The sequence below is a fragment of the Demequina muriae genome, assembly GCF_030418295.1.
Classification (GTDB): Bacteria; Actinomycetota; Actinomycetes; order Actinomycetales; family Demequinaceae; genus Demequina; species Demequina muriae.
This window is the reverse complement of record NZ_JAUHQA010000001.1, coordinates 1,532,252-1,587,914: the sequence shown is the minus strand read 5'-3', so window position 1 is coordinate 1,587,914 and position 55,663 is coordinate 1,532,252. Positions and strand designations below refer to the sequence as shown.

53 protein-coding genes, 2 tRNA genes, 1 other RNA gene and 1 riboswitch (1 of these 57 only partly in view) are annotated in these 55,663 nt (G+C 69.1%); of the genes, 27 read left to right on the top strand and 29 right to left on the bottom strand.

Going from position 1 to position 55,663, the window contains the following annotated elements; genetic code table 11:
- A protein-coding gene (locus tag QQX02_RS07450) for a 1,4-dihydroxy-2-naphthoyl-CoA synthase (protein WP_301142214.1) crosses the window boundary here: on the top strand, positions 1–453 show its final stretch. Its footprint begins 480 nt before the window's first position; 453 of the gene's 933 nt are visible here — the last part of the coding sequence; its start codon lies beyond the left edge, outside the window; it ends in the stop codon at positions 451–453.
- A 136-nt stretch (positions 454–589) separates the two neighbouring features.
- On the opposite strand, the gene QQX02_RS07445 is transcribed toward QQX02_RS07450, so the two are convergent.
- The gene (locus tag QQX02_RS07445) at positions 590–1,681 is read right to left on the bottom strand and encodes a DUF3048 domain-containing protein (RefSeq protein WP_301142213.1); all 1,092 of its coding nucleotides are present in this window, start codon (positions 1,679–1,681) and stop codon (positions 590–592) included.
- Positions 1,682–1,715: 34 nt separating this feature from the next.
- Between QQX02_RS07445 and QQX02_RS07440 the strand changes: the two genes are divergently transcribed.
- Positions 1,716–2,747, top strand: coding sequence for an AMP-binding enzyme (locus QQX02_RS07440; protein ID WP_301142212.1), 1,032 nt, complete (start codon positions 1,716–1,718; stop codon positions 2,745–2,747).
- A complete protein-coding gene (locus tag QQX02_RS07435; RefSeq protein ID WP_301142211.1) occupies positions 2,744–3,637 on the top strand; it encodes a 1,4-dihydroxy-2-naphthoate polyprenyltransferase in 894 nt (297 codons plus the stop codon). The genes QQX02_RS07440 and QQX02_RS07435 overlap by 4 nt, the downstream gene beginning before the upstream one ends.
- A gap of 14 nt (positions 3,638–3,651) precedes the next feature.
- Here the strand turns inward: QQX02_RS07435 and QQX02_RS07430 are convergent, their stop codons facing one another.
- A complete protein-coding gene (locus QQX02_RS07430) occupies positions 3,652–3,915 on the bottom strand; it encodes a DUF4229 domain-containing protein (protein ID WP_301142210.1) in 264 nt (87 codons plus the stop codon).
- A gap of 32 nt (positions 3,916–3,947) precedes the next feature.
- Here QQX02_RS07430 and QQX02_RS07425 point away from each other — a divergent pair, with 32 nt between their 5' ends.
- Entirely contained in the window at positions 3,948–4,250 is a 303-nt protein-coding gene (locus QQX02_RS07425; protein ID WP_301142209.1) for a PLD nuclease N-terminal domain-containing protein, read from the top strand.
- Here QQX02_RS07425 and QQX02_RS07420 read toward each other — a convergent pair.
- Genes QQX02_RS07420 through QQX02_RS07390 form a run of 7 tightly spaced genes read right to left on the bottom strand, consistent with a single transcriptional unit; the run spans position 4,247 to position 10,276 of the window.
- Positions 4,247–5,368, bottom strand: a complete 1,122-nt coding sequence (locus QQX02_RS07420; RefSeq protein ID WP_301142207.1) for a glycosyltransferase family 4 protein — start codon at positions 5,366–5,368, stop codon at positions 4,247–4,249. The genes QQX02_RS07425 and QQX02_RS07420 overlap by 4 nt on opposite strands.
- A gap of 5 nt (positions 5,369–5,373) precedes the next feature.
- A complete protein-coding gene (gene ccsB / locus QQX02_RS07415) occupies positions 5,374–6,396 on the bottom strand; it encodes a c-type cytochrome biogenesis protein CcsB (protein ID WP_301142206.1) in 1,023 nt (340 codons plus the stop codon).
- Entirely contained in the window at positions 6,393–8,057 is a 1,665-nt protein-coding gene (resB, locus tag QQX02_RS07410; RefSeq protein WP_301142204.1) for a cytochrome c biogenesis protein ResB, read from the bottom strand. The genes ccsB and resB overlap by 4 nt, the downstream gene beginning before the upstream one ends.
- Positions 8,057–8,830, bottom strand: coding sequence for a cytochrome c biogenesis CcdA family protein (locus tag QQX02_RS07405; RefSeq protein WP_301142202.1), 774 nt, complete (start codon positions 8,828–8,830; stop codon positions 8,057–8,059). Before QQX02_RS07405 ends, resB begins: the two co-directional genes overlap by 1 nt.
- A gap of 10 nt (positions 8,831–8,840) precedes the next feature.
- On the bottom strand, positions 8,841–9,401 hold the full coding sequence (locus tag QQX02_RS07400) for a TlpA family protein disulfide reductase (RefSeq protein ID WP_301142200.1): 561 nt from the start codon (positions 9,399–9,401) through the stop codon (positions 8,841–8,843).
- On the bottom strand, positions 9,398–10,018 hold the full coding sequence (locus QQX02_RS07395; RefSeq protein ID WP_301142199.1) for a histidine phosphatase family protein: 621 nt from the start codon (positions 10,016–10,018) through the stop codon (positions 9,398–9,400). Before QQX02_RS07395 ends, QQX02_RS07400 begins: the two co-directional genes overlap by 4 nt.
- 21 nt (positions 10,019–10,039) lie before the next feature.
- On the bottom strand, positions 10,040–10,276 hold the full coding sequence (locus QQX02_RS07390; RefSeq protein ID WP_301142198.1) for a glutaredoxin family protein: 237 nt from the start codon (positions 10,274–10,276) through the stop codon (positions 10,040–10,042).
- A 48-nt stretch (positions 10,277–10,324) separates the two neighbouring features.
- Here QQX02_RS07390 and QQX02_RS07385 point away from each other — a divergent pair, with 48 nt between their 5' ends.
- A complete protein-coding gene (locus tag QQX02_RS07385; protein WP_301142197.1) occupies positions 10,325–11,188 on the top strand; it encodes an HAD family hydrolase in 864 nt (287 codons plus the stop codon).
- 185 nt (positions 11,189–11,373) lie between these two features.
- On the opposite strand, the gene QQX02_RS07380 is transcribed toward QQX02_RS07385, so the two are convergent.
- Both QQX02_RS07380 and QQX02_RS07375 read right to left on the bottom strand, forming a co-directional pair.
- Entirely contained in the window at positions 11,374–11,472 is a 99-nt protein-coding gene (locus QQX02_RS07380) for a 30S ribosomal protein bS22 (protein ID WP_005504750.1), read from the bottom strand.
- Between the two features lie 66 nt (positions 11,473–11,538).
- Complete coding sequence (locus QQX02_RS07375) at positions 11,539–11,778, bottom strand: helix-turn-helix domain-containing protein (protein WP_301142196.1); 240 nt, start codon at positions 11,776–11,778, stop codon at positions 11,539–11,541.
- Between the two features lie 179 nt (positions 11,779–11,957).
- Between QQX02_RS07375 and QQX02_RS07370 the strand changes: the two genes are divergently transcribed.
- Together QQX02_RS07370 and QQX02_RS07365 are read left to right on the top strand one after the other, a co-directional pair.
- Positions 11,958–13,331: a TrkH family potassium uptake protein gene (locus tag QQX02_RS07370; protein ID WP_301142195.1), complete on the top strand. Its 1,374-nt coding sequence runs from the start codon at positions 11,958–11,960 to the stop codon at positions 13,329–13,331.
- The gene (locus QQX02_RS07365; RefSeq protein ID WP_301142193.1) at positions 13,324–13,989 is read left to right on the top strand and encodes a potassium channel family protein; all 666 of its coding nucleotides are present in this window, start codon (positions 13,324–13,326) and stop codon (positions 13,987–13,989) included. The genes QQX02_RS07370 and QQX02_RS07365 overlap by 8 nt, the downstream gene beginning before the upstream one ends.
- A 13-nt stretch (positions 13,990–14,002) precedes the next feature.
- On the opposite strand, the gene gdhA is transcribed toward QQX02_RS07365, so the two are convergent.
- The 6 genes from gdhA to QQX02_RS07335 all read right to left on the bottom strand — a co-directional run bounded on the left by gdhA (position 14,003) and on the right by QQX02_RS07335 (position 18,838).
- Entirely contained in the window at positions 14,003–15,352 is a 1,350-nt protein-coding gene (gene gdhA, locus QQX02_RS07360) for an NADP-specific glutamate dehydrogenase (protein ID WP_301142192.1), read from the bottom strand.
- Positions 15,353–15,421: 69 nt separating this feature from the next.
- The gene (locus QQX02_RS07355; protein WP_301142191.1) at positions 15,422–15,832 is read right to left on the bottom strand and encodes a GreA/GreB family elongation factor; all 411 of its coding nucleotides are present in this window, start codon (positions 15,830–15,832) and stop codon (positions 15,422–15,424) included.
- 97 nt (positions 15,833–15,929) lie between these two features.
- A complete protein-coding gene (locus QQX02_RS07350; protein WP_301142190.1) occupies positions 15,930–16,688 on the bottom strand; it encodes an anti-sigma factor in 759 nt (252 codons plus the stop codon).
- Positions 16,675–17,268 carry an RNA polymerase sigma factor gene (locus tag QQX02_RS07345; protein ID WP_301142189.1) on the bottom strand — a complete coding sequence of 198 codons (594 nt, stop codon included), beginning with the start codon at positions 17,266–17,268 and terminating at the stop codon, positions 16,675–16,677. Before QQX02_RS07345 ends, QQX02_RS07350 begins: the two co-directional genes overlap by 14 nt.
- A complete protein-coding gene (locus QQX02_RS07340) occupies positions 17,265–17,933 on the bottom strand; it encodes a class F sortase (protein WP_301142188.1) in 669 nt (222 codons plus the stop codon). Before QQX02_RS07340 ends, QQX02_RS07345 begins: the two co-directional genes overlap by 4 nt.
- A 92-nt stretch (positions 17,934–18,025) precedes the next feature.
- Positions 18,026–18,838, bottom strand: a complete 813-nt coding sequence (locus QQX02_RS07335; RefSeq protein WP_301142187.1) for a DUF4397 domain-containing protein — start codon at positions 18,836–18,838, stop codon at positions 18,026–18,028.
- A gap of 181 nt (positions 18,839–19,019) precedes the next feature.
- Here QQX02_RS07335 and QQX02_RS07330 point away from each other — a divergent pair, with 181 nt between their 5' ends.
- Positions 19,020–19,967, top strand: coding sequence for a DUF4349 domain-containing protein (locus QQX02_RS07330; RefSeq protein WP_301142186.1), 948 nt, complete (start codon positions 19,020–19,022; stop codon positions 19,965–19,967).
- Between the two features lie 81 nt (positions 19,968–20,048).
- On the opposite strand, the gene QQX02_RS07325 is transcribed toward QQX02_RS07330, so the two are convergent.
- A complete protein-coding gene (locus QQX02_RS07325) occupies positions 20,049–22,472 on the bottom strand; it encodes a glycoside hydrolase family 94 protein (protein WP_301142185.1) in 2,424 nt (807 codons plus the stop codon).
- Between the two features lie 147 nt (positions 22,473–22,619).
- Here QQX02_RS07325 and dcd point away from each other — a divergent pair, with 147 nt between their 5' ends.
- The 5 genes from dcd (at position 22,620) to QQX02_RS07300 (ending at position 29,465) form a co-directional block, all read left to right on the top strand.
- On the top strand, positions 22,620–23,195 hold the full coding sequence (gene dcd, locus QQX02_RS07320) for a dCTP deaminase (protein WP_301142184.1): 576 nt from the start codon (positions 22,620–22,622) through the stop codon (positions 23,193–23,195).
- 130 nt (positions 23,196–23,325) lie between these two features.
- Positions 23,326–25,845: an excalibur calcium-binding domain-containing protein gene (locus QQX02_RS07315; RefSeq protein WP_301142183.1), complete on the top strand. Its 2,520-nt coding sequence runs from the start codon at positions 23,326–23,328 to the stop codon at positions 25,843–25,845.
- Between the two features lie 43 nt (positions 25,846–25,888).
- Positions 25,889–26,006: riboswitch (TPP riboswitch) on the top strand.
- A 23-nt stretch (positions 26,007–26,029) separates the two neighbouring features.
- Entirely contained in the window at positions 26,030–27,139 is a 1,110-nt protein-coding gene (locus QQX02_RS07310; RefSeq protein WP_301142181.1) for a thiamine ABC transporter substrate-binding protein, read from the top strand.
- A gap of 20 nt (positions 27,140–27,159) precedes the next feature.
- Positions 27,160–28,818 (top strand): ABC transporter permease, encoded by a 1,659-nt coding sequence (locus QQX02_RS07305; protein WP_301142180.1) that lies wholly within the window; start codon positions 27,160–27,162, stop codon positions 28,816–28,818.
- Positions 28,815–29,465, top strand: a complete 651-nt coding sequence (locus tag QQX02_RS07300) for an ABC transporter ATP-binding protein (RefSeq protein WP_367304231.1) — start codon at positions 28,815–28,817, stop codon at positions 29,463–29,465. Before QQX02_RS07305 ends, QQX02_RS07300 begins: the two co-directional genes overlap by 4 nt.
- A 138-nt stretch (positions 29,466–29,603) precedes the next feature.
- Here QQX02_RS07300 and QQX02_RS07295 read toward each other — a convergent pair whose 3' ends face one another.
- Positions 29,604–30,074, bottom strand: coding sequence for a rhodanese-like domain-containing protein (locus tag QQX02_RS07295; RefSeq protein ID WP_301142178.1), 471 nt, complete (start codon positions 30,072–30,074; stop codon positions 29,604–29,606).
- A 217-nt stretch (positions 30,075–30,291) separates the two neighbouring features.
- Between QQX02_RS07295 and dnaK the strand changes: the two genes are divergently transcribed.
- The 7 genes from dnaK to QQX02_RS07260 all read left to right on the top strand — a co-directional run bounded on the left by dnaK (position 30,292) and on the right by QQX02_RS07260 (position 36,623).
- Positions 30,292–32,166, top strand: a complete 1,875-nt coding sequence (gene dnaK / locus QQX02_RS07290) for a molecular chaperone DnaK (protein WP_301142177.1) — start codon at positions 30,292–30,294, stop codon at positions 32,164–32,166.
- A 69-nt stretch (positions 32,167–32,235) separates the two neighbouring features.
- Entirely contained in the window at positions 32,236–32,829 is a 594-nt protein-coding gene (locus tag QQX02_RS07285; protein WP_301142176.1) for a nucleotide exchange factor GrpE, read from the top strand.
- 32 nt (positions 32,830–32,861) lie between these two features.
- Entirely contained in the window at positions 32,862–33,830 is a 969-nt protein-coding gene (locus QQX02_RS07280; protein ID WP_301142175.1) for a DnaJ C-terminal domain-containing protein, read from the top strand.
- Positions 33,831–33,896: 66 nt separating this feature from the next.
- Positions 33,897–34,322, top strand: a complete 426-nt coding sequence (locus tag QQX02_RS07275; RefSeq protein WP_301142174.1) for a heat shock protein transcriptional repressor HspR — start codon at positions 33,897–33,899, stop codon at positions 34,320–34,322.
- 71 nt (positions 34,323–34,393) lie between these two features.
- The gene (locus QQX02_RS07270) at positions 34,394–34,762 is read left to right on the top strand and encodes a VOC family protein (RefSeq protein WP_301142173.1); all 369 of its coding nucleotides are present in this window, start codon (positions 34,394–34,396) and stop codon (positions 34,760–34,762) included.
- A 71-nt stretch (positions 34,763–34,833) separates the two neighbouring features.
- On the top strand, positions 34,834–35,817 hold the full coding sequence (locus tag QQX02_RS07265) for an ATP-binding cassette domain-containing protein (protein WP_301142172.1): 984 nt from the start codon (positions 34,834–34,836) through the stop codon (positions 35,815–35,817).
- The gene (locus QQX02_RS07260; RefSeq protein ID WP_301142171.1) at positions 35,814–36,623 is read left to right on the top strand and encodes an ABC transporter permease; all 810 of its coding nucleotides are present in this window, start codon (positions 35,814–35,816) and stop codon (positions 36,621–36,623) included. Before QQX02_RS07265 ends, QQX02_RS07260 begins: the two co-directional genes overlap by 4 nt.
- Before the next feature lie 75 nt (positions 36,624–36,698).
- Here QQX02_RS07260 and QQX02_RS07255 read toward each other — a convergent pair whose 3' ends face one another.
- Positions 36,699–37,469, bottom strand: a complete 771-nt coding sequence (locus tag QQX02_RS07255) for a hypothetical protein (RefSeq protein WP_301142170.1) — start codon at positions 37,467–37,469, stop codon at positions 36,699–36,701.
- 171 nt (positions 37,470–37,640) lie between these two features.
- Between QQX02_RS07255 and QQX02_RS07250 the strand changes: the two genes are divergently transcribed.
- Positions 37,641–40,646 carry a sigma-70 family RNA polymerase sigma factor gene (locus tag QQX02_RS07250; protein WP_301142169.1) on the top strand — a complete coding sequence of 1,002 codons (3,006 nt, stop codon included), beginning with the start codon at positions 37,641–37,643 and terminating at the stop codon, positions 40,644–40,646.
- On the opposite strand, the gene QQX02_RS07245 is transcribed toward QQX02_RS07250, so the two are convergent.
- The 5 genes from QQX02_RS07245 to upp all read right to left on the bottom strand — a co-directional run bounded on the left by QQX02_RS07245 (position 40,643) and on the right by upp (position 47,907).
- On the bottom strand, positions 40,643–41,248 hold the full coding sequence (locus QQX02_RS07245) for a DJ-1/PfpI family protein (protein ID WP_301142168.1): 606 nt from the start codon (positions 41,246–41,248) through the stop codon (positions 40,643–40,645). The genes QQX02_RS07250 and QQX02_RS07245 overlap by 4 nt on opposite strands.
- A gap of 90 nt (positions 41,249–41,338) precedes the next feature.
- A complete protein-coding gene (locus QQX02_RS07240; protein ID WP_301142167.1) occupies positions 41,339–42,595 on the bottom strand; it encodes a multidrug effflux MFS transporter in 1,257 nt (418 codons plus the stop codon).
- Positions 42,596–42,832: 237 nt separating this feature from the next.
- Positions 42,833–43,819, bottom strand: coding sequence for a ribonucleotide-diphosphate reductase subunit beta (locus QQX02_RS07235; RefSeq protein WP_301142166.1), 987 nt, complete (start codon positions 43,817–43,819; stop codon positions 42,833–42,835).
- A 23-nt stretch (positions 43,820–43,842) separates the two neighbouring features.
- A complete protein-coding gene (locus QQX02_RS07230) occupies positions 43,843–46,788 on the bottom strand; it encodes a ribonucleoside-diphosphate reductase subunit alpha (RefSeq protein WP_436968524.1) in 2,946 nt (981 codons plus the stop codon).
- A 477-nt stretch (positions 46,789–47,265) separates the two neighbouring features.
- The gene (upp, locus tag QQX02_RS07225) at positions 47,266–47,907 is read right to left on the bottom strand and encodes a uracil phosphoribosyltransferase (protein WP_301142164.1); all 642 of its coding nucleotides are present in this window, start codon (positions 47,905–47,907) and stop codon (positions 47,266–47,268) included.
- A gap of 71 nt (positions 47,908–47,978) precedes the next feature.
- On the opposite strand from upp, the gene tadA reads away from it, so the two are divergent.
- Both tadA and QQX02_RS07215 read left to right on the top strand, forming a co-directional pair.
- Positions 47,979–48,461, top strand: coding sequence for a tRNA adenosine(34) deaminase TadA (gene tadA / locus QQX02_RS07220; RefSeq protein ID WP_301142163.1), 483 nt, complete (start codon positions 47,979–47,981; stop codon positions 48,459–48,461).
- A 61-nt stretch (positions 48,462–48,522) separates the two neighbouring features.
- Positions 48,523–48,613: transfer RNA gene (locus tag QQX02_RS07215), tRNA-Ser, on the top strand.
- Between the two features lie 70 nt (positions 48,614–48,683).
- Here the strand turns inward: QQX02_RS07215 and QQX02_RS07210 are convergent.
- Positions 48,684–49,385: a LytR C-terminal domain-containing protein gene (locus tag QQX02_RS07210; RefSeq protein WP_301142162.1), complete on the bottom strand. Its 702-nt coding sequence runs from the start codon at positions 49,383–49,385 to the stop codon at positions 48,684–48,686.
- Between the two features lie 31 nt (positions 49,386–49,416).
- A tRNA-Ser gene (locus tag QQX02_RS07205) sits at positions 49,417–49,504 on the bottom strand.
- Between the two features lie 63 nt (positions 49,505–49,567).
- On the opposite strand from QQX02_RS07205, the gene ffs reads away from it, so the two are divergent.
- From ffs to recR, 4 genes are all read left to right on the top strand, one after another.
- Positions 49,568–49,664: signal recognition particle sRNA small type (gene ffs / locus QQX02_RS07200), an RNA gene on the top strand.
- A gap of 75 nt (positions 49,665–49,739) precedes the next feature.
- Positions 49,740–51,908 (top strand): DNA polymerase III subunit gamma and tau, encoded by a 2,169-nt coding sequence (locus QQX02_RS07195; protein ID WP_436968504.1) that lies wholly within the window; start codon positions 49,740–49,742, stop codon positions 51,906–51,908.
- A 24-nt stretch (positions 51,909–51,932) separates the two neighbouring features.
- Positions 51,933–52,547, top strand: a complete 615-nt coding sequence (locus tag QQX02_RS07190) for a DNA-3-methyladenine glycosylase (protein WP_301142160.1) — start codon at positions 51,933–51,935, stop codon at positions 52,545–52,547.
- Positions 52,548–52,616: 69 nt separating this feature from the next.
- Positions 52,617–53,213 carry a recombination mediator RecR gene (gene recR / locus QQX02_RS07185; RefSeq protein WP_301142159.1) on the top strand — a complete coding sequence of 199 codons (597 nt, stop codon included), beginning with the start codon at positions 52,617–52,619 and terminating at the stop codon, positions 53,211–53,213.
- 133 nt (positions 53,214–53,346) lie between these two features.
- Here the strand turns inward: recR and QQX02_RS07180 are convergent, their stop codons facing one another.
- Positions 53,347–54,615, bottom strand: coding sequence for an ABC transporter permease (locus QQX02_RS07180; protein WP_301142158.1), 1,269 nt, complete (start codon positions 54,613–54,615; stop codon positions 53,347–53,349).
- Positions 54,612–55,550, bottom strand: coding sequence for an ABC transporter ATP-binding protein (locus QQX02_RS07175; RefSeq protein ID WP_301142156.1), 939 nt, complete (start codon positions 55,548–55,550; stop codon positions 54,612–54,614). Before QQX02_RS07175 ends, QQX02_RS07180 begins: the two co-directional genes overlap by 4 nt.
- Positions 55,551–55,663: the final 113 nt, after the last annotated feature.

Here is a 55,663-nt window from a genome sequence, read left to right as displayed (position 1 = left end):
CTGCATGTGGTCGCCGACCTGTCGATCGCGTCGCTCGAGCACGCGCGCTTCAAGCAGACCGACGCGAACGTCGGCTCGTTCGATGCGGGCTACGGCTCCGCGCTGCTCGCCCGTCAGGTGGGCGACAAGCGGGCGCGAGAGATCTTCTTCCTGGCGCGCGAGTACTCCGCCGAGGATGCGGAGAGGTGGGGCGCCGTCAACGAGGCCGTGCCGCACGACCAGCTCGAGGAGACTGCGCTCGAGTACGCCCGGCTGATCGCGACGAAGTCGCCGCAGGCCATCCGCATGCTCAAGTTCGCCTTCAACCTCGCGGACGACGGTCTCGCCGGTCAGCAGGTGTTCGCCGGCGAGGCGACCCGCATGGCGTACATGACGGACGAGGCTCAGGAGGGACGCGACGCGTTCCTCGAGCGGCGTGAGCCCGACTGGACGCGCTTCCCGTACGCGTTCTGACCGTGGGCGCCGGACAGGGCGTCGCGAGGCGACAGAGGCGACAGTGAGTGCCGGACAGCAGCGGTAGACACCTGTCCGGCACTCACTGACCCCTCGCGGGCATCAGCGACTCCTGTCCGGCACTGGTGGTCGCCTGTTAGCTGAAGTCGACCGACCCTCGGCCCGCGCCGCCCGACTGCGGCACCAGCTGCACCCAGGTCTTGCCGGGCATGAAGGTCACCGGCTCGCCATCCTCGGTCTCGAGAATGTAGGGATCCGTCTGGCTGGCCTTGGACCACGTGATCGGGATGTACGAGTCGCCCGACGCCGCGAAGCCAGTGCCCGCATCAGTCACGACGATCGTCTCGGGCACGGACGAGCCCCCGTTGCTGCTGGTGTTCCGCAGATCCACCCAGAGCACGATCACGTTGGTGGCGGAGATCTGCGTGCCATCCGAGGTCACGTGCGGCGAGCCGCTCTCCGATCGCATCCACGCCTCGCCGTCCGCATCCCAGTCCCACGACGGCTGCATCCGCGGCGAGGCGTTGATGTCGATCGAGGTGACCGCGGTGCCCTCGGTGACGATCGTCGACTCCTCGTCCGGATACGCGTACTCGAACTGCTCGGGCGGTGCGGGCAGGTCGGTCGACTGCGCGAAGAAGTCCTCGAGCGTGCCGTGAAGGTTGTGCGGGGCGGGCTTGTCCGAGGTGCGGAAGAAGCCGTAGGCGCCCACATCCTGAGCGATCAGGGTGGTCCCCGACCGAGCGGCATCGTTGATGAACCGTCGCTGCGCTCCCGAGAACACGAGCGGGCCCCCGAAGGAGCCGATGATGTTCTTGTCCATGGGCCGCATGGACCTGATCGGGCCCACCGTCTCGGGCGTGTCGGAGTGGTAGACCGCCACGAGCCGCGAGATCCCGTACTCGACCTGCTCCTCGAAGACGATGTCCGCAGCATCCAGGTTCGACTGGGGACGCGCATCGGACGAGTTCTCGATCTTGATCGACAGTGCCGGGCGGTCGAGCAGCGCGGCATCGGCATCGGTGGCGTCGACGCCCGTGAGCGGCCACACCACTGCGGGCCGCGGGTCCGGCGGCGCGCTGGGGGCGGCGGACCTGGACGGGCTGGGCGCGCCCACCGACTGGGTGGTCGCCGGCGGCTCGACCACCTCTGCCGACGAGCACGCGGCCAGCACCATGGCACCGGCGACGGCGACGGCGGTCAGGGAAAGGACGCGCGAGGCTCTCATGCCCCACATTCTAGGTGCGCCCTACGCTGGAGCCATGAACTACGCGCGGCTCGCCGAGGGAGGTCGCGGTGCGGTCATGGCCGCGCTCTCCGGGCACGCCGCCGGAATCGCAGCGCCGACGTCGGGTTCGACCGGCGACCCGCGCGAGGTGCTCGTGGGCCGGGACGCGCTGATCGCATCGGCGACGGCGACGCTCGACCGCCTGGGCGGACCGGGCCACTGGCTCCTGGCGCTGCCGACGGACCGCATCGCCGGCGCGATGGTGATCGCTCGTGCGCACGTCGGCGGCGGCGACCTCATCCATCACGATCACCCCCGCTTCACGCCCGCCAGCTTTGCGGAGGCCGCAGCCCATGTCCCTGCGGGACGGCGATACGTGTCCCTCGTCCCCACCCAGGTGTGGCGGCTGCTCTCCGACCCGCGAGGGGCCGATGCGCTCGCGACCTTTGACGCCGTGCTGGTGGGCGGCGCAGCTCCGGGGATGGCGCTGCCCGCCCACGCGATCGAGACGTACGGCATGACGGAGACGTCGGGCGGCTGCGTCTACGACGGGCGGCCGCTGGACGGCGCGAGCATCCGCATCGACGACGACGGCCGGATCCTGCTCGCGGGGCCGATGCTCGCAGACGGATACGCGGACGGCGACGACTCCGCGTTCATCCACGCGGGCGGAGAGCGTTGGCTGCGCACGGGCGACCTCGGCTCCGTCGAGGCCGGCAGCCTCACCGTCATGGGCAGGGCCGACGACGTGATCCTGTCCGGCGGCGTCAATGTGCATCCGCTCGCGGTCGAGAAGGCGCTGCGGGCGCACGGCGACATCGCGGACGCGGCGGTGGTGGGGACTCCTGACGCGCAATGGGGAGAGCGCGTCGTGGCGGTGGTCGTGCCCGCCCAGGGCGCCCGCCTCAGTCTCGACGAGCTCCGCAGCGCCCTCGCCCTCGATCGCGCCACGCTCCCTACCGCCCTCGCGGTCGTCGATTCTGTTCCGCGCACCGCTGCTGGCAAGATCGACCGGTACGCCGCGCGCGCGATCGCCGCACGCATCATCGCCGAGGAGGCACCATGACCACCGCCGCCGACTGGGTCGCAGGCGCGCGACCGCGCACCCTGTGGACTGCGGTCTCACCCGTCGCCGTCGGCTCCGCGAGCGCCGGTGCGATGGGCATGTTCGCCATCGACACCGCCCTGCTGGCATTGGTCGTGGCCCTCGGGCTGCAGGTGGGGTCCAACTACGCCAACGACTACTCCGACGGCATCCGGGGCACCGACGTGGACCGCATTGGCCCGGACCGGCTGGTCGCGACCGGCAAGGCGACGCCCACCGCGGTCAAGGGCGCCGCCTTCGTGAGCTTCGCGGTCGCGGCGCTCGCAGGGATCTTCGTCGTGTTCCTCGCGGGAGCGCTGTGGCTGCTCCTCCTGGGGCTGTTCGCCATCATCGCCGCCTGGACCTACACCGGCACCGACCGTCCCTACGGGTACGCCGGGTGGGGCGAGGTCGCGGTCTTCGCCTTCTTCGGACCCGTCGCCGTGCTGGGCACCATGTACGTGCAGGCCGGCGACATCACGTGGTGGGCGATCGCCGCATCGGTGGGCGTGGGCCTCTACGCCGTCGCGCTGCTCATGGTCAACAACATCCGCGACCTCGACACCGACGCCGCCGCCGGCAAGCGCACGCTCGCGGTCAAGATCGGTTCGCATCGCGCACGCCAGGTGTTCGCGGCCGTCGTCCTGCTGCCCGTGCTGTGTGCCGTGGTGGTGGCGTTCGTGCATCCGTGGGCGCTGCTCGCCACCGTCGTCGCACTGCCGAGCCTGTACTTCGCCATCGCGATGCGCATCGACGGCGCGGTGCGCGAACAGGTGGGGATGCCGTCGGGCGGCCTCAAGGTGATCTTCGCCGGGCTGTCGGCGGTGGGTCTGGTCTACGGGCTCGCGCTCGCGCTGGGCATTGCGCTGTAGTGGAACGCGGCGCTCTAGCGAGAGCCGTCGGCCTCGCCGATCTCAGCGTCCTCCTCGGAGTCCGCCTCGCGCATGCCCCGCTGGGAGCGGTCGATCAGGCCCGCCATCTGCTGCTGCGCGGCGAGGCGCATGCCCGGCAGCGCCAGGTAGGAGATGAGCCACGCGAGGATGAACGCCGCGAACACGGCGATCACGTCGAACCAGCCGACGAGCCACAGCGCGGCGAGCACCGCCACGAAGATCGCGGTCCGAGCCGCCCAGTACGCGAACACCTTCATAGCACCAACCTACCGGCGCATAGGATGAGGGCATGCTCCGCCTGCTGCTGATCCTCCTCTACATCGCACCGGCGGTCTACTGCGTCACGGACGCCGTGCAGCACCCGGACGCCAAGCCCTATGGGCTGCGCAAGTGGTTGTGGGTGGTCATCATCGTGCTGGTGCCGCTGCTCGGCGCGGCAGCGTGGCTCTACCTCAAGTACGCCAATGGCACGGGCGGCGGCGTCCAGCGCAACGAGCCCCGCGCGCCAGACGACGACCCCGAGTACCTCAACTGGCTGCGCACCCAGGAGCGCCGCAGGCGCCAGCGCGGCGAGAGCGACGGGCCGCTCTAGGCCGAGGCCCGGCCGTACAGGCTCAGGATCTGCTCGCCGACCACCGTCACGTCGAAGCGCTCCACGCGCTCGGCCTGCTCCTCATGAACGGTCGCCCGCAGCGCCGCGTCATCGATCAGCCGCGCCAGCGAGGCCGCGAACGCCGCGGTGTCCCGGGGGTTCACGCTGACCTCGGACCGGTCGCCCAGCACCGACAGGTAGCCGGGGTTGTCGCCGCCGATGACCACGCCCGCTCCCGAGGCCATCGCCTCGATCAGCACGATCCCGAAGCTCTCCCCGCCCGTCGCCGGGAACACCGCGATGTCCGCCTCGGCGTAGAAGGCGGGCTTGTCCTCCTCCGAGACGAATCCCACCAGCGTCACGATGTCGCCGAGTCCCGCCGCCTCGATCGCAGCCGCCACGCGGTCGCGCAGCGGCCCCTTGCCGCCGATGTGCACGTCCAGCCTCGCCCGCATCGGCTCCGGCAGCGCGGCCAGCGCCGCGATCAGCTCGAGCACGCCCTTGCGGTCCACGAGCCTCCCGAGAAACGCGACCACGAGCCGATCGTCCGCGCGGGGGGTGCGCTGCGCATCGGCGAAGAGCGACGTGTCGATCGAGCATGGGATCACGCGCGCCTCGATGCCGAACGAGCGTCGCGCGAACTCGGCCGCAGGCGCCGACACCGCGCAGAAGGCATCGAACCGCAGCAGATTGCGGCGCAGCAGCAGACCGAGTAGACGCGTGGCCGCCGCGCTCACGGTGCCCGCGGGCAGGATGTGGAACGTGCCCACGATTCGCACGGTGCGGGCCTGCACCCGCCTGGCCTCGTCCACTACCCGTGCCGCGAAGAGCGGCGAATGCGGAATCTGCACGTGAATGACGTCGTAGCGCTGGGCCTCGAGGAACTCTCGCAATGCCGCGCGTGACGTCGGCAGCGGGATGCGCAGGCCGTTGCCGTTGAACGTCACCCCCACATTGCGCGCGAGCGAGTGCACCGTGATGTCGTCGCGCGTCGCGTCGGAGCACACGTAGTGCACCTCGTGGCCCTGGCGCTCGAAGTACGCGCCAAGAGTCAGGACGTACTGCTGCACCCCGTCGGGGCGGTCGATGCTGTCGTCCAGCACCATCGCGATCTTCATGACACTCAGGCGTACGTGTGCATGCCCTGGAAGTACAGGTTCACGACGGTGAAGTTCATGATCAGCGCCACGAAGCCGGCGAGCGCCAGCACGGCGCTGCGACGGCCCGCCCAGCCCTGGGTGGTGCGTGCGTGGAGATACGCGGCGTAGATGACCCAGATCACGAAGGACCAGACCTCCTTGGGGTCCCATCCCCAGTACCGGCCCCACGCGTGCTCGGCCCACACGGCGCCGGCCATCACGGTGAAGGTCCACAGCACGAATCCGACGGCGTGCAACCTGAACGCGAGCGCCTCGAGAGTCGCCGGCTCGGGCACGCCCTCCAGCCACTTCCAGCGCTTGAGCGTGCCTACGTTCGCGTTGCGCCACCGCCGCACGAGCCGTGCCGCCGCGTGACGCGCCTCGGCCACGACCGCCAGCTCCTCGCCCCGATAGTCGCGCATCAGTTGCAGGACGGTGGCCACCGCGGCGACGATGAACACGCCCGTCGAGATGATGGCGATGGAGACGTGGATCACGAGCCAGAAGCTCTGCAGCGCGGGCTGCAGGCCAGTCGACTCCTGGTACAGAGTCGTCAGGCCGATGCCCAGCGCGATGGTCGCGAACCCGGTGACGCCGGGTGCGAGATAGGAGACGTCACGGCGGCTCTGCACGATCAGGAAGACCACGGCGGCGACGAAGCTGCCCGTGATCGTGTACTCGTACATCGTGGACCACGGCGCGTGTCCCGCCTCGACGCCGCGGGCGGCAACGCCGACGCCATTCAGGATCGCGCCCACGAGCGTGGTCGAGCGGGCGATGCCCGTCGCCTGGGACCGCACGGCAGGGGGCACAGCGGCCGATGCGCTCGAGACCGGCGCGGACCCCTCACGTGAGCGCGCCGCGCCGACGGCGGCGGGGACCTTGCCCTTGGCGGCGGCCTTCGCATCCGCTACGCGCGACAGGTGGATGGACGAGACGACCATCGCGATCGCGTACAGCGCGGCGGCGCCCCACAGGGCGTACCAACTGAGTTCCTGAGCGTTCATGAGTCCTCCCTGCGCGTGAGCGTCCCCGTGGCCTGAGCGAGCACTCTCTCGAGGTCGTCGCGCGCTCCGGCGTCATGGGCGGGGGCCCATGCGGCGGCCGTCACCACTGTAGTCTTTCGGCCCGCGTGCGGACCCACCGGCGCCACCAGCCACAGTCGCCTGCGGGTGCCGAAGAGGCTGAGCGTCAGACCCGCGAGGGCGCCGATCGAGGCGCCCAGGAGCCACGGCAGGGACGGGTCCCGGCGCAGGTCGAAGGCGGCGAAGCGCGGCAGCGAGTCCCACGTGACGGTGCCCAGTCCATCGGGCAGCTCGATGGTCTGTCCCGGCTCGAGCGCCACCACCAGCGGCTGCCCATCGTCCCCGCGCACGGGGCTCAGCTGGGACTCGTCGAGCGCATAGACGTTCTGCGGCACGCCGTCGTCGAGCCCCAGATCACCGGCGAAGACCTCCAGCACGATCACGGGGTTGGTCGGAGACGGGTGCAGCGACGTGGCGGACTCCCCGTCGATCAGCGCCGTGGGCAGCAGCGTTCCCGTGAAGCCCAGCTGATCGCCCTCGGTGACGTCGGGCACCTTCACGACGCCGGTGGAGGTGTAGACGCCGTCCTGGGGCAGGAACGGCACCGCGCCCTCGAACGCGACGTTGCCCGCCGAGTCGGTGATGGTGAAGACGGGCGCGTAGCCGTTGCCCTGGAGGTAGATCTTGGCGCCGTCGACCTGGATGGGGCGGTTGACCTGCGCCTCGACGGCGCGCGGCTCCTGGTCCGGTTCGGTGAGCGTGGCGTACGCGGTGAACTCGTCCGGATTGCCGTCCAGGCCGAACACGGCATCGAACTGGTCCAGGCTCAGGGTCCACGGGTTGAGGCTGTCCTCGGAGAACAGCGAGCCGGACTCGTAGGAGTCGTACGCGGAGACGGAGTTGGTGAACGTGTCTCCCTCGACGATGAGCGCCTGGCCACGGTAGGTGAGCATGGTGCCCGCCGCGGCGGCGAGCAGGATGCCGATGAGCGAGACGTGGAAGACCAGATTGCCGAGCTCGCGGACGTGACCCTTGTGGGCGGAGAGCGCGAGCTCCGTCTCCGCATCGTCCTCCCGGCGAGGACGCTCGTCGACCCGGATGCGGTAGTCGGCGAACCAGCGCCACCAGCGCGGGCGGCGCAGTGCGATCCTGCGGCCCGGCATGGCGCCGAAGCTCTCCGGGCTCAGCGCACGCCGGGCCGCAGGCATCACCACGCGCGCGCCCTGGGGAGCGGCCGCCGAGATCGGGTCGAAGCGGTCCAGCCGCGAGGGCGCCGCCGGCACCGGCTCGCGCAGCTCCCGCCAGTACACGAGACAGCGCGGAATGATGCAGCCGATGAGCGAGGCGAACAGCAGCAGGTAGATCGCCGTGAACCACGCCGATCCGAAGACGTCGAGGAAGCCCAGCCGGTCCAGCAGCGGCCCCCAGAACGGGTTGGCGTCGATGAACCCCCGCGTGTTGCCCGCGTCCTGCGGCCACTGGGGGAGCACTGAGCCGGGGATCGCGGCGAGTGCGAGGGCGAGCAGCAGGATCAATGCGACGCGCATCGACGTGACCTGACGCCACATCCACCGCAGCCAGCCGCGCCACCCGAGCCGCGGCACCTCGGCGTACGCGTAGTTGTCGATCCGCATGCGCGCCATCAGACCGCCACCCAGAACCCGTCGATCCACCCTTGCATCAGGCCGGTGAGGCGACCCCACAACCCGGTCACCAGCAGCACGCCCAAGATCACCAGCATCGCGCCGCCGAACAGCTGCAGCCCACGGCGGTGGCGCCGCAGCCAGCGGAGCAGCGCGCCTGAGCGCTCGAACCACAGCGCGAGCGCCAGGAAGGGCAGTCCGATGCCGAGGCTGTAGACGACGGCGAGCAGCGCGCCGCGACCCACGGTCCCCTCATTCAGCCCGAGCGTGATGACGGCGCTCAGCGTCGGGCCGATGCAGGGCGTCCACCCGAGCCCGAACACGATGCCGAGCAGCGGCGCCCCCGCGAGCCCCGCCTTGGGGTTGACGTGCAGCCGGCGCTCGTTCTGCAGGAACGGCATCGCACCCATGAACGCGAGACCCATGAGGATCACGAAGACCCCGAGCACGCGCGTGATGATGTCCAGCTGCGCATCGAACTGCGCGCCGGCGGCCGACACCACGATGCCGAGCGTGACGAACACCGCTGAGAATCCGAGAATGAACAGCAGTACGCCGAGCACCAGGCGAGGCCTGCTGGACTTGCGACCCGCATCGGCCCCCGCCATGCCGGAGAGGTAGCCCAGGTATCCGGGCACGAGCGGCACCACGCACGGCGACGCGAAGCTGACCAGACCCGCGAGCAGTGCGATGGGGATCGCGGCGAGCAGCGAGCCGGAGAGCACCTGCGACGAGAAGTCAGAGCCGATGCCGGCGGTCAGGGACGTCAGCATGGGGACGGCGTCACTCCCCCGCCGCATCGACGAGCGAGCGCAGCGTCGAGGGCTCGACCGAGCCGATCACGCGCGCCGCGACCCGGCCCTCGTGGTCGAGCACCAGCGTGGTGGGGACCGCGTTGATCGCGACCAGCCCCTGCAGCTGGGCAATGGCCCGGCCATCAGAGTCGTCGATGCTCGGGTACTCGACGCCGAACGTGCGGTCGAACGCGAGCGCCGTCGCAGCATCGTCCCGGCTGTTGATGCCGATGAGCTGCACGCCGTCCTGGGCGTCGAGCGCCACCAGGTCGGGGGCCTCGGCTCGGCAGGGCGGGCATGAGGCGTACCAGGTGTTGAGCAGCACCACCTCGCCGCGGTGGTCCGCGAGGTCGACAGGCTCGCCCTCGAAGGACGTTCCGGACAACTCGACCGGCTCGCCACGATCCTGGGGCTCCCACTCGGTGACCGTGCCATCCCCGCTCACGTAGCCCGGGGACTCGGTGGCGTCTCCGGGGGCGCACCCCACCAGCCACAGGACGATCGCGATGACCACCGCAGCGAAGATCACCAAGCGGGCGCCGCGTCTCACGCGGGCACCTCGATGTGACGGGCGGGTTCCCGGTACGCCATCGCCACGGGCTCGCCGTCCTCGATCGTGAAGCTCGTGAGAGACGCGAGTCCGCACTGGCGAGAGCGCGGGTCATGGAGGTAGCTGCGCTTCTCGAACGCCAGTCGCGCCACCCAGATGGGAAGCTGGTGGCTCACCATGACGGTGTCGGAATCAGGGTTGGCGCCAGCGGCGTCGCGGATCGCAGCCCACATGCGATCGCGCTGCTCGACGTACGGCTCACCCCATGACGGCGTGAAGGGGTTGCGCAGCAGCCACCAGTTACGCGGGTGCATGAAGTCGGCGGCTCCGGACTGGAGCGGCCGGCCCTCGTAGGCGTTGAGAGCCTCGATGAGGCGGTCGTCGGTGACGATGTCGAGTTGGAACGCCTCGGCCAGCGGGCGCGCGGTCTCCTGCGCCCGCAGGAGCGGCGAGGCCACCACCTGGCCCACACGCGTCCCGATCTCGACCAGGTCGTCGGCGACGGCCTGCGCCATGGCGTGACCGGTCTCGGAGAGCCGGAACTCCGGCAGGCGCCCGTACAGGACCTTGTCCGGGTTGTGGACGTGGCCGTGACGGAGCAGGTGGACGACGGGCATAAGGACTATTGTCGCCCAGCCTCACGCGAGCGCGGAACGCAGTCGTGCGGCGTCGATATGCCAGAACCCCACCACCTGGCCATCGACGATCACCACCGGCACCTCGTCGGCGAAGCGCTCGAGCAGCCGTGAGTCGGCCTCCACATCGACCTCGCGCCAGTCCACCCCGGCCTCGTCGCAGACCTCACGCACCACGCTGCGGGCGTCGGGGCACAGGTGACACCCCTGGCGAGTGATGAGCGAGACGCGAGCGGCCATGAAGCCTAAGGATACGAGCGGTGCCCGCGCCGTGGGTAGGCTGGCGGGGTGACTCGCTCCCCCGGGCAGGCCAACGCCGCCGCTGTCGCGGCGTTCTTCGACGTGGACAACACCATTGTCCGCGGCGCTTCCGCCTACCACATCGCTCGTGGCCTCCAGCAGCGCGGGTACTTCCGCTGGCGCGACATCGCGCACTTCGGATGGGAGCAGGCCAAGTACACGCTGTTCGGCGAATCCCGCGAGCAGCTCGACGAACTGCGCGACGAGGCGCTCGGCGTCATCAAGGGCTGGTCCGCCGCTGAGATGGCGCAGGTGGGCGAAGAGGTCTACGACGAGGTGCTGGAGCTCAGGATCTACCCCGGCACCAAGGCGATCATCGATGAGCACCGCGCCCAGGGCCACCAGGTGTGGCTCGTCACCGCCTCACCGGTCGAGATCGGGCGCGTGATCGCGCGCCGGCTCGGGGCCACAGGAGCGCTCGGCACCGTGGCCGAGCAGAAGGACGGCCACTACACCGGCCGGCTCGTGGGCGACTTCCTGCACAAGGAGAAGAAGGCCGCCGCCGTGCGCCAGCTCGCCGAGGATCAGGTGCTCGACCTGGAGCGTTCGTTCGCCTACGGCGACTCGGTCAACGACGGGCCGATGCTCGAGGCGGTGGGCAATCCATGCGCCATCAACCCCGACGCCAAGTTGCGCGCGCTCGCGGTCGAGCGCGGGTGGCCCATCGAGGAGTTCCGCAAGCGCCGGAAGAACGGGCGCAGGGGCGTCGTGAAGGCCTCGGTCACCGGCACGGTATGGGCCGGGATCGCCGTCGCGCGCGGGGTGCGCGGCGCAGTTCGCGGCGTGACGGGTCTCACCAAGTCGGACGATGCGGTCGACCCCGCGCACGCGGGCGACGCCCGTTCGCTGTAGTCCCCGCAGTCCCCGCGCATCGGCCGGACCCGCGCCCTGGCAGTCACTGAGTGCTGATTCGGGCGCGATATCCGCACTGAGTGACTGCTGGGGCACACGACGGGTCCCAGAGACGACAAAGCCCGCGCCACCATGACGGTGGCACGGGCGTCGTGACCCCAGCCGGGCGTGGCCCGGCGGCGGTGCTACTTCTTGTTGCGGCGCTGGTGGCGCGTCTTCCGAAGGAGCTTGCGGTGCTTCTTCTTCGACATGCGCTTGCGACGCTTCTTGATGACGGATCCCACGGAACCTACCTCAGATAGTCGGACATGCTCGGCGTCCAGTACGCGCTGGACGCGACAGACAAGGACTCAGCCTACCGTGCCCGAACGCTTGTCGTCATCCTGGACCTCGAAGCCGCCCTGCAGGGCCGCCTGCTCCATGAAGGATTCGACGGCCGTGGCGGGGACGCGGAAGGAGCGTCCGAACCGCACGGCGGGCATGTCGCCGGCGTGAACCCACCGGTAGACGGTCATACGGGAGACGCGAAGCATCTCAGCGACCTCAGCAACAGTGAGGAAGGTGGTGCGCGAGGCGCCGTTGTCAGCCATGCAGTTCAGTCTCCCTCATCCGACATCCGGCAGGTATATCGGCGGGATGCTCCCTCTACTGTAGGGGCAGAAGTGACGGTTGTGAAGTGAGTGATTCGTGCCGATGATGATAATGGCGGCAGTCCCCACGGCTGAGAACCGCCTGCAAGCCCCCTGGTAGTGAGCCGCGAAGGAGTCGCATGGATCGGATGCGCGACGTTCGCGAGGCGATCGGCGAGTGGATCAGCCATATCGCCCTGCGATCCCCCGCCAGACTGGCGCTCGGCACCTTCGGCGCCGTCATCCTGCTCTTCTCCGGATTGCTGTCTCTGCCTGCGGCGACGGCGTCGGGAGAGCGGGCCCCGTTCATCGATGCGCTCTTCACGGCGACCTCCGCGGTATGCGTGACAGGACTGGTGACGGTCGACACCGGGTCGTACTGGTCCGCGTGGGGCCTCGCGATCATCGCCCTCGGCATCAAGGTGGGCGGCCTGGGCATCATGACACTCGCATCGCTGCTGGGCCTCGCGGTGTCTCGACGCCTCGGCCTCACCCAGCGCCTCCTGGCAGCCGGCGAAGCGCGGGCATCGGGCCTCGGCGACCTGCGATCGCTCCTGCGCACGGTCGTCGTCGTGTCGTTCTCCGTCGAGATCGTCATCGCGCTCGTGCTGCTGCCGCGCTTCCTCACGCTCGACTACGGCGTCGGGCGCTCGATCGGCTACTCATCGTTCTACGCGATCTCGGCGTTCAACAACGCGGGCTTCACGCCCGACCCCGCCGGTCTCTACCCGTACGCGGCCGATTTCTGGATGCTGGTCCCGATCGGGCTCGGCGTGCTCATCGGCAGCCTCGGGTACCCCGTGTACCTCAACATGGTGCGCGGCTGGCAGCGCCCGCGCATGTGGTCGCTGCACACCAAGCTCACGCTGATCATGGTGGGTGCGCTCATGCTGGTCTCCGCAGGGTTCCTGGCGGTCTTCGAGTGGAGCAACCCGGACACCCTCGGTGCCGCGTCGACCCAGGAGACCATCGGCAACATCTTCTTCCAGTCCATCAATCAGCGCTCCGGCGGCTTCGCATCCTTCGACGTCGGTCAGGCGCGCGAGACCACATGGCTGCTCGAGATCGTGCTGATGTTCATCGGCGGCGGGTCGGGCTCGACCGCCGGCGGCATCCGGGTGACCACCCTCGCCGTGCTGCTGCTCGCCATCGTCGCGGAGGCCCGCGGTCGGCGCGACATGGAGGCGTTCGGCAAGCGCGTGGGCACGGAGGTGCTGCGCGGCGCGGTCGCGATCACGATGATCGGCGTGAGCGTCGTGGTGGTCGGCACGGCGGTCTTCATGGCCCAGACCGACATCACGCTGGACCGGGCGCTGTACGAGACGGTCTCGGCGTTCGCGACGTGCGGCCTCAGCACCGGCATCACCGCGGGCCTGCCCCCCGAGGCCAAGGGCACGCTCATCGTCCTCATGTATGTGGGCCGCGTCGGCTCTCTCACCGTCGCCGCCGCGCTAGCGTTGAACAAGCAGCGCCGGGTCATCCGGTATCCCTCAGAAAGGCCGATCATTGGCTAGCAACGACACCACCGCATCGGGCGTCCTCGTGGTCGGGCTCGGGCGTTTCGGTTCTGCGCTCGCCGACACCCTCGACGCCATGGACGTCGAGGTGCTGGCGGTCGAGCGCGACGGCGACCTGGTCGAGCGCTGGTCCAAGCGGCTTCCCGTCGTCCAGGCCGATGCGACCGATCCGCGCGCGCTGGAGCAGATGGGCGCGGAGGAGTTCTCCGCCGCCGTGGTCGGCGTCGGCACCTCCCTCGAGGCCTCAGTACTCATCACCGGCAACCTCGTCGACATCGGCATGCAGGAGATCTGGGCCAAGGCCATCTCTACCGAGCACGCTCGCATCCTGCGACGCATCGGCGCGCACCACATCGTCTTCCCCGAGTCCGATGCGGGCGCGCGCGTCGCCCACTCCGTGGGCGGGCGCATGCTCGACTACATCGAGATCGACGAGGGCTTCACGATCGTGAAGATGCGCCCACCCCTCGAGACCCACAACTTCTCGCTCGCGGAGCTCAAGCTGCGCGACAAGTACGGCGTCCAGGTCATCGGCGTGATGTCACCGGGCGGCGAGTTCGAGTACGGCTCCAAGTCCACCGTCCTCCACGCCGACGACCTGCTGGTGGTCGGCGGAGACGGCGACCTCGTCGAGAGGTTCGCTCAGCGCCCCTGAGCGCCGGACGCCGTCACACCACTCCGAAGGCGAGCATCGCATCGGCCACCCTCGTGAAGCCACCGATGTTGGCGCCGGCCACGTAGTTGCCAGGGGTCCCGAACTCGTCTGCAGTCGTGAGGCAGCGGTCGTGGATGTCAAGCATGATCATGCGCAGCCGCTCCTCGGTGTAGGCGAAGTTCCACGAGTCACGCGAAGCGTTCTGCTGCATCTCCAGGGCGCTCGTCGCCACGCCGCCCGCGTTGGCCGCCTTGCCGGGCGCGAAGAGCAGCCCGGCCTCCTGGAAGGCCTTCACCGCATCGGGCGTGGAGGGCATGTTCGCGCCTTCGGCGACCACTGAGCAACCGTTGCGGATGAGGGTCTGCGCGTGGGTGCCGTCCAGCTCGTTCTGCGTCGCGCATGGCAGCGCGACGTCGCAGGGGACGTCCCAGATGGATCCTGTGGCGACGAACCGCGCGCCGTTGCCGCGCTCCTGCGTGTACGTCTCGATGCGGCCTCGTCGCGACAGCTTGACGTCCTTGAGCAGCTCGAGGTCGATGCCCGAGTCCTCGATCACGTAGCCCCCGGAGTCGGAGACCGCGATCACCGTGCCACCGAGCTCGCGCACCTTCTCGGCCGCATAGATCGCGACGTTGCCCGACCCTGAGATCACCACGCGCCGGCCCTCGAGCGACTCGCCCCTCGCGTGGAGCATCTCCTGCACGAAGAACACGGTGCCGTAGCCCGTGGCCTCGGTGCGCACCTGGGATCCGCCCCACGTGAGGCCCTTGCCGGTCAGCACGCCGGACTCGTAGCGATTGGTGATGCGCTTGTACTGGCCGAACAGGTAGCCCAGCTCGCGCGCACCCACGCCCGTGTCACCTGCGGGCACGTCCGTGTACTCGCCGATGTGCCGGTACAGCTCGGTCATGAAGGACTGGCAGAAGCGCATGACCTCGGCATCCGACCTGCCCTTGGGGTCGAAGTCGGAGCCACCCTTGCCGCCGCCGATCGGCATCCCGCTGAGCGAGTTCTTGAAGATCTGCTCGAAGCCGAGGAACTTGACGATCCCCAGGTAGACGCTGGGATGGAAGCGCAGGCCGCCCTTGTAGGGACCGAGGGCCGAGTTGAACTCGACGCGGAAGCCGCGGTTCAGCTGGACCCGTCCGGAGTCGTCGACCCACGGCACCCGGAAGATGATCTGCCGCTCGGGCTCGCACAGTCGGCTGATGACCTCGGAGTCCGCATACTCGGGATGCTTGGCCACGACCGGCCCAAGACTCTCGAGCACCTCGCGCGTCGCCTGGTGGAACTCGTGTTCGCCGGGGTTGCGACGCACGACCTCGTCGTGGACCGGGACCAGCCTCTCGTGCAGGAGCGCCATGGAGCCTTCCTTCCTGGATGTGTCCCAGGGCTCCGGCTCAGGTCCGAGGCGAAGCCCCGGGGCGGGGTGTCAGCCGACGGGAGTCGCGCCGACGATGACGATGTCTCGATCGCCGCGCGGGGTGGTGAAGGTGACCTGGTCGCCCACGTGACGGCCGTCGACGGCCGCGCCCACCGGGGACTCCGGCGAGAACACCGTGACGTCTCCAGCGATGTCGTGGCCCAGGAGAGCGCGGTCGCCCAGCACAAAGGCGGTCTCAGTGCCGTCCTCGACGCTGCGCACCGTGACGCGCATGCCGGTCTCGACGAGACCGTCGTCCGGGCGGGTGCCGACCTCGACCGAGTCGAGGAGGGTGCGAAGCTCGACGATGCGGGCACGCGCGGAAGCGTCCGCGTCATCGCCGCGGGCGGTGAGGCCCTCGAGCTCGTCCACCAGTCGCCGATGCGCCTCCGGCGTCACCCACGTCCGCTCCTCCGCCACGATGCACTCTCCCTGTTCCACCCTTCTCAACGCGAGATGGGTAATGGGACGTGAGCGTACCCCACTCGGGAGGAGGCATCACACGGAGGGGGTGCTGTCAGGTCTCCAGCACTCCGCGCGTCACGGAGTCACCGCTGTGCGTGGGCACGCCATCGAGCGGCTCCACGGAGATGTCGACGATGGGGAAGTCCGAGATGTCGAAGCCCGGTGGGAGCACGAACTCGCCGGAGCCACCAGTGAGGTGACCGAGGCTCACCATGCCCTCGATCGCCTCGTCGATGAGCCACACCTCGAGGTACGCGTCGTCCACGTCTCGTGTGTCCGTGTCGATCACGATCACCTGGGTGCCGTCGTCTCGCGTCTCCACGACGGCGTCGCCTGCGGGCGCCTCCGTCGAGAGATCGGTCAGCGGCGCCTGCGCCACGATGGCCGCCGGCTCGTCGCCGCCGTTGATCCCCAGCGCTGCGCCGACTCCGATTCCGCCCACCACCACGCCCGCCGCCGCGGCTGCGGCGAGCGACCACCGGGAGCCCCGTCGGGGCCTGCGTACGGCCAGGTCGTCGTCGCCTGCGGTCGCGAGAGCAGGCGTGGACCCGTCGCTCTCGTGCTCGGCATCTCGGGGGCTGTCGAGAGCCGCGTTCTCGGAGTCGACCTCCGCCGCGATCGCGCTCCACACGCGATCGGGGGGCGTGAGCAGATCCCCGCCTGGTCCGGCCATCTGCACCCGCGCGACCATCGCGCGCAGCGACTCGAGCTCGCCCCTGCACTCAGTGCAGGTGGCGGCATGCTCTGCGTCCGACGCGCTGCCGCCGCCGAGCGCCAGCTCGGCCAGCACATCATCATCAAGATGCGACATCGGACACCTCCCATCGGTCTCGCAGTTCGATCAATCCACGTCTGATATGGCTCTTCACCGTGCCGAGCGGCATGTCGAGGCGCCTGGCGATCTGCTCGTGCGTCTCCCCCTCGAAGAAGGCGAGCGAGACGATCGTCGCGCGCGGCGGACCAAGCGCATCCACCTCGTACGCGAGCAGCACGCTGTCGGCATCGTCCGGCGTCGCAGCGTCGGCCGGAGTCGACTCCTTGACTGCCTCGAGCCGCCGATGCTCGCGCGACCGAGCCTCGAGCGCATCGGCGATGCGCCGCTTGGCGATGCCCACCACCCAGCCCCGCAGGTCGCCCCGTACCGGGTCGAATCCCGAACGTCCGCGCCACGCGGAGACGAAGGTCTGCTGCGTGACGTCCTCGGCATCGGCCGTGGAGCTCAGCGAGCGCACCGCCATCGTGTACACCAAGGGCGACAGGTCGCGGTAGAGCTCCTCGAGCGCTCCGTCCTCGCCGTCTGCGAAGGCACGCGCCGTGTCGTCGCGGTCGCGCGGCGACGACGGGACAACGGCCATCCGGACGGGCTCCTTCGCGATCATGACGGCACTCACCGCGCCGGCTCGTTGACAGGCGTCGCGTAGACCACGACGTTGTCCTCGTAGTGTCCCGTATCCCAGTCGAAGCGTCCACCACACGTGACAAGCACCAACTGTGCGGGACCTGCACGATCGAACACCAGGCCCATGTCCACCTCGCGCTTGTCCGTCTTCTCCACTCGCGTGACCTCGTACGGAGTCTCCGTGCCGTCGGCGCTGTCAATGACGATCCGCGCCCCCTCGTCGATGTCCAGGAGCCTGGAGAAGGGGCCCAGACCGATCACCGCATCGTCGACATGCGCTGCCAGCACCGCATTGCCGGCCTCGCCTCCGGGCGCCGGGCCGTAGCGGTACCAGCCCGCAGTCGCCGCTGATTCGGGGATCTCCATGGCGCCGTCGCCCTCCAGGCCCACGGACGTCACCGGCATGTCGATCTCGAGAGAGTCCACGACGAGCCGCTCGGGCGGGACTGCCCGCAGTTCCGCGAGCGTCTCGGGCGACGTGTCGGAGATCTCCACCTCACCGAGGAAGACCGGTGCCCGGACCTCCCCGACGGACGGACCGACGGGCGGGGCGCTCGCGACGGACGGGGAGGACGGGGAGGTCGACGGCGTGCCGTCCTCAGCGGCCGCGCATCCGACGAGCAGGACGCTCACGAAGAGCGCGAGAAGCGTGCGCATGTGGGAGTCCTCTCCGTTCAGGCACGAGGCGACAGGACGAGCGGAGCGGGGACACGCCCTGGGTCAGGACGTGCCCCCGCGTGACCGCACGGTCAGCGTCGAGCGGTCACCATTCGCCCTGCGGCTGCTGCCGCGAGTGCGAAGGCGAGGAGGATCGCAGCGATCGCTCCCGCCGGGACGCCGCGGTCAGCCGCGAGGCCCTGGGTACCGGCCGCAACTTCGGACGGGCTGGAGGCGTGGGTGTCGACCGTCTGGACAGCGAGGTCGAGGTTACCGGCCTCAGCGCTGCCCCAGGCGTAGACGATGGTGTTCACGCCGTCGGCGATCTCGACGTCTGTCGGGCCGAGCACGGGGTCGGTCTCACCGGTGAGCGAGACAGCGGCCTCGTAGGTGGCGGCGGGGACATCGCCCGAGACCTCGTCGGGGTTCGAGAGGTTCTCGAAGAGCACCGCTCCGTCAGCCCACACGTCGACCGCGGGAGCCGCGGCGGTGTGACGGACGGTCAGGCGGCCCTCGCCGGCTGCGGTCTCGGAGATGTCGTTCGTGAACAGGTTCACGCCCGGGTCGCCCTCAGCGGTGAGGTGAGCGACAGCGGTGTAGCTCATGCCCTCCTCGAGGGTGATATCGATCGGGCCGAGCACGGGCTCCGAGTCGTCGGCCGCGTCGGTCGCGGTGAGCGCGACGGTGTACGTGCCGGGCTCCAGGTCGAGCGGGCCGGCGAGGTCGCCGGGCTGGAAGTCATCGATGGTGTTCGTGCCGTTGACGTACACGTCCACCGGGGTGTCGGGGATGCCGTGAAGCACGGAGAGCTCCGTCATCCCATCCTCGACTGCGAGGGCGGGGGCGGCGGCTCCGACGGCGATGAGCGCACCGGCTGCGACGCCGGCAATTGCTGACTTGCGCATGGTCCTTCTCCTTCTCCTGAGCTCGGGAGGCCGCCTGTTGCGACCTCCTTCACCCCGTACTTCCGGCCGAGCCGGCAGTTTGGATGCAGCGACTCCCAACTTTCTTGAGAAGGATTGCGAATCGGCCTCACTCTCGACCCAACGATGGCGCTCTGCCAGGCGTCTCTCTAGCATGAGCGCCATGACCGACAAGGTGGACGGGACCGTGGGCCGCATGCGGCGCACGGGAATCATCGTGGGACTGATCGTCGCCGCGGCGGCCCTTGCGGGCTGCTCGTCGTCCGACGAGGCGTTCGACTCAGAAGGGTCCGGCGCCGCAGACGCAGGTGGCGGAGCCGTCCAGGAGGAGGCGGGTGCGGACGTCGGCACCGAGACCGTCGCCGACGATCGCTCCCTCATCGTCACGGGCTCGCTCTACATGACCGTCGAGGACCCGATCGCGGCCGCCGACCAAGCCGTCGGCATGGTGCAGAGCGCGGGCGGCCGTGTCGATGCTCGCAACGAGACTGCCGCCGACGAGTACGACGGGGGCTCCGCCTCGCTCCTGCTCCGCATCCCGCAGGACCGACTCGACGCCGTGGTCGATGATCTCCGTGCGCTGGGCACGGTCGACCAATTCGCGACGGAGTCCCGCGACGTCACCACCGAAGTGACGGACCTGGATGCCCGGATCTCGACGCTCCGTGCCTCCACGGATCGCATCCAGGGCCTCCTTCTCGAGGCGGAGGACATCAAGGACATCATCGCGCTCGAGGACGAGCTCGCCGGTCGCCAGGCGGAGCTCGAGAGCCTCGAGTCCCGGCAGCGGGGTCTCGACGACCAAGTGTCGATGTCGACCATCGAACTTTCGCTCACCACCGAACCCATCGTCATCGTGGACGACTCACCCGAATCCTTCTGGGACGGCCTGCAGTCCGGCTGGAACGCGCTGGTCTCGTTCTTCTCGGTCGTAATGGTCCTGGCAGGGGTGCTCCTGCCCTGGGCGGCCCTCGCCGCGGTCCTGGTGGTCGCGACCGTTGTCGGCATCCGCGCACGGCGATCACGGACGAGCCGCCAGGCGACGGGCCCAGGTCCGGCCCCAGCCGCGCCGAGCGCGTCGCCCGAGCCGCCACCCGCACCCACCCACTGATGACGACGCGGCGCGCGCCGACGCCGGAGACACGAAGACCCCGGGTCAGTGGTGACACCGGGGCCGTCGTATGCCAGTGCGCTAGACGGAGGCGACGACCTGCACTGTTGAGCCGGCCGGGGCGTAGGGCACGGTATTGCCCTCGACGTCCACGCCATCGACCGTGAGGGTCGCACCCTTGCCGCCGGAGTTCTTGACGGTGATCACATACTCGGCGCCGCGCACCTGGCGGCGCACGGTGAAGTCCGTGACCTCAGCGCCGATGCAGGGGTCGACGATGAGGCCGTCGTAGTCCGGGCGCACACCGAGCAGGTACTGCGAGACCGTCACGAAGTTCCACGACGCGGTCCCGGTGAGCCACGAGTTCTTGGCCTCGCCGTGGCGCGACGCGTCCTTGCCGGCGATCATCTGCGCGTACACGTAGGGCTCGAGGCGGTGGACCTCGGAGATCTCTTCCCTGTATGCCGGGGTGATCTGCTTGTAGTACTCCCAGGCGTGCTCGGCCCGACCGACGACGGTCTCGGCGATGATGACCCACGGGTTGTTGTGGCAGAAGATGCCGCCGTTCTCCTTGTAGCCCGGCGGGTAGGTCGACACCTCGCCCAGCTCGATCTGGTAGCTCGTGTACGCGGGGTTCTGCAGCACCATGCCGTGCGGGGTGTTGAGGCGCTCGCGGCACGAGTCGAGCGCCGTGATGGCCTTGCCGTCGTCGACGCCGATGCCACCCATGATGCAGAAGCCCTGGGGCTCGATCCAGATCTGACCCTCGGCGTTCTCGTGCGAGCCCACCTTGTTGCCGTAGAAGTCGTAGGCACGCAGGAACCACTCGCCGTCCCAGCCGTGGTCCACCACGGCCTGCTTCATGTCGGCGATGGCCTTCTCGGCGCGGTCCGCCTCCGCATCGTCCCCGCGGCGGCGCGCGAGCGCCACATAGTCGGGGCCGATGGCAGCGAACATGCCCGCGATGAAGACGGACTCTGCGACGCCGCCCGCCTGGTTCTCGGTGGTCTGGAAGGACTCGCCGGGGGTCGAGGAGAAGCAGTTGAGGTTCAGGCAGTCGTTCCAGTCCGCGCGGCCGATGAGCGGCAGCCCGTGCGGGCCGGCTTTCTCGAGCGGGTGATTGAAGCTCCTCTTGAGGTGCTCCATGAGCGGCTGCGCGAGCGACTCGTCGTTGTCGAACGGCACCATCTCATCGAGGATCGCGAAGTCACCGGTCTCCTTGATGTAGGCCGCGACACCGAGGATGAGCCACAGCGGGTCGTCATTGAAACCCGAGCCCAGCGCGTGGTTGCCGCGCTTGGTGAGCGGCTGGTACTGGTGGTACGCACTGCCGTCCTCGAACTGCGTGGACGCGATGTCGATGATGCGCTCGCGGGCGCGCTCGGGCACCAGGTGCACGAATCCCAGCAGGTCCTGGCTCGAGTCGCGGAAGCCCATCCCGCGCCCCATGCCCGTCTCGAAGTACGAGGCCGAGCGGGACATGTTGTAGGTCACCATGCACTGGTACTGGTTCCAGATGTTGACCATGCGGTCGAGCTTCTCGTCGGTCGACGAGACCGTGTAGCTGCCCAGCAGGTTGTCCCAGTACTCGTTGAGGCGCGCGAACTCCGCGTCGGTCTTGGCGTTGTCGTCGAAGCGCGCCAGCAGCTCGCGGGCGGGCGCCTTGTTGATGACCCCGGGCGACTCCCACTTGTCGTCGTCTGCGTTCTCGAGGTAGCCCAGCACGAAGGTGTACTGACGTGACTCTCCCGGCGCGAGGTCGGCCTCGAGGTGGTGCGAGGCGATCGGGTACCAGCCCGAGGCCACGGAATCCTCGGACGTGCCGGCGTGCGGCACCGCGGCCTCGTGGAAGCCGTTGCCGTAGCCGAGGTAGGAGTCGCGGTCGGTGTCGAAGCCCGCGATCGGCGAGTTCACCGCGTACATCGCGTAGTGGTTGCGACGCTCGCGGTACTCGGTCTTGTGATAGATCGCGCCGTCTTCGACCTCGACCTCACCGATGCTGAGGTTGCGCTGGTAGTTGGTCTGATCGTCCTCGGCGTTCCACAGGCAGAACTCGACGAAGCTGAACAGGTCCACCGACTTGGGCGCATCGGACAGGTTGGTGAGCGTCACCTGGTGGATCTCGGCGTTGATGTCCACGGGCACGAAGAAGAGCACCGAGGCCTCGAGGCCGCCGCGCTCGCCGGTGATGCGCGTGTAGCCCATGCCGTGGCGCGTCTCGAAGCGGTCGAGGTCCTTCTTGTACGGGCGGAACGAGGGGCTCCACACGTCGCCGCCGTCGTTGATCGAGAAGTAGCGGCCGCCGTCGTCGACGGGGATGTTGTTGTAGCGGTAGCGCGTGAGGCGACGCATCTTTGCGTCGCGATAGAAGCTGTAGCCGCCTGCCGTGTGCGAGATGAGCCCGAAGAACTCCTGCGAACCGAGGTAGTTGATCCACGGGTACGGAGTGTGAGGCGTGGTGATGACGTATTCGCGAGCTTCGTCGTCGAAGTGACCGAACTGCATGGGGGTGATGCCTTCCGCCAAGGTATGAGAGCCGCCCACCATAGTAGCCGAAGTCGAAACGTTCCGATCAACGGCTCACCTGCCTGGCGTACGGCCGATGCGACAACTCCCTTGGGCGCCGACGCGGCACCCCGGTAGGTTGTCCCCATGCTGCTCTCCGACCGCGACATCCGCGCCCAGATCGACTCCGGCCGAGTCGCCCTCGACCCGTACGAGCCGGACATGATTCAGCCGTCGTCGATCGACGTGCGGCTCGACAAGTTCTTCCGCATCTTCGACAACCACAAGTACGCGGCGATCGACCCGTCGGTGGAGCAGCCCGATCTCACTCGGCTCATCGAGGTCGACGACGACCGCCCCTTCGTTCTCCACCCCGGCGAGTTCGTGCTGGGCTCGACCTTCGAGTCGGTGACTCTGCCAGACGACATCGCGGCGCGACTCGAAGGCAAGTCGTCACTCGGCCGGCTGGGACTGCTCACACACTCGACCGCCGGGTTCATCGACCCGGGCTTCGAGGGCAACGTCACCCTCGAGCTGTCGAACACCGCGACCCTGCCCATCAACCTGTGGCCGGGCATGAAGATCGGCCAGCTGTGCTTCTTCCAGCTCTCCTCCGCTGCCGAGCACCCGTATGGATCGGGCAAGTACGGCTCGCGCTACCGCGGCCAGCGCGGCCCCACGGCGAGCCGGAGCTTCCAGAACTTCCACCGCACGGAGATCTAGGACCGCTGTGTTCTGAGACCGCTTCCGCAAGGCTCTTGACCACCTGCAGGACCTGGACCCATACTCAAGGCACGCGAAGCACGATGCCCCTGGAGCCAGGCGACGCGACACACGTCGTCTGGGGGTTCCGATGGTCCTGTCTTCCGTCTTCTACCGCGGTGCTGCCATCACCGCCATCGCAGTGGTCGCGCTCACGCTCGAGCCTGCTCGGGCGGGTGCGGCCGACGCCGTCGACATCCCCGACCCGGCGCTTGCGTCCTGCATCCGAGACGCGCTCGAGCTTCCCGCAGATGCGTCGCTCACCTCGACGGAGCTCGCCGCACTGGAGGCGCTAGAGTGCGACGGCTCGGTCAGCACGCTTGAGGGCCTCCAGCACGCCAATCATCTCCTCGCGCTGCATATCGAGCCCGCCTCGCAGATCACCGACATCGCCCCCCTTGCCGCACTGCCTCAGCTCGAATACCTGAGCCTGCCGGGTCTTGGGGCCACGGACATCTCCGCGGTCGCCTCCCTGAGTACGCTCGTCTGGCTCGATCTCTACGCGGGGGCCCTGACGACCTTGCCGTCGTTCGCGGCCCTGCCCGATCTGGCGGTTCTCGACATCGGTGCGACCGATGTCGAGGACCTGAGCCCGCTCGCCGACGCCCACGCGCTCGAGGCGCTGTACGCCGATGAGACCTTGGTCGAGGACGTGTCGCCACTGGCGCAGCTCGCGAGCCTGACCGTCGTCGACCTCGCGTACGCGTGGGTGGAGGACCTCAGCCCGCTCGCCGGCCACCCGTCGCTGGCCTTCCTCGACGTCGACGGCAACGCCGTGCGCAATGCGTCTGCGCTGGGCGCCATGCCGGCCCTGGAGGAGTTCTCCGCACGGGATCAGTTCATCGATGGCGCGCCGGTCACCCGCTGCGTCCCCTTCACCCCCGCCCAGATTGTGGGGCCTGCAGGCAGCGTCCTCTCCGCCACCGCCTCCAACGCCTACCGCTTCGGGCCACAGACCATGTTTCTGCCCTACGGCCAGTCGGTGCTGCGGTTCGACGACGGCGACGCGTTCTCCGGGCAGATCGACCACGTCGCCAGCTCCGGTCCGACGGCGTGCGCCTGGCCGGCGTCGCTGTCGGCGACGGTCACGGTCTCGGGAACCTCGAAGGTAGGGCAGACGCTCACGGCGTCGCTCACCACGGCCAATGCTCCCGCTGGACTGACGCCCAGCTTCACGTGGGAGGACGCTGGCACCGGGCAGTACCTGGGCTGGGGGACCACATACACACCCGGAGTGACACACATGGGGCTCAGGCCACGCGCCGTCGCGACCATCTGGCTGCCCGGCATGGTGGAGAAGGAGATCCGTGGCAGCGCGTCTGCCGCGGTGCTCGGCGCACTGCCCGCGTCCCCCACCATCACGTTCACCAATCCCGCGGTGGTGGGCACCACCCCCCACGTCACCGTGACGGGGCTCAGCAGCGTCGACACCCAGCCGTCCTTCAAGACGGTGTGGAAGATCGATGGCACCACCGTCGCGACCACCGACTGGGACCGCACCACGACCTATCAGTTGCCCGCATCGGCCCGGGGCAAGACGCTGTCGGTGAGCGTGAGCGTGCGAGCCGCCGGATACGAGACCCGCACCTACACCGGCCCCTCGACGACCGTCCTCGGATCCCTCGGCACCGTGCGCACCACGTCGGACTTCACGGGGACCTTCGCTGCGGGCAGCACGGTCAGCATCAAGGCACCCACTTACGGCGTCACGCCGTCGGCGAGCACGTACCAGTGGCGCCGCGACGGCAAGGCGATCACGGGTGCCACGGGCTCCTCGTACCGACTCACGACCGCCGATGCAGGCCACAAGATCTCGGTGGCCATCACAGCGAAGCGCTCGGGGTACCTGTCGAGCACGTGGGTCAGTCACTCACGAACCGCAGCGAAGGTCTTCACGACCGCACCCGCTCCCAAGGTCACGGGCTCGCCCACCGTGGGCTCCACCCTGACCGCGAGCGCCGGCACCTGGTCGCCCACGCCCGGCTCGGTGACGTACCGGTGGTATCGGGACGGCACGAGCATCTCGGGAGCGACGTCGAGGTCCTACAAGGCCACGACGGCCGACATCGGCCACAAGATCACGGTGAAGGCGACGGCGACGCGCACCGGCTACTCCGCCATGTCCAAGACTTCCGCGTCGGTGACCGTCTGGCGCAGGCTCGTCGCGCCCACCCCGACCATCACCGGCACCGCGAAGGCGGGCAGCACGCTGACGGTCAAGCGCGGCACTTGGGGACCGGGGACCGTGACGACGAAGGTCCAGTGGTACGTGAACGGCAAGGCCGTGAGCGGATCCACGGCAAGCACGTACAAGGTGCGTCCGGCCGATGCGTACAAGTCGATCACAGTCAAGGTCGTCGGCACCAAGTCGGGATACACCAGCGCGACTCGGACCTCTGCAGTGAAGAAGTCCGTCGGCATCGACTATGCGTCCTGCACCGACATGCGCAAGCACTACCCGCATGGCGTGGCGAAGTCGTCGAGCGTACGCGACATGATCGGCACCCGTGTGGGCGGCCCCATCACGACGAGCACCTTCGTCTCGGCATCCCTTTACGCCCTGAACGACGAGTCCGACCGCGACAAGGACGGATGGGCCTGCGAGCCCTGATCTGACCGCGTCCGCCCTCACTCGCATCGGCGGTATGCTGGCCGGACAACGACAGGGGAGCGCTTCCCGCGAGGGGCCAGAGCGCTGAGAGTGCGGACCAGCCGCAGACCCTCGAACCTGATCCGGGTGATGCCGGCGTAGGGAGTCGAGACTCGTCCCCTCCTACTTGTGGGAGGTTCCACCCATGCGTCCACTGCGCACCATCACCGCCCTGGCCGTCGCGGCATCGACGTTGACGCTCGCGGCCTGCTCCTCCGACGGCGACACCGCGGAGCCGACGGGCGCCGCCGCTGATGGCGCGACCGCCGATGCGACCGACTCCGCCCCGACGGATCCTTCGAGCTCCGAGGTCACCGTCGTGACCCACGACAGCTTCGCGGTCCCCGACGAGGTCCTCGCGGCCTTCGAAGAGGAGTCCGGCCTCGAGGTCACATTCGTCCAGCCGGGCGACGCCGGTGTGCTCGTCAACCAGCTGATCCTCACCAAGGACGCCCCATTGGGCGATGTCGTGTTCGGAGTCGACAACACGTTTGCGTCGCGCGCCATCGACGAGGGGGTGTTCGCCGACTACGAGTCCGGCGCCCCGGCTGCGTCAGACGCCTCCGAGTATGCGGTGGCAGGCTCGCAGGCACTCACCGCGATCGACTACTCCGATGTCTGCCTGAACTACGACATCGGCTGGTTCGAGGAGTCCGGCCTCGAGGTTCCCTCGGGACTCGGGTTCCTCACCGACCCGCAGTACAACGGCGTGATGTCGGTGACCAACCCCGCGACCTCGTCGCCCGGGCTGGCGTTCCTGCTTGCGACGGTCGCCGAGTTCGGCGAGGACGGCTGGGAGGACTACTGGCGCGCACTCACCGAGAACCAGGTTCGCGTCACGTCGTCCTGGTCGGACACGTACTTCGTGGACTTCTCCGCCCCCAACTACGGTGGCGACTACCCGGTCGTGCTGAGCTACGCCTCATCGCCTCCGTCCGAGGTCATCGACGGCGAGGCCACCACGGCGGCGCTGCTCGACACGTGCTTCCGCCAGGTCGAGTACGCAGGGCTTCTCGAGGGAGCGGCCAACCCCGAGGCGGGCAAGGCCGTCATCGACTGGATGCTCTCGGACGATTTCCAGGCGAGCGTGCCGGAGAACATGTACGTCTACCCCGTGTCCTCCCAGGTCGACGTGCCGGCCGAGTGGGCCGAGTTCGCCCCGCTAGCCGACGACCCCCACACCATGGACCCCGATGTGATCGCCGCGAACCGTGACGCGTGGATCGAGTCCTGGACCGCGATCGTCCTCGACTGACTCTGGTCCGAGGAACGCTGGTGACGCCGCTGCGCCTCCGCCACTCCACGCCGTTCCACCACTCAGTGGGGTGGTGGGCGCTCGCTGCGGTGCCCCTCGCGTTCCTCGGCCTGTTCTTCCTGTGGCCACTGGTCGCCGTGCTGGGCCGTGGACTGTTCGACGGCGGCTTCGACCTCGGCGGGCTCGCCGAGGTGGTGGCGTCATCGCGGACGGCCGATGCGGTGGGCACCACGCTCGCACTCGCCGCGGCGGGTACGGCGGGATCGCTGGCGCTCGGGCTTCCCGGCGCCTACGCGCTCTATCGCCTGCGGTGGCGCGGCCAGCGCGCGGTGCGGGCGGTCGCCGCCGTGCCGTTCGTGCTCCCCACCGTGGTGGTCGCCGCCGCCTTCACCGCGCTCCTGGGTCGATCCGGGCCGCTCGGGGGGCTGGGTCTCGACCAGTCCCCGATCGCAATCGCCGCGGCCCTGGTGTTCTACAACGTCGCCGTCGTGATTCGCGTGGTGGGAGGCGCGTGGGCGGCCATGGACCCGTCGACGGCGCTGGCTGCCCGCACGCTCGGCGCCGACCGTCGACGTGCCTTCGCGCACGTCACGCTGCCGGCCCTCGCGCCCGCGATCGGCTCGGCCGCGGCCGTCGTCTTCCTGTTCTGCGCGACGTCGTTCGGCGTGGTCCTGGTCCTGGGCGGCACCCGCGTCCGCACCGTCGAGACCGAGATCTACCTGCAGGTCAATCAGTTCCTCGACCTCCGCGCGGCGGCGGTGCTGTCGGTGCTGCAGCTCGCCTTCGTCGCCCTCGCTCTCGGAGGCGCCGAGTGGGCGAGGCGGCGGCGCGAGCGCTCGCTCGGCACGCGCCGGCTCGACGGCACGCGCCCACTCGCCGGCCGCGACCGATGGGGGGTCGCAGGAATCCTCGCCGTTCTCGCAGCAGTGCTCGCGACGCCGATGTGGGCGCTGGTCGAGAGGTCGCTGCGCACCCGCGACGGCTATGGCCTGGACCACTACGCCGCGCTGCTGACCGAGTCCGGGCTGGGCGGGCTGCCCGTGCCGATGTGGCAGGCCGCCGTCAACTCCATGGCGGCAGCGTCGGTCGCGACTGCGATCGCGACGGGGCTGGGCCTCATCGTCGCAGCGCTGCTGACGCGACGCACCGGACGGTCGACGCTGCTCGATTCGGTGGTGATGCTCCCGCTGGGGGTGAGCGCGGTGGTCGTGGGCCTCGGGATGCTGCTCACCCTCAACCGCTCCGTGCTGGGGGTCGACCTGCGCGGCTCGTGGTGGCTGGTGCCGATCGCCCAGGCAGTCGTCGCCCTGCCGCTCGTGGCGCGCACCCTCGTCCCGGCCTCTCGCGGCATCTCCCCGCAGATGCGCGCAGCCGCGGCAACCCTCGGCGCCTCGCCGTGGCGGGTGTGGCGCACCGTGGACTGGCCGCTGCTCAAGAAGCCGTTCGGTCTCGCCGCCGGATTCGGCTTCGCGATCGCCCTCGGCGAGTTCGGGGCCACCACCTTCGTGGCCCGCCCGGAGAGCCCCACGCTCACCACGGCGATCTACCGCCTCCTGGGTCGCCCCGGGATCGAGAGCATCGGCATGGCGTTCGCGACCGCCGTCGTGCTCGCCGCGATGACAGGAGCGGTCATGATGGCATCGGAGGGTCTGCGGACCCAGGTGGGAGCGGACCTGTGACGGGACTCGACGTGAGGGACCTGACGGTGACGTACCCGGGCCGACCGCCTGTGGTGGCGGTGGACTCGGTGTCACTGCGCGTCGAGCGGGGCGAGATCGTCGCGCTCCTGGGCCCGTCCGGGTGCGGCAAGTCGTCGCTGCTGGGCGCCGTGGTCGGGACGGTGCCCCCCGCATCGGGCGTGGTGCAGTGGGACGGCGAGGACCTCACCCACGTGCCGGTGCACCGCCGCCAGTTCGGGATGGTGTTCCAGGACGGCCAGCTGTTCCCCCACCGCACCGTCGCCGGCAACGTCGCGTTCGGGCTCGAGATGCAGCGCACGCCCGACGCGGAGCGGGGACGGCGGGTCGCCGCACTGCTCGCGATGGTCGGTCTCACCGGGTACGAGGAGCGCCCCGTCACCGACCTCTCGGGAGGCCAGCGCCAGCGTGTGGCGCTGGCGCGATCCCTCGCCCCGCGGCCGCGCCTGCTCGCGCTGGACGAGCCCCTGTCCTCGCTCGACGCGAGTCTCCGCGCGCGCCTCGCGGGCGAGGTCAAGCGCATCCTGCTCGCGGCCGGCACCACGGCGATCATCGTCACCCACGACCCGGACGAAGCCGTGTCCATGGCGCACCGCGTGGTGCGGATGGAGGACGGGCGGCTGCTGTAGGCCCCTCGGCCCACCCGGTCCCAAAGCCGGCACCCCACCCGAGCGAACACCGCACTCGGATCATCTGAGACCCGAGCGGTCCGCGGGTGCTCAGCGCCGGCGAGCGCGCTCAGTCGATCCGAGTCCCTTGCACGCCCCTCAGCAGTCGCAGGCGATGCGCTCGCCCGCCGGGCCAGCCGGCGCCGTGAGCGGGTCGGGCGCACGAGTCGCGTCCACGTCCACGCGCCGACCCTCGACCTCGATGACCTGGTCGACTGGCATGCCCTCGCGAGCCCAGTACTCGAACCCGCCGATCATCTCTTTCACGGAGTAGCCGAGACCGGCGACGATCAGCCCGGCACGGGTCGCCCCGTTGCACCCCGGCCCCCAGCAGTACACGACGATCTCGCTGCCGGCCTCGGCAACCTCGGGAATGCGCGCCGGGAGCTGCGCCTTGGGAATGTGGAGGGCACCGCGAGCGTGCCCCTGGTCCCAGGCCGCTTGGTCTCGCGTGTCCACCAGCACGAGCCGCGCATCGGCCGCCTCGAGGGCTGCGTGGACGTCGGACGGATCGGTCTCGAAGGCGAGCTTGGCCGCGAAGTGGGCGGCAGCATCGGCGGGTGTCGTCATGCTCCGGAGGCTACTCGGGGCCACACATGCCAGTCGAGGCCCGCCTGGCACCTCGGCGGCGGGGGCGCCTGAGTACCAATGTTGAGCGTGAAGGGCTCAACTCTTGGCCTTCCGGCTTGACAGGCCCGGCGCGACGTGGATACTTGAGCGTAGGCGGCTCAAGTTACGAGCCGGCAGACGTCGCGGTCGGAACGACCGCACAAGAAGGAGGACACCAATGTCACGAGCAGTAGGCATCGACCTGGGCACCACGAACTCCGTGGTGACCGTGCTGGAGGGCGGCGAGCCCACCGTCATCGCCAACGCCGAGGGCGCCCGCACCACCCCGTCGGTGGTCGCGTTCTCGAAGACGGGCGAGGTGCTGGTCGGCGAGATCGCCAAGCGCCAGGCCGTCACCAACGTGGACCGCACCATCGCGTCCGTGAAGCGCCACATGGGCACCGACTGGTCGCACGAGATCGACGGCAAGAAGTACAACGCACAGGAGATCTCCGCGCGCATCCTCGGCAAGCTCAAGCGCGACGCCGAGGAGTACCTGGGCGAGAAGGTCACCGAGGCCGTCATCACCGTCCCCGCGTACTTCAACGACGCCGAGCGCCAGGCCACCAAGGACGCCGGCGAGATCGCGGGCCTCAAGGTCCAGCGCATCGTCAACGAGCCCACCGCCGCCGCGCTCGCCTACGGGCTCGACCGCGGCAAGGAGGACGAGCTCATCCTGGTCTTCGACCTGGGTGGCGGCACGTTCGACGTGTCCCTCCTCGAGGTCGGCAAGGACGAGGACGACTTCTCCACCATCCAGGTGCGCTCCACCGCCGGTGACAACCGCCTGGGCGGTGACGACTGGGACCAGCGCATCGTCGACTTCCTCATCAAGGAGGTCAAGAACTCCGAGGGCATCGACCTGGCCAAGGACAAGTCCGCGGTGCAGCGCCTGCGCGAGGCGGCCGAGCAGGCCAAGAAGGAGCTGTCGAGCGCGACCAGCACCAACATCTCGTTGCAGTACCTGTCGATCGGAGAGAACGGGCCCGTCCACCTGGACACCCGCCTCACCCGCGCGCAGTTCCAGGAGATGACCAAGGACCTCCTCGAGCGGACCAAGGCGCCCTTCAACCAGGTCATCAAGGACGCCGGCATCAAGCTGTCCGAGATCGACCACGTGGTGCTCGTGGGCGGCTCGACCCGCATGCCCGCGGTGACCGAGGTCGTCAAGGAGCTCACCGGAGGCCAGGAGCCCAACAAGGGCGTCAACCCCGATGAGGTCGTCGCCGTGGGAGCCGCGCTGCAGGCCGGCGTCATCTCCGGTGAGCGCAAGGACGTGCTGCTCATCGACGTCACCCCGCTGAGCCTCGGCATCGAGACCAAGGGCGGCGTGATGACCACGCTCATCGAGCGCAACACGGCGATCCCCACCAAGTCGTCGGAGGTCTTCTCGACCGCGGAGGACAACCAGCCATCCGTGCTCGTGCAGGTCTACCAGGGCGAGCGTCAGTTCGCCCGTGACAACAAGATGCTCGGCACCTTCGAGCTGGGCGGCATCGCGCCGGCCCCGCGCGGCGTGCCGCAGATCGAGGTCACGTTCGACATCGACGCCAACGGCATCGTGCACGTGGGCGCCAAGGACCGCGGCACCGGCAAGGAGCAGTCCATCACGGTGACCGGCGGCTCGGCGCTGTCCAAGGAAGACATCGAGAAGATGGTCAAGGACGCCGAGGAGCACGCGGAAGAAGACAAGAAGCGCCGCGAGGACGCAGAGACCCGCAACAACGCCGAGACGTTCGCGTACTCCACGGAGAAGATCCTGTCCGAGAACGAGGACAAGGTTCCTGCGGAGACGGCCGACGAGGTCAAGTCCGCGATCGCCGACGTCAAGACGGCGCTCGAGGGCGACGACGTGGCCGACATCAAGGCCAAGCACGACACGCTCGTCGAGAAGGCGCAGAAGATCGGCGAGGCGGTCTACGCCGCTCAGCAGTCTGAAGACGCCGAGGGCGCCGAGGGTGCACCGGCCGGCGAGGGCCAGGAGCCCACGCCCGACGCCGACGACGATGTCGTCGACGCCGAGATCGTCGACGACGAAGACGACAAGAAGTAGCACCGCTACCCGGCGGGCGTGGGGCTGCACGCCCCACGTCCGCCGCCGCGGCCGCTCACGGAGGCTCACATGACTGACAACAACCAGACGCCCGACGAGAACCCCCAGCCCGATCAGGGGGGCGACAACGACCCGCTGGCCGACGCGGAGGCGATCGTCAACGAGGCCGCCGCCAGCATGGACGACGGCGAGTACGGAGACGCCGACGCGGACGAGCAGGGAGCGGCCGATGCGATCGACCGCGCCCAGCAGATGGCCGCGGAGCACCTTGCGGACCTGCAGCGACTCCAGGCGGAGTACGTGAACTATCGCAAGCGCGTGGACCGCGATCGTGAGGCCGCCGGCGACGTCGCCACCGCGAAGGTGGTCGAGGCGCTCATCCCCGCGCTCGACGACATCGTGGCCGCGCGCGAGCATGGCGACCTCGAGGACGGGCCGTTCAAGGCCATCGCCACCAAGGTGGAAGAGGCACTCGGCCGCTTCGGCTGGTCGACGTATGGGGCGGCGGGCGAGGAGTTCAGCCCGCAGCTCCACGAGGCGCTCATGTCACAGCCCTCCCCTGACGTCGAGGTTCCGACGGTCCAGCATGTGGCCCAGCCGGGCCACCGCATCGGCGACCGGGTGGTGCGCCCCGCGCGCGTCATCGTGTCGCAGCCCGAGTAAGTTCCCACAAGCGAGCCGAGAGGAGGCGTGCAGTGACGAGTCAGGACTGGTTCAGCAAGGACTTCTACGCGGCGCTGGGCGTCTCCAAGGACGCGAGCGCGGACGAGATCAAGAAGGCGTACCGCAAGCTCGCACGTGACCTCCACCCGGACCGCCACCTCGGCGATACGACGTCAGAGGAGCGCTTCAAGGAGGTCGGCGAGGCCTACGGCGTGCTGTCCGACCCCAAGCAGCGCCAGCAGTATGACGCCGTGCGGGCGATGGGCGGCGGGGGGCCCAGGTTCCAGGCTGGAGGCCCGGGCGGCGCCGGCTTCGAGGACGTCTTCTCTGGCATGTTCGGCGGCGGCGCCGGTGGGCCGGGGGCACCTGGCGCCGGTGGCCCGCAGTACCGCGCGCAGGGCTTCGAGGACATGCTGGGCAACCTGTTCGGCGGGGGCTTCCAGCGCGGTCCGGTCAAGGGCACGGACATCGCGGCCGCGACCGAGGTCTCGTTCCGCCAGGCGACCGAAGGCGCGACCATCACGCTGCGCACCGCAACCGGCGACATCACGACCCGACTCCCCGTGGGCGTGCGCGACGGCCAGAAGATCCGGCTGCGAGGCAAGGGCAGGCCCAGCGCGAACGGCGGACCGGCGGGCGATCTGCTGCTCACGGTGCGCGTCGCCAAGCACCCCGTGTTCTCCGCCGACGGACGCAATCTGCACATCACCGTGCCCGTCACCTATGACGAGGCCGTGCTCGGCGCGACGGTCGAGGTGCCGACGCTCGACGGCGGCCGGGTCAAGGTCAAGATTCCCGCGGGCACGCCCAGCGGCAAGACGCTGCGCATCAAGGGACGCGGGCTCCAGGCGAAGGACGGCGCGGGCGACCTGCTCGTGACGGTCGAGGTCGCGGTGCCCAGCCGTCTCTCCCGCAAGGCCAAGGAGGTGCTGCAGGCGTTCGCCCTGGAGACCGCCAAGGATGAACCGCGCAAGGACCTGTACCGCGACGCGGCGAAGTAGACCGGCCGATGCGCGCATCGGCGATAGATTGAGCGCACCGCAGGTGCGGCCAAGGAAGGAGGCGCCGTGGACACTCCCGATGTCGACGAGCCCGTCTTCCTGATCTCAGCCGCCGCTGAGCTCGCGGGCATGCACGCGCAGACGCTCCGGCAGTACGACCGACTGGGGCTGGTGATCCCTCGGCGACGCCCCGGCGGCGGCAGGCGATACTCGCTCCGCGACGTGGCCACGCTCCGTCAGATCCAGCGCATGAGCCAGGACGAGGGCATCAACCTCGAGGGCATCAAGCGCATCCTGGCGCTGCAGAAGCGCGTGGATCGGCTCGAGACCGAGGTCGAGAAGCTGCGCCCACGAGCCGACACCGGATCGCGAATCTTCGCGTCGGGCCCCACCGGGTCCGTGGTGATCGTCGAGCGCGGCAGGCGCGCACGCAAGGACGAGGGCCGCTCGCTCGTGCTGTGGCGCTCTGCGTCTCGCAACGCGCAGGACTGAGCCGCTCGCGCGCGAGACGGCTTTCTGCCGGACCTCTTGACGACGCTGCGCGTCAGGTCGACCATGAGCCCATGGCCGATTCCGAGTCGCCCCACACTCATCATGCGCCGGACTACGTCGAGATCCCTGCGACCGACCTCGACGCCTCCGAGCGCTTCTACGAGGCGGCATTCGGGTGGAGGATGGTGCCGTACGGCCCCGGCTATCGCGGCATCGTCGCCGCAGACGGCCGCGAGTGCGGCGGGCTGTCGGAGGTCGGAGTGGTCCAGCCGGGCGGAGTGCTCGTCGTGCTGTTCTCCCGCGACCTCGAGGCCTCGCTCGGCTCGGTGCGTGCCGCCGGCGGCTCCATCACGCGCGAGCCGTTCGACTTCCCCGGCGGGCGCAGGTTCCACTTCACGGACCCGAGCGGTCTCGAGCTCGCGGTGTGGGCCCTTCCCTGACCCGCGCATCGGCCCTCACGCCCCTGGCGAACAGCCGCGCGGATGTCACAGGGCGGACCTAGTCTGGCGCCATGGCGAATGACAACGCAGTAGAGGCAGAAGGCCTCGTCAAGAACTTCAAGGACACGAAGGCGCTGAGAGGCGTCGACCTCACCGTGCCTCGTGGCACCGTGCTGGGGGTGCTCGGCCCCAACGGCGCCGGCAAGACCACCGCGGTACGCATTCTTGCGACCCTCCTGCGTGCCGACGGCGGCAGCGCGCGAGTGGCGGGCTTCGACGCCGAGCGCCAGCCGGCGGAGGTCCGCAAGCGCATCGGACTCACCGGGCAGTACGCCTCGGTGGACGAGGAGCTCACGGGTCGCGAGAACCTGCTGATGATCGCGGCGCTGCTGAACATGCGGAGCGCCGATGCGAAGGCGCGTGCCAAGGACCTGCTGTCCTGGTTCGACCTCACCGACGCTGCGGACCGCACCCTCAAGACCTACTCGGGCGGAATGCGGCGGCGCCTGGACCTGGCGGCATCGCTGACCGGGCATCCGGAGGTGGTGTTCCTCGACGAGCCCACCACTGGCCTCGACCCCGCCAAGCGCGAGGACATGTGGGACGTGGTGCGGGACATCGTGTCCCAAGGCACGTCGGTGCTGCTCACCACGCAGTACTTGGAAGAGGCCGATGCCCTGGCAGACGACATCGTGGTGATCAACCACGGTCAGGTGATCGCGCATGACACGGCGCACAACCTCAAGCGCGTGGTCGGCTCGCAGACTCTCCGCGTGAGGCCCGCGGACGCCGCCGACGCCCAGGCGGTGCGGGACCTCCTCGCCGGGGTCGCCGCAGACGGCGCACCGATCGATGAGCATCGGCCCGGCGAGTACTCCGTGCCGGTCGTCGACGACGGCGCGCTCGCTGACGTGGTCGCACGCCTCCGCGGCGACGGGATTCCCGTGACGGAGCTGTCGCTGCAGCTGCCGAGCCTCGACGAGGTGTTCTTCACGCTCACGGGAGAACGACAGCGGGTGCCGAGCGAGGCGCGCGATGGCGAGGAGGCGGCATGACCACCGAGAGCGTGACCCGGGCGATCGACATCATCCCCCGCGGCCCGGTCGATGTGTTCCGGCATTCGTGGGTGCTCGCCAAGCGGTCGCTCGTCAAGACGTGGCGCACTCCTGAAGGCCTCATCGACGTCACGCTGTCGCCGATCATGTTCACGCTGCTGTTCACGTACATCTTCGGCGGAGCGATCGCCGGCTCAGCGAGCGACTATCTGGTCTTCCTGATCCCCGGCATCATCGGGCAGAACATCGCCTTCGCGTCCGTGGGAATCGGCATCCAGCTGAACTCGGATATGGCGAAGGGCATCTTCGACAGGTTCCGCGCTCTGCCGATCTCGCGGATCGCTCCGCTGCTGGGCGCAGCGCTCGGGGACGTGGTGCGGTACGTGCTGCTCATCACGATCATGGTCGGCACGGGCTACGTGCTGGGCTACCGCATCGCCACCGACGTGGTGAGCTTCCTTGCCGGCTGCCTGCTCGCGATCCTGTTCGCGCTGTGCCTCGCGTGGGCGCCCATGCTGGTCGGGCTCATCGCGAGGTCGGAGCGGTCGGTCCAGGGCATCGTGTTCATGACGCTGTTCCCGCTCACCTTCGCGTCCAGTGCATTCGTCGACCCGTCGACCATGCCGGGGTGGCTCGAGGCGTTCTCCAACGCCAACCCGCTCACGCACTTGATCGAGTCCCTGCGTGCGCTCTGGGGCGGCATGGGCGAGTGGCAGACCCACGTCGCCTGGACACTCGCCTGGTGCGTCGGTCTGGTGGTGGTGTTCGCGCCGCTCGCGATCCGCGCCTACAACAGGCGGGCGTGACCCCCCCCTGAAACGGGGAGAGGGTCTGGCACCGCCCTCAGCGCGGTGCCAGACCCTCGTCCGGGGTGACGTCTCCTACCGCTGCAGCGACTCCACGAGCTCGCAGGCGTACGCGTGGGTACCGGGGAGAGACTCGATCCACACGCGCGGAGGCTGACGCATCAGACTGTCGACCTTCATGGCCGCAGCCCGGTCAGACAGGTGGTCCCGCAAGGACGCGAGGCCCGCACCGAGCGTCTCGCCGCGCTCAACGAGCACCGCGTAGAGTCCGTCGCCCAGGCGCGCCATCGGGTGGCCCTCGCCATAGGTGCCGCGAAGTGCGGCACCCGTCGCAGCATTGCGCGCCATGCGCTGCCACGGATCTGTGCTCTCGACAGACACGTCGACCATCACGAGAGCATAGGTTTCGCCCACCACCTGCGCGAGACGCGCTGCGGCGCCGTACACCTCAGCGAGGCGCTGAGAGAGGTACTCGGCGGTGCCGAGCCCGGACTCCGCATCGGTCATCGCCGGGGCATCCATCGTGGGAATGGTGCCAGCAGTCCAGCCCTCGCACAGGGCGCGGATCGAGCGAATCGGCGCGGACTCGAAGCCAGCGGCACGGAACAGCACCGCCATGTCGTCGATCGCCTCGGTGATGCCCACACCCGCGGCGGAGCGCGCCTGGCCGAGTCGGTAGGCGGCGGGAGCCGTGTCGAGTCGTGCCTCGAGGGCCTCGACGAGCGCCTCGGTCGCCGGGGTGTACCAGTCACCCGGGCGCAACCACACCGAATCGATGCTCGCGCTCTCCCACCGCTGCAGAAGCGCTGGCGCTCCTGGCACGGGAATGTGGGTCTCACTGCTCATGCCGGATGAGACGCCCGTGACGCCGCACTATGACGGCAGATTTCGAAGAATCTTCGTTCCGCTTGGGGACGAATGTGATCTATTGCCCTCCTGGCCTCTTGCTTTGCATACGCACTTACAGGGAACATGTATCCACAATCCTCGGACTTGCCGTGGAGGGGGCCCCAGTAGATGACATCTGAGGCGATCGCACTGTGGACGGAAACGTCCAGCGATCCCGAGCTGATCGCCGGCGTGCGTGCCGGCGACTCGGCGGCCTTTGGTGTGCTCTACGAGAGGCACGCGGACGCGGCACGGAAGGTCGCGTACCAATATACGAACTCCCCGAGCGATGTCGACGACGTGGTGTCAGAGGCGTTCTCCCGTGTCCTGCGCGCGCTCCAGCGAGGCGATGGCCCGGACCTCGCCTTCCGTGCCTATCTCTTCACCATCGTGCGGCGCACCGGTATGGACATCATCGACAAGGGCATTCGCACCAAGCCCCGTGACGACATGTCGCCGTATGAGTCCGCCATCGGGTACGGACCGTCGTCCGACGAGCCCGCGCTTGACGGGTTCGAGCACGGCATGGTGGCGGACGCGTTCAAGTCGCTCCCCGAGCGTTGGCAGGCGGTGCTCTGGTACACCGAGGTCGAGAAGAAGAACCCCAAGGAGATCGCCCCGCTGCTCGGGCTGAGTGCGAACGGCGTCGCGGCCCTCGCCTACCGGGCTCGAGAGGCTCTGCGGCAGGCCTACCTCCAGCAGCACCTGAACACCTCAGAGTCCGCGGACTGCCTCGAGGCGAACGCTCAGCTGGGCGCGTACGTCCGCGGCGGCCTGTCCAAGCGCGAGCACTCCCGAGTCGATGTGCATGTGCGCAGCTGTGAGCGCTGCGCGGCACTGGTCGCGGAACTTGAAGACGTCAACCGCGGCATGCGCGGCATCATCGCACCGCTGTTCATGGGCGTGCTCGGTGCCGGTGCGCTCGAGGGCGGCATGCCGATCGGCGGCGCGCTGGGACCGCAGGGAGCCGCGACACTCGGCGCGTCCGGTGCGAGTGGCGCTGGGGCCGCGGGTGCGGGTGCCGCCGGCGCCGGCGGTGCGGCCGCTGGCGCGGGAGGAATCGCCGGGCTCATCGGTGTGGTCTCGCACCTCGCCCTGCCCGCTGCGGCGGTCGTCGCGGCCACGGCGCTCGCCATCAGTGGCGCCAGCATCCTGGGATGGCTGACACCAGGAGACGGGCTCGACCGCGCGGAAGGCCCCGTCGTCCCCGAGGTCTCGCCATCGACGTCACCGTCGCCAGAGACCGAGCCGACGACGGCACCCTCCCCCGTGCCCGAGGCCAGCGCTGTGCCGTCTCCCGCGCCATCCGCGGAGGCTCCTCCCCTCGTGGTCGACGGCATCACCGGGTCTGGTGTCGGCGCAGGCGGGAGCGTCACCGGCTCTGATGCCTCCGGCGGCTCGGAATCGCCGGGATCCGACACCGGCTCGGGTGGCACGACCGATGGAAACACAGGCGGCACGGGTGGCACGGGCGGCGGCAGCAGTGGTCCCACCGATCCGACCGACCCGACCGATCCGACGGACCCCACGGACCCGACCGACCCGACCGACCCCACCGACCCCACCGACCCGACGGACCCCACCGACCCGACGGACCCCACGGACCCGACCGACCCGACCGATCCCACCGATCCGACGGACCCGACCGACCCGACTGTCGTGCCAGCAAACCTGAGGCTCTCGGCGGGAGCACTCGATTACCTCGAGATCACGCGCTCGTCGCCTCAGCTGTCCATGACGGTGTCCAACACAGGCGCAGGATCCGCGACCGATCTCGAGGCGACCATTCAGCTCCCCGATGGCCTGGCATTTGCCCCGCCTTCGGGTGGTGACAGCGGCATGGCGCTCAACAGCGCTCAGCGGATCGACGCGCGGCTCGCCTTCGCCGAAGGCTCGGTGTTCGTGGCCACGGGCTGGGAGTGCGAAGTCGACAGCGACCGCGCCACCGCGACCTGCACGCACGATGACCTCGGGCCGAACGAGGATGCCTCACTGACGCTGCCCCTCGCGCTTCCGGAGGGACCACTGGCTGCGGGTTCCAAGACCCGCTTCCACGTGTCCGGAGGCGCCCACGAGTACTCGTATGAGGTCGACACGGCGATCGCGGAGTCCGACGAGGACCTCGACCCGATCTTCACGGGCGACGGAGGCCTCGCGGTCGCGACGGTGGGATCCCCGCTCCTCGGCTGCAACCTCGACGAGACCTCCTGCCGCCAGGCGATGTTCGCAGGCCCGAACACTCCCACGGGCGGCGACGTCAACAACAACTCCTTCATGATGGCCAATCTCAACCGCGCCGACGGCGAGACCGTCTCCGCGACGACGCTTCTCGACATCCCCGCCGACGCCGAGGTGGTGTACGCGAGCCTGGAGTGGTCAGCGAACCGCGTGGGCCGCGACTCCTGGACTGAAGACCTCGCGCAGGCTCGCCTGCGTGCGCCTGACAGCGATGACTACATCTCGATCACCGCGGACGAAGTCCTGGACGGGTCATCCGCGCTTCCGGATGGTCGCCACTACTACCAGTCTCGCGCCGACGTCACCGACCTGGTCGCCGAGCACGGCGCCGGTGCCTGGTCGGTCGCGGACATCGCCACTGCGGCCACCCGGTACGACAACGACCGCACCTATTACGCCGGCTTCGCGCTCTCGGTGGTCTACCGACAGGCTGACCTCCCCGACTCCCGCATTGCGCTGTTCGCGGGGCGCGAGTGGGTCTCGCCCAGCTCCTCCCCGGAGTTCGTGTTCTCGACCAATGTGGATGCGGACGTGGAGGTCGACTGGGTCACGTGGGAAGCAGATCGCAATCTCGGCGGCGACACTCTCGAACTCGACGGTGAGCGGCTCGTGCCGGTGCGCTGGAACGGCACCCAGCGAGTATTCGCCAGCGCCTCCGAGCGCGCGCTCTGGGCCTCGAACGGCGCGGACTCCACCGCACACGGCTCCGATTTCGCCAACTCGCTTGGCGTCGATGCCAAGGAGTTCGAGGAAGTGGGCGACCTGACACCGGGCCTCCACACGCTCACCGCGCGGTCGAATGGCGACCAGTACCTGGTCGGCTCGATCGCGGTCACGATCTCGTACGAGGGCGCTGACTCTGACGACGACCTCGGCGAGATCATCGTCGACGACTAGCGTGCCGGGTCGGCGCTCCAGTCCATGTCGAGCTGGCGTGCGGTCCGGTGCGCCATCGGTTCGCCGAGGAGCCGCGCCACGATGTGCAGCGCCATGTGCATGCCGGACGTGAGCCCGCCGCTCGTCACGACGCCGCCCTCGTCGACCCAGCGCACGCCCTCGCGCGCGTCGGCCACGCCGGCGGCACGCAGCGCGTCGACGTCCTCCCAATGCGTGGTCGCCGGAGCCCCGTCGAGGAGGCCGTGGTGTGCCAGCAGGAAGGAACCGGTGCAGACCGACGTGGTGACCGACGCCTGGTCGGCAAGAGTCCGTAGCGAGGATCCGATGCGGGTCTCGCCGAGTGCCGAGTCGATGTCGATCGTGCCGGGGACCACCAGGACGTCATAGTCGCGCGACTCATCAGCATCGCTCAGCGCCGTCAGCGTCATCCCGCCGTACGCGACCACGTCGCGTCCACCGGGGCTCACTAACTCGACCGTGAAGGCCGGCTCCAGTCCATCCCGCTCAGCGAGACGGGAGGCGGTGAGGAAGACCTCGTACGGGCCGCCCGCATCGATGATGTCGAAGCCGTCGTACACGAGGATGCCGATGCGCGCGGTCATGGGCACTACCGTAGCGGGCTCGCGGACCTCATCGAAACGCTACGAGCCCGACCGAGCCCGACCGAGCGCGACCGCGAGTTCAGGTGTGCATCACCTGACGACGTCGCCGGAGGTACGCGGGCGCACCACCAGCCACAGGCTCGCGTGCGCGACCGAGAGCGCGCCGATCATCACGATCGCCATGGACGTCGCGGACGCTCCCATGAGACCGACGACCGGAGAGATGAGCCCGGCGACGCCGAAGTTCATCGCGCCGATCAGGGATGCGGCGGTGCCTGCCTCGGACCCGTGGTTCTCCAACGCCATGACCTGGACCGACGGCATGATGAAGCCGAGCGGCGACACGACGAAGAACAGCGGGATGACCACGCCGAGCAGCCCCGACTCGAGCTGAGCGAACAGCAGCAGGGACACTGCGCCGGTGCTCATCACGATGATTCCTGCCGTGGCCACGGCCCGGGGGGCGACCACTCTCATCAGCCGCGCTGCGAACTGGGTGCCCGCCACTACTCCGATGGAGTTGAGACCGAACACCACGCCGTACTGCTGTGCAGTGAGGCCGAACTGGTCCTGCAGCACGAACGACGAGGCCGAGAGGTAAGCGAAGAGCGTGGTGAACGTCATCGCACCCACGACTGCGACGCCAACGAACGAGCCGTCGCTCAGTAGGCGGCGATACCGTGCACGCATGGCGGGGAGCCCCGCGCCTCCTCGCTGGCCAGCGGGGCGCGTCTCGCGCAGCTTCAGACCGGCGATCGTCGCGATCAGCACGCCATAGAGCGCGAGCACGACGAAGATCTCGCGCCAATCGACCACCCGCAGCAGTTGAGAACCGATCACTGGCGCAAGCACCGGTGCGAGCCCCGTGACGAGCGCCATACGCGACAGCATCCTGATGAGCCGCTGGCCATTGAACAGGTCTCGCACGATCGCCATCGCGACCACAGCGCCACCGGCAGCGCCGATGCCCTGGAGCGTGCGCCCCACGAGCACCCACTCGACAGTGGGCGCGAACACCACGAAGATGCTGGCGAGGATGTGGACCACCGTGGCGATCATGAGCGGCACCTTGCGCCCGAACGCATCGCTCAGCGGTCCGACGACCAGCTGGCCCACGCCGAATCCGATGGTGGTCGCGGTCAGGGTCAGCTGAATCGCCGCGTCGCTGGCCGCGAGGTCGCGTGCGACCTCTGGGAACGCGGGCAGGTAGAGGTCGATCGTGAACGGGCCGAGGGCTACGAGAGCGCCGAGGATCAAGATGTACGCGATGCGCTCGCGGCGCGTCAGGGTGTCGCCGAAGGAGGGTACGACCGCCCGGGGCGGAGCGGTGTCAATGCGCGAGGTCACAGCAGAGTTCTTTTCTTGAGTGGGGCGGCAATGCCGAGTTCATCGAACGGATCGCGATCAGAGCACGAGCTCGATCAGCGGGACACGTGGGTCAACACCGTCCACGCCAGTGTATTCCCTACCGCCTGGTAAGTCGAGCCCCCTGGCATATGACAACGGCCCCGTGGTGCGACGAGGGCGATCCGAGCGAATCGCCGTTCCGACGTACCACGGGGCCGTTGCCCCGAACGATGGGTCCTACTTCTTGGTCGCCTGCGCGTTGACCTCGTAGGACGTGTTGGTCGCCTCGAAGAAGTTCACCAACTGAAGGGTGTCGTTCGCGGTGGCCATCCACTTGGCCGGGTTCGACACGTTGTAGTACGGCTCGAACCCGAGCTCCTCGAGACGGCGGTCGGCGAGGTAGCGGACGTACTGGTTCACGTAGTCCGAGTTGAGGCCGAGGATGCCCTTGGGAAGCAGGTCGCGGTTGTACGCCTCCTCCATCTGGACGGCGTCGATGATCATCTGGCGAATCTCGTCGGCGAAGTCCGGGTCCTGAAGGTCCTCGTTCTCCTCGAGCACCGTGAGGATGAGGTTGATGCCGAACTGGAGGTGGAGCGACTCGTCGCGGATCACCCAGTCCATGAGCGAGCCGAAGTTGCGCAGCAGGTTCCGCTGGCGGAACGACAGCGCGACCATGAAGCCGGAATAGAACCAGATGCCCTCGAGGATGATGTTGTACGCCACGAGGTTGCGGACGAAGTCCTTCTTGCCCTCGGTGGTGGAGATGTCGAGAGTCTCCTCCGTCATGCGACGGATGAAGTTGACCTCGAACTCCTCCTTGGCGGCCATCGACGGCACGTCCACGTGGGAGTTGTACGCCTCATCCCGGTCCAGCGGGAACGTCTCGAGGACGTACTCGAAGGACATGCAGTGGTTGGCCTCTTCCCACATCTGCTTCGCGAGGTACAGGTGGCACTCGGGAGCGTTGATGTACGGGTAGACGCCGAACGCGAGCGCCTTGTTCACCAGCAGCTCGTTCGGGTTGAAGTACGACATCAGGAAGGTGACGGCGTGCTTCTCCTCCTCCGTCATCTTCTTGAAGTCGGCGAGGTCCTCACCGAGCTGGATCTCGTTGGGGAACCACGTGTTCGCGACGGCCTGGTTGTACAGGTCCATCGCCCACGGGTACGTGATGGGCTTGAGCAGCAATCCGTCTTGGATGCCGGTGCCGAGAATGGCCATGATTCAGTTCCTCTCTGCCAGCGCTACTGGCAGGACTCGCACTGGAGCGCTTCCATCGGGTCGACGGGGCAGGCGACTCCGCCCACCACCTCCGCATCCCCGATCGACGTCGCCACGGTGCTTTCAGTGACATGCAGGCTTTCGGTGACGTCTAGCACCGTCGAGCCCTCGGGCGCACGTGCAGCACCCGTCTCGACGGCACCGGTGGCAGCCGGCGACTCGGCCGGCTCTGGCAGGGACGTGGGCGGGACCTCAGGCTGCTCCACCGGTGCGGGGGAGAACGCCTGCGATGCCACCGCCGACAGTACGGACGCGGGTGCCGTGGCGATGGACGCCGTGGACGTGCGCGGTTCGGCGGGCGCCGCCACGGGCGTGGCCTTTGCTGCTGCGGCTCCGAAGCCCTTCTTGGCCGGTGCAGCGGCCGGAGCCGCCGCCTCGACCGGAGCGTCGGTCACTGCGACAGCGGACGCGGCCTCGGCGGCCGCCACGCTCGCCTCAGTCGCCTTGGATGCCCCGCCAAAGCCCTTGCGCGCTCCGAAGCCGCGACGCGAGGGGCCGCCAGCGGCGCCGCCGGTCCCGCTCGAGCTGGCCTTGTTCATCTTCTCGGTCTTGTTCACGCGCACCGTCGACTGCTCGGCCGTGTGGCGCGGCTTCATGTGCAGGTAGTACGTGGTCTTGACGCCACGCTTCCACGCCGCCGAGTACAGGTCCATCATGTTCTCGACGTCGCGGTCGGCGAGGTAGATGTTGCGGCTGATGGCCTGGTCGATCCACTTCTGCGCACGGGCCGCCACCTCGATGAAGGCGTAGGGCGAGAGCTGGAACGACGTCTTGTAGACGTCCTTCAGGTGGTCGGGGGCATCCTCGAGCTGCGACAGGTCGCCCTGCACCTCGAGCAGCTGGTCGCGCAGCTGCTCCCACAGGCCGAGCTCCTGCAGGTCCCGCACAAGGTTGCGGTTGACCTCGAGGAACTTGCCCGACGACGTGGCGCGGGAGAAGATCTGCGAGAACTGCGGGTCGAAGCCGGGGGTGGTGCCGGCGACGAGACCGATCGACGCGGTGGGCGCGACGGCCATCAGGGTGGCGTTGCGGATGCCGCCCTTGACCTTCTCGCGGAGAGTGTCCCAGTCCTGACGCGTGGTGCGGTTGACTTCGATCGCGACGCCGCGGTCTGCCTCGGCCTCGGCGATGGTGTCGAACGGCACCTTGCCCTGCGACCAGCCGGAGCCCTCGAAGTTCGAGTAGGAGCCGCGCTCCCGGGCGAGATCGGCGGAGGCGTCGATCGCGTGGAACGACACGAACTCCATGATCTCGTCGATGAGGTCGTACGCCTCCTCGGACTCGTACGCGAGTCCCAGGCGCTCGGTCAGGTCAGTGAAGCCCATGACGCCCAGGCCCACGGCACGGTTCTCGCGGTTCGCGAACTCCGACTCGGGCACTGAGGACAGCGTGATGTCGACGAGGTTGTCGAGCTGACGCACGGCCAGGCGAGTCGACTGCTCCATGCGATCCCAGTCGATCGCACCGTTGACCAGGTGCTCCGACAGGTTGACCGATGCGAGGTTGCAGACGGCAATGTTCTCGCGGTCCTGCGGCAGGCAGATCTCGGTGCACAGGTTCGAGAGGTGGATGGTGCCCGTGTTGGTGTTGAGGGCACGGTTGTTGATCGTGTCCTTCCACGTCAGCCACGGGTGCGAGGTGGTCTGCAGCATGATGAGGATCGACTTGTACTGCTCGCGCGCCTTCATCTTCTTGAAGCTGCGGATCTTGCCGGCCTCGGCGAGTGCCACCAGCTCTGCATAGCGTGCGGAGAAGGCCGAGCCCGTGAGCTCCACCAGGTCAGGCGCCTCGGCGGGGTCGAACAGGTACCAGTCATCGTTCGCCTCGACGCGCTTCATGAACTCATCCGAGATCCACACGGCGGTGTTCGCGGTGCGGGTGCGGCGGTAGGGGTCTCCCGAGTTCTGGCGCAGGTCCAGGAACTGCGCGAAGTCCATGTGCCAGTTCTCCATGTAGAAGCACAGCGCACCGAACTTCTTGCCTCCACGCGACACGGCCCGGAGGGTCGAGTCGATGGTGTGCATGAACGGGATGGGGCCCGTGGACGTGGTGTTGTTCGACCGGATCGGCGAGCCCTCGGAACGCAGCTTGGTGACCGACAGGCCGATGCCGCCCGTGCCCTTGGTGAGCCACATGACGTCGCGCACGCTCTTGGCGATGTGCTCGATGTCGTCCTCCATCTGCATGACGAAGCAGTTGGACAGCTGGGGGTACGAGGTGCCGGCGTTCACCAGGGTCGACCCGGCGGGCAGGTAGTCCAGGCGCGAGATCTTCTCGTAGAACTTGATGGCCATCTCGGTGGGGTTCGCCTCGTTGAGCGAGAGGCCCATCGACACGCGCATCCAGAAGTACTGAGGGACCTCGAGCGCCTTGCCGTGGCGATCCGTGATCATGTAGCGGTTGCGCATGGTCACGGTGCCGATGTACTTCAGGAGGTCGTCACGCTCGTGGTCGAGCGCGGCGGCGAGCGCGTCAAGGTCGAAGTGCGACTCGAGGCGGGTGTCCAGCAGTCCCTCCTCCACGGCGTCGCGCACGTATCCGGGGAACCGGGCCTGGTGCAGCAGCGCGAGCTCGAGGTTGGACTCGTAGCCGCCGAGCACGCGCTTGTAGATGACCTTGCGCAGCAGGCGTGCCGCGACGGTGTCGAAGTACGGGTCATCCTTGACGTTCTGGACGGCGACGCCGATCGCGGCCTCGTCGAGCTGCTCGGTGGTGATGCCGTCGAACAGCGTGATCGCGAGCTCGCTGGCGATCTGCGTGGTGATCGAGATCTGGTCCGGCAGGCCCTCGGCTGCGCGCTCGATGGCCTTGTTGATGCGGTCGGCGTTGTACGGCTCGCGCGTGCCGTCTCGCTTGGTGACGTGGATGCCGTTGCGGGCCGGGTTGGCCTCTGCCACCGCCTCTGCCACTGCGTCGCCGTTGACGCCGGACTGGGCGGTGTTCTCCGTGATGGTCACGATTCTCCCCTTGCGTTCGAGCTTCTCAAGTTCGAGCTGTAGTGCGGCCTGCGGCCTCGGTGATTGGTGCTGACGTTGGAGTGCTGGGGCCGGGGCGGGATCCCCTCGCGAGGGACCCCGTCAAGAGCGCGAAGCGTGTGACGACAGTAACCCGAATTACACCCGTGTGCAACAAGATATGGGGGTGAGTCGGGGTGATTGACACCACATCTTGTGGTCGTGTGGATAACCCTGTGCAAAGCCTGTGGACAGCGCGGCGTGTCGTCCACAGGGACCCGAAGTCCCTGGGGACGGCGTCTCATCTGCGTGTCCTGAGTCACCCTCACAGCGTCTCACCGGGGTCTGACATCGCCCCAGCGGCGCGGGTGCGGACGCGAAGCGTCTCCGCGAGGTCACCGGCCGCGACGAGACGCGGCGGAGCCCGCGCGTCTAGAGGTCGACGATGCCGTACAGGCGGTCGCCCGCGTCGCCGAGCCCGGGCACGATGTAGCCCATCTCGTTCAGACGCTCGTCGACCTGCGCCACGACGACCTTGACGTCGGCGCGATCGCCCAGGGACACCCGCACATGCTCGATCCCCTCGGGCGCGGCCAGCAGGCACACGCACGTCACGTCCGTCGCGCCGCGCTCGAGCGCGTACTCGATGGCCGCGACCAGCGAGCCGCCGGTCGCGAGCATCGGGTCGATGAGGAACACCTGACGGCCCGTGAGGTCGTCCGGCAGCCGGTTCGCGTACGTGATGGCCTCGAGGGTCTCCTCGTCGCGCTTGAGGCCCAGGAAGCCCACCTCCGCACTCGGGATCAGTCGGGTCATGCCGTCGAGCATCCCCAGGCCGGCGCGCAGGATCGGCACGATCAGCGGCGCGGGGTCCGCGATCTTGGTGCCGGTGGTCGAGGTGAGCGGCGTCTCCACCTCGCACTCCGTCACGCGCACATGCCGCGTGGCCTCGTACGCGAGCAGGGTCACCAGTTCGTCGACCAGCAGCCGGAACGTGGGCGACGGAGTCTGCTTGTCCCGGAGGACCGTGACCTTGTGGCGAATGAGCGGGTGGTCCGCGACGTGGAGCTGCATGGCTCGACTTTACCGGGCCGCGCGGCCCTTCCCCCAGCGGACGGCGACCGATGCGCGGGTAGCCTGGCACGGTGAGCGACAGGGACCGTGCCGGCTGGGACCGCACCGACTGGAGTGGCGCGATGGGCGAGGCGCTCGCGCTCGCCGAGCGCGCATCGGCCGCCGGAGATGTTCCCGTGGGTGCGGTGGTGCTCGACGCGACCGGCGCCGTCATCGGCCGCGGCTTCAATCACCGCGAGGTGGCTCACGACCCGACCGCTCACGCTGAGGTCCTCGCGCTGCGGGAGGCGGCGGCCGCGCGCGGGACGTGGCGCCTCGACGACTGCACCCTCGTCGTCACCCTGGAGCCGTGCGTGATGTGCGCGGGCGCTCTGCTCGCCGCGCGCATCCCGCGCCTGGTCATCGGCGCCTGGGATGCCAAGGCGGGCGCGACCGGCTCCCAATGGGACCTGGTGCGCGATGCCCGCATCGGCGCCAAGGTCGAGGTGGTCTCCGGCGTGCGGGCCGCGGAGAGCTCGTCCTTGCTCTCCGCCTTCTTCGAAGCCAGACGCTGACACCGCACCCGGCCGATGCGCGATTTGGGTTCGAAGGCTTCCGACGGGTATCCTCGGCGGCGGTGACGTGTCCGAGCGGCCGAAGGTGCAGCACTCGAAATGCTGTGTACGGTAACCCCGTACCGTGGGTTCAAATCCCACCGTCACCGCCACGAACAAGAGCCCGGCTCCCTCTCAGGGAGCCGGGCTCTTCGCGTCGGTGCGTGTCAGTCCTCGCCCGACCTACTCCTCGACCGTGATCTCCGGCTCGGGCGACGGTGAGGGGCTCGCCTCGGCGAGCGGGTTCTCGGGAAGGGTGCGGGGCGCGGGTCGCGCAGTCAGCACATTCACGGGCAGGCACTCCCCGCGAGAGGACAGCGCCAGGGTCGGGTCGAGCTCCGGAGCGTCCAGCTCGCGCACCTGCGGCTGCTCGCCGAACTGCTCGCCGAGCACGATGTCGACGGTGATGCCGGGGCGGTTGTCGAGCACCAGCTCGACATCGTCGAAGTGCAGCGCGACCGTGTACGCGTGCTGCAGCCCCTCGGCGCCGTACAGGATGCGGATCGTGCCGGCGAAGTCCTGCGTCCAGTTGGTCGCATCGACCACCACGAACCCGCGGCCCTCGAGGGTGTCGCCCGTCGACCCTGCCAGCCCCGAGATACCGGCGGCATTGTTCACCCGCACCACCACCTCTTCGGGCGGCAGCGGCATCGCGCCGGACGGGGCGCACGCCAGCGTGACGTCGGACTGGAACTCGCCGGCGGGGGTGTGGAAGGCCCGGTCGAACGGCCCCTCGACATCTCCCCGATAGATCGCGAACGACGCGAAGGCGAGGGTGACCAGGGCGATCATCGCGATGCCGAACACCACGAACTGGCGCTCGCGCCGGTGCCGACGCACGGCCTTGCGGCGAGCGGCGTCGCCGCCGGTCTGCGCAGGGTTCACGGGCATCCACCTCGACATGGGCACGGACTCTTGGCGGAGGATAGGGGATTCGAACCCCTGAGGGCTTGCACCCAACACGCTTTCCAAGCGTGCGCCATAGGCCACTAGGCGAATCCTCCAAGCCCGACGATGGTACCCGAGCATCGGCGGTCCGCCTAAACAACGTCTGCGGCTAGACTATTCGCGACCCCTCACGTGGCGTCATCTCGCTGAACTCCCCCAGGGCAGGAATGCAGCAAGGGCAGGCGGGCTCTGTCGGGTGCGTGGGGGGTCCTTTCATGCCCGGGGCCGCCCAGCGGTCCTGACGGTGGAGGGCCGATGCGCGTGTCACCGCGCGCCACTAGAGTGCGTGGAGTGAGCACCGCCCTGTATCGCCGCTACCGCCCCGACTCCTTCGCCGACGTCGTGGGGCAGGAGCACGTCACCACGCCGCTCATGCAGGCCCTCCGTTCGGACAAGGTCAATCACGCCTACCTGTTCTCAGGCCCGCGCGGGTGCGGAAAGACCACCTCGGCCCGCATCCTCGCCCGGTGCCTCAACTGCGAGCAGGGCCCCACGGACACCCCATGCGGCACGTGTGACTCGTGCGTGGGCCTGGCCCGCGGCGGCGCCGGCTCGGTCGACGTGGTCGAGATCGACGCCGCGTCCCACAACGGCGTCGACGATGCGCGGGAGCTGCGCGAGCGCGCCGCGTTCGCGCCTGCCCGCGACCGCTACAAGATCTTCATCCTGGACGAGGCCCACATGGTCACCACGCAGGGCTTCAACGCCCTGCTCAAGCTGGTCGAGGAGCCGCCGCCTCACGTCCGCTTCGTGTTCGCGACGACGGAGCCCGACAAGGTGATCGGCACCATCCGCTCACGGACCCACCACTACCCCTTCCGGCTCGTGCCCCCGTCGGTGCTCACCGGCTACCTGGGCGAGCTGTGCGAGGCGGAGGCGGTGGAGGTCGAGTCGGGAGTGCTTCCGCTCGTCGTGCGCGCCGGCGGCGGCTCGGTCCGCGACTCGCTGTCCGTGCTCGACCAGCTGATGGCGGGCTCGGGCGAGGGCGGCGTCACGTACGAGCGAGCCATCGCCCTGCTCGGCTTCACCGACGCCACGCTGCTGGACGACGCGGTGGACGCCATCGCCGCTGGCGACGGCGCCTCGCTGTTCGACGTCGTCGACCGCGTGATCGGAACCGGTCACGAGCCGCGCCGGTTCGTCGAGGACCTGCTCGAGCGGCTGCGCGACCTCATCCTCCTGTGCGCCGCCGGTTCTGACGGCGTCAAGTCACTCGGAGAGGTGCCGACGGACCAGCTCGAGCGCATGAAGGATCAGGCCCGTCGCCTGGGCCTCGGACGCGGCTCGCTCGCCGGCGACCTCGTCAACGACGCCCTCACGCACATGATCGGCGCCACCTCGCCGCGACTGCACCTCGAGCTGCTGTGCGCCCGCCTGATCGCGGCTCACGGCGCCAACGGTGCGCCCGTGGCCGCCGCCGAACCCTCCGGCGCCGCAGCGTCGTCTCAGGGAGGCCGCGAGCAGCCCTCCTCGGGCGCCCCACCGGCCATCGAAAGACCGGCCACCGCCGGCGATGGATCCGCGGGCAGCGCCGCCAAGGCGCGCGCGGCTGTCGCGGCTGCGCGCGAACAGTCGAGCGCATCTCCCTCTGCCCCAGCGCCCTCATCAGCGTCGGCACCCGCAGCGGCGCCAGCACCCACAACCGCGCCGGCGCCGGATGAGGCGCATGGGTCGTCCCCGTCCGTGGCCGACAACGCGCCCGAGCCCGAGCCCGTCGACTCATCCACGCCGCAGGTCGACGCCGCGCCCCTCGACAGCACCTCACCAACGGACCACGGGGACACCGAATCGGAGCACCCGACGCCCAGCCAGGACACGGCGGCTCGCGCGCCTGAGCCCACTGCGCCGGCCACCGCGACTGCCGCTCCCGAGCCGGTGCGTGCCTCCACCGGCGATGTGGTCGGCGGCGCCGAGGACACCGAGCTGGTGCGCCGGCGCTGGGCGGAGGTGCTGGGGACTCTCGAGCGCCGCAGAGTGACCTGGTCGATGGTCAGCCAGAGCGCCCAGGTGGCCTCCGTCGAGGGCGGCGTGCTGACGCTCGCGTTCGACAACCCCGCCCTGGCGGGCCGCTTCGCAGGCAGCACGCACGCCGAGAACGTCGCCTTGGCAGTGCGCGAGACGCTCGGCCTCCACGTGCGCATCGAGTCCGTCACCGACACGACCGCGCGTCCCGCACCGGTCACGCCTGCCAGCGCGTCACCGACGTCCGCTCGCGCCGCCTCGCCCGTCGCGGTGGCGTCGGCACCCGCGGCGGCGGATCCGACTCCCGCATCCGCGAGCAGCGGCGCTCGAGCAGACCAGGTGCCGACGGCCCACACCCCTCCCGCCGACGACGTCCCCCCACCGTGGGATGAGGACGACGAGCAGGTCTCCCCGGATGACGAGGCCGCCCCCGACTCCCAGCTCACGGGCGCCGATGTCGTCAAGCAGATGCTCGGCGGCACCATCATCAAGGAGTAGGCGCACCCGTCACGCCCCTCGTCCATGCTGAGATCCGATCTGGCCCGCCCCGCGCACGAGGTCGCCCCGACCCTGCTGGGCGCGCGACTGACCCACGCCTCTGCCGACGGAGCCGTGACCGTCGAGATCACCGAGGTCGAGGCGTATTCGGGCGAGACTGACCCGGCGTCGCACGCCCACCGGGGGCAGACCGCTCGCAACCAGGTGATGTTCGGCGAGGCCGGACACCTGTACGTGTACCTCTCTTATGGCATGCACTGGTGTGCCAACATCGTCACGGGTGCCGCCGGTCAGGCCAGCGGGGTGCTGCTGCGCGCCGGACGAGTGGTGGACGGCCTCGAACTGGCCCGCCAGCGCCGTGGAACCACGGTCCCCGACCGGAGCCTGGCGCGCGGCCCCGCCTGCATGACGCAAGCACTCGGCATCGACACCGGTCTCAGCGCCGCCGACGTCCTCGCCGGCCCACCGCTCTCGCTCGACTCCGGGCGGACCATCGAGCCTTCCGTGGTCGCCGCCGGTCCGCGCGTGGGCGTCCGACTGGCAGCAGACGTGCCATGGCGGTTCTGGATCGCGAACGACCCCACAGTGTCGGCCTACAAGCGCAACCCCAGAGCCGAGCCTCCCGCACCCCTCCTGTGAGACAAGGCACCCCGGGGACGCGCGCGCCCCCGCATCCCCGGCCCGGGCATCGGCCGTACTCTTGACCGCATGTATGACGGCGCAGTTCAGGACCTGATCGACGAGCTCGGGCACCTCCCCGGGATCGGACCCAAGAGCGCCCAGCGCATCGCGTTCCACATCCTCGCGACGGACGCCACCGACGTGCAGCGTCTCGCAGAGGCGATCACCACGGTGAAGGAGCGCGTGCGATTCTGCGACACGTGCGGCAACGTGGCCGAGTCCGAGCAGTGCCGGATCTGCGCCGACACTCGCCGCCTCACCGACGTGCTGTGCGTGGTCGAAGAGCCCAAGGACGTCGTCGCGATCGAGCGCACGCGCGAGTACCGGGGGCGCTATCACGTGCTCGGCGGCGCAATCGACCCGATGAACGGCGTCGGCCCCGACGACCTGCGCATCCGGCAGCTGCTGACGCGGTTGGGGGATGGCGCGATCGAAGAGGTCATCATCGCGACCGACCCCAACATCGAGGGCGAGGCGACCGCGACCTACCTCACTCGCATGCTCGTCCCCATGGGCGTGGGGGTGTCGCGTCTCGCTTCCGGGCTGCCGGTGGGCGGCGACCTCGAGTACGCGGACGAGGTCACGCTCGGGCGTGCCTTCGAGGGGCGCCGTCGCGTCACCTGACCCGCGCATCGGCCGGTGGAGGGACACTCACGGACCGACCGCTGCCCGCTCAGTGCGGAAGCACCCGGCGCCGCCTGTGCACTGACGCTCAGGCGAGCATCAGTGCACAGGCGACGGCCGATGCGGTCGCTGGCTAGGCGACGCGCGTGCCGGTGCGGAGCTTCTTGTAGGGCACGCGGAGGCGCTGGATCACCACCGTCATCGAGCCGAGCAGGAGGGCGCCCATCACCGCGAGCCCCAGCCATGGCGCGCGGTCGAGGTTGGCCATCCGCTGCTCTTGGGCCGCCCACTGCGCGTCCTGCGCCTCCATTTCCGCGATCATCTCTTCCTCGGTCTGCTCCTCGGCCCCTTGGCCGTCGCCGAACAGCTCCTCACACTCGTCATACGCCTGGTAGTCGTTGACGTCGTCGAGGGGCCCCAGGCGAGCGCCCGCGACCAGCGAGTGCATCGTGGCGAACGCCCCTGGGGCGGCACGCCCGTCCCGCTCAAAGGTCTCGGGGTCCACGATGGGCGCGGTCTCGCCGATCATGACCACGGGGTTGAGAAGCAGGATCCATGCGATCTTCTGGGTCTGGGTCACCCCGTACGTCCAGTCCTGCTCGACGCACTGGTAGTCATCGGGGTCGAGCGCGGCGAAGTCACCCGTCATGTACGCCTCGTCGAGCGCCTCCGACTGTTCGGGACTCAGACTCTCCCAATCGATGTACCGATCGCTCTGCGTGGCGGTGTCGGTCACCAGGGTGCCCGCCAGCGCGAAGACCACCAGGGTGCCGATAGCGAAGAATCCGGTCGTGAGGTGGGCGAGGGACACGGACGCCACCGCCCTGGCGGCGATGGCGGACCAGGCAAGGCCCACCGCGGTGAAGGCGAGCACCACGAACAGAATCGCGAGCACGGTGAGCGCGAGCTCGTCGAGGCGCCACCCAGACTTCAGATACGCGAACGCCAGGAACGGCGACAGCGCGAGCAGCGCGGCCACCGACACCAGCCAGGAGGACAGCAGCTTGCCGACGGCGATGTCGCCGGCGGTCAGGTGCGTCATCTGCAGCGGCGCGAGCACGCCCTCCCCGGAGTCGCCGTTGATGGCGGTCGCGGAGAGCGACGGGGCGATCAGCGTGCCGATGCCCAGGATCAGGATCAGCGCGAGTTCCAGGTTCGTCGACGACAGTTCTGACGGAGACAGCACCGCCGACAGCACGCAGATGCCCACCGCGATCGCGAACACGATGCCGTAGAAGACGTATCCCTTGGCGCTGGGACGGCGCCGGCGCAGTTCGATGCGGGTGACCAGACGGACGCCACGGAACGTGGGAAGCCACGGGTTGCCCCGGCGGGCAGGTGGCGACACGGGCACATCGCTCAGGGGGGTCGCTCGGTTCTGCTCCTCGACGTCGGTGCTCATCGCCGCTCCTCATTCATCGCCATATAGGTCTGTTCGAGGGCGGAGCCCACGGGACCGAACCGGTGGACCTGCACCCCGTGTCGCACCAGCCACCCCAGCGCCTGCGCGGCATTCGCTTCGTCGGCGATGCGTGTGATCGCCCCGGTCTCGGTGGGCTCGAAGTCGACGCCGCCCTCGGTGAGGGCCGCGTGGAGTGCGGCGGGGTCGATCGCGTCGATGCGGTACTTGAGGCGTGCGTCGGCGACCATCGCGGCCGCGTCCGCGCCGAGCGTGCGGCCCTTCGACATGAAGATCGCGTCGTCGACCATGGCGTCGAGCTCGGCGAGCACGTGGCTGGATACCAGCACCGCGCGCCCCTCCGCAGCGAGCTCGCGCACGAGCAGTCGCAGGTCCACCCGCGAGCGCGGGTCGAGACCGTTGGCCGGCTCATCGAGGAGGAGCACCTGAGGGTCGTGCACGAGCGCTCGTGCGAGCGACAGCCGCTGCTTCTGACCGCGGGACAGGACCCGTGCGGGCCGGTTCGCGAACTCGCTCAGGTGCACGCGATCCAGCAGTGCGGCACCGCGGGCCCGTGCCGCAGTGCGCGGGATCCGGTAGGCCTCGCCCATCAGCGTAAGAGTCTGCAGGCACGTGAGGTTGTCCCACGAGCCGAGCTGATCCGGCATCCAGCCGATGGCGGCGCGCACGGCCGCGGCGTCCGTGCGGGGGTCCGCTCCCGCCACCGTGATCTCGCCAGCGTCGGGCCTGAGGAGTCCCGAGAGCATGAGCATCAGAGTGGTCTTCCCACTTCCGTTGGGACCGATGAGCGCGGTCACCTTGCCGTGGGGGACGGAGAGGGTCGCGGACTCGACCGCGTGGACCGATCCGAAGGACCGCTCCACTCCTCGTGCCGTGATGGCCCCCGTCATCGGGGGCGCCTCGTCAATGATGGTCATTCCACTCCTTGAGCAGTCGGGATGGCGCGTCGACGCGCCTCGTGCCATCGGGTCAACAGTGGCACAGGCCACCACCGGCGGGTATGAGGGAAACCCCTGATTCTTCGCGTGTC

What these genes read in the sequence shown, in the direction of transcription:
- QQX02_RS07445 (WP_301142213.1), bottom strand. Translation starts at nt 1,681, where the DNA reads ATGAGAGCCTCGCGCGTCCTTTCCCTGACCGCCGTCGCCGTCGCCGGT.
- QQX02_RS07440 (WP_301142212.1), top strand. Translation starts at nt 1,716, where the DNA reads ATGAACTACGCGCGGCTCGCCGAGGGAGGTCGCGGTGCGGTCATGGCC.
- QQX02_RS07435 (WP_301142211.1), top strand. Translation starts at nt 2,744, where the DNA reads ATGACCACCGCCGCCGACTGGGTCGCAGGCGCGCGACCGCGCACCCTG.
- QQX02_RS07430 (WP_301142210.1), bottom strand. Translation starts at nt 3,915, where the DNA reads ATGAAGGTGTTCGCGTACTGGGCGGCTCGGACCGCGATCTTCGTGGCG.
- QQX02_RS07425 (WP_301142209.1), top strand. Translation starts at nt 3,948, where the DNA reads ATGCTCCGCCTGCTGCTGATCCTCCTCTACATCGCACCGGCGGTCTAC.
- QQX02_RS07420 (WP_301142207.1), bottom strand. Translation starts at nt 5,368, where the DNA reads ATGAAGATCGCGATGGTGCTGGACGACAGCATCGACCGCCCCGACGGG.
- ccsB (WP_301142206.1), bottom strand. Translation starts at nt 6,396, where the DNA reads ATGAACGCTCAGGAACTCAGTTGGTACGCCCTGTGGGGCGCCGCCGCG.
- resB (WP_301142204.1), bottom strand. Translation starts at nt 8,057, where the DNA reads ATGGCGCGCATGCGGATCGACAACTACGCGTACGCCGAGGTGCCGCGG.
- QQX02_RS07405 (WP_301142202.1), bottom strand. Translation starts at nt 8,830, where the DNA reads ATGCTGACGTCCCTGACCGCCGGCATCGGCTCTGACTTCTCGTCGCAG.
- QQX02_RS07395 (WP_301142199.1), bottom strand. Translation starts at nt 10,018, where the DNA reads ATGCCCGTCGTCCACCTGCTCCGTCACGGCCACGTCCACAACCCGGAC.
- QQX02_RS07390 (WP_301142198.1), bottom strand. Translation starts at nt 10,276, where the DNA reads ATGGCCGCTCGCGTCTCGCTCATCACTCGCCAGGGGTGTCACCTGTGC.
- QQX02_RS07375 (WP_301142196.1), bottom strand. Translation starts at nt 11,778, where the DNA reads ATGGCTGACAACGGCGCCTCGCGCACCACCTTCCTCACTGTTGCTGAG.
- QQX02_RS07370 (WP_301142195.1), top strand. Translation starts at nt 11,958, where the DNA reads ATGGATCGGATGCGCGACGTTCGCGAGGCGATCGGCGAGTGGATCAGC.
- gdhA (WP_301142192.1), bottom strand. Translation starts at nt 15,352, where the DNA reads ATGGCGCTCCTGCACGAGAGGCTGGTCCCGGTCCACGACGAGGTCGTG.
- QQX02_RS07350 (WP_301142190.1), bottom strand. Translation starts at nt 16,688, where the DNA reads ATGTCGCATCTTGATGATGATGTGCTGGCCGAGCTGGCGCTCGGCGGC.
- QQX02_RS07340 (WP_301142188.1), bottom strand. Translation starts at nt 17,933, where the DNA reads ATGCGCACGCTTCTCGCGCTCTTCGTGAGCGTCCTGCTCGTCGGATGC.
- QQX02_RS07335 (WP_301142187.1), bottom strand. Translation starts at nt 18,838, where the DNA reads ATGCGCAAGTCAGCAATTGCCGGCGTCGCAGCCGGTGCGCTCATCGCC.
- QQX02_RS07330 (WP_301142186.1), top strand. Translation starts at nt 19,020, where the DNA reads ATGACCGACAAGGTGGACGGGACCGTGGGCCGCATGCGGCGCACGGGA.
- QQX02_RS07325 (WP_301142185.1), bottom strand. Translation starts at nt 22,472, where the DNA reads ATGCAGTTCGGTCACTTCGACGACGAAGCTCGCGAATACGTCATCACC.
- dcd (WP_301142184.1), top strand. Translation starts at nt 22,620, where the DNA reads ATGCTGCTCTCCGACCGCGACATCCGCGCCCAGATCGACTCCGGCCGA.
- QQX02_RS07315 (WP_301142183.1), top strand. Translation starts at nt 23,326, where the DNA reads ATGGTCCTGTCTTCCGTCTTCTACCGCGGTGCTGCCATCACCGCCATC.
- QQX02_RS07310 (WP_301142181.1), top strand. Translation starts at nt 26,030, where the DNA reads ATGCGTCCACTGCGCACCATCACCGCCCTGGCCGTCGCGGCATCGACG.
- QQX02_RS07295 (WP_301142178.1), bottom strand. Translation starts at nt 30,074, where the DNA reads ATGACGACACCCGCCGATGCTGCCGCCCACTTCGCGGCCAAGCTCGCC.
- dnaK (WP_301142177.1), top strand. Translation starts at nt 30,292, where the DNA reads ATGTCACGAGCAGTAGGCATCGACCTGGGCACCACGAACTCCGTGGTG.
- QQX02_RS07285 (WP_301142176.1), top strand. Translation starts at nt 32,236, where the DNA reads ATGACTGACAACAACCAGACGCCCGACGAGAACCCCCAGCCCGATCAG.
- QQX02_RS07270 (WP_301142173.1), top strand. Translation starts at nt 34,394, where the DNA reads ATGGCCGATTCCGAGTCGCCCCACACTCATCATGCGCCGGACTACGTC.
- QQX02_RS07265 (WP_301142172.1), top strand. Translation starts at nt 34,834, where the DNA reads ATGGCGAATGACAACGCAGTAGAGGCAGAAGGCCTCGTCAAGAACTTC.
- QQX02_RS07260 (WP_301142171.1), top strand. Translation starts at nt 35,814, where the DNA reads ATGACCACCGAGAGCGTGACCCGGGCGATCGACATCATCCCCCGCGGC.
- QQX02_RS07255 (WP_301142170.1), bottom strand. Translation starts at nt 37,469, where the DNA reads ATGAGCAGTGAGACCCACATTCCCGTGCCAGGAGCGCCAGCGCTTCTG.
- QQX02_RS07250 (WP_301142169.1), top strand. Translation starts at nt 37,641, where the DNA reads ATGACATCTGAGGCGATCGCACTGTGGACGGAAACGTCCAGCGATCCC.
- QQX02_RS07245 (WP_301142168.1), bottom strand. Translation starts at nt 41,248, where the DNA reads ATGACCGCGCGCATCGGCATCCTCGTGTACGACGGCTTCGACATCATC.
- QQX02_RS07235 (WP_301142166.1), bottom strand. Translation starts at nt 43,819, where the DNA reads ATGGCCATTCTCGGCACCGGCATCCAAGACGGATTGCTGCTCAAGCCC.
- upp (WP_301142164.1), bottom strand. Translation starts at nt 47,907, where the DNA reads ATGCAGCTCCACGTCGCGGACCACCCGCTCATTCGCCACAAGGTCACG.
- QQX02_RS07190 (WP_301142160.1), top strand. Translation starts at nt 51,933, where the DNA reads ATGCTGAGATCCGATCTGGCCCGCCCCGCGCACGAGGTCGCCCCGACC.
- recR (WP_301142159.1), top strand. Translation starts at nt 52,617, where the DNA reads ATGTATGACGGCGCAGTTCAGGACCTGATCGACGAGCTCGGGCACCTC.
- QQX02_RS07180 (WP_301142158.1), bottom strand. Translation starts at nt 54,615, where the DNA reads ATGAGCACCGACGTCGAGGAGCAGAACCGAGCGACCCCCCTGAGCGAT.
- QQX02_RS07175 (WP_301142156.1), bottom strand. Translation starts at nt 55,550, where the DNA reads ATGACCATCATTGACGAGGCGCCCCCGATGACGGGGGCCATCACGGCA.